The following is a 45,852-nucleotide window of genomic DNA, read 5'->3' as shown; positions in this document are numbered from 1 at the left end:
CAACCAACATCCCCCGACCACCCGCTCGCATCCAGGAGCGGGCAGCTTGCCAACAGCAGCCTCAAGGGGGTCAATTTTGGACACCGATCACCCCTCAGCAGGGGTCAATTTTCCACGCCGAATAACAGCCGTCGGGGGGGCGTCCACCCCATCGCATACTCTTATTGTCGGGATGGCCTGAGAGCAGATCGTCCGCTTGGGGAGCGGAATACGCAATTCCGCCAATTTTTTCGGTGCCGTTCGTTGCACTGATAGGGTTCAAACTTGTCCGCCACGTCTCGCGGACATTGCGCTAGGTTCCGACATCGACTCATTGCTCGATAGCAACCGAGCCGCGCAAGTCTCTGTCTTCTCCAGCGCGACTCAGGGTGCGCGTCTCTTTTCCGTCCTGAGGCGCGGCCGAAGATCGATGCCCTTCGCCATGAGCTTTGCCGCCCCCCCAAGCTCTTTCGAGAGTCGGGCAGCTTCTTCATTTAGTACGATCATCAATTCTTCGAAGTCAATTCTCTTGCCTGTTTTGGGGTGATCCCACTCACGGCTCCTTGCGATGGTCACAAGAAGACACCCCGCACGGCACTCATCCGCCGCCATGTATTTCGTAAGGAGCTGATCGCTAATCGTGTTGAAAAGATCGGTCCCGGTTCGCTCGTCTCCAAGCTTGAGTTCGATGGTTCCTTGTTGATTGGATCCGGTTGATCTGAAACGAATGTCGGTTTCCTTCTCATCCGCAGTCACGGATTCTTGATCTATTGTGTAGCTGTGATTTCCAGCATCGCGTAATGTGCGCGCCAATTCTCGCCGCATAATATGTTCATCGGTGATGCCGGCCCATAGCTCGCGCGGAGAAATGTCCTGGAGCAAGAGATCATCGATATCGTCGAGCCGATCCCGCATAAGAGCGAACATCGCTTCGCGCGTCTTTGGCGGCGTCTCCCCCGTCTTGTCCAGAATTGCAAACTCGGCTTCTGTATACGGTACGTTGTCCGCCTCCTCGGCGGCTTTTTCCTCCGCGAGCGTAATGGCCCGATCCTTAATGTGATCAAACAAGGGATCGGCCGCCATTTCGAGCTTTGCGGTCCAACCCTCGTTGCCTGTCGTCGAGAGTAGGGCGTTAAGCACGGTGTTCCGGCTTCTCTCTGCGTTATCCCGCGTGTCCGGTGAATAGGAGCCTTCGCGGTGTGCATCGTCCCCGACCAGAACATGTTGGTAAGCAAGTCGAAGAAGCCTAAGCAGGAGCGACGGAGTAAATCCAGGCGCGCGGAGATCTACCTCGATGCCGCCAAAATCCCGGCCGAACAACTCAGCGAACAACTGCACGCCGACGCCTTTTTTTGAGGCCACGCTTTCTTTGAGGCCGTTCTCAAGAACTTCAACACCGCCGACCGCATTGAGATGAAGCAGGGTCGGTAGCCACGTGCTCGCAAAGGGGACAGCAAGGCCATCGGCTAAATGTTGCTTCGCAGTCATCTCTATCGAACGGCGATCATCGTCGTTGCCACTCTTGACGAGAATTTCGATCGCTTGGCGGAGGTTCTGTCCAAACTGTGCCTCATTCGGCGATGCATCGACCTGCACAACCTCGGACAGCCAAGCGCGAATACGGGGAATAAAAAGCGCAGCAACGATCGCGGATGCGTGACTTATGTTCTGTAGGAACATCGAATACGCGCTGGCGCCCACCACCTCCCGGAGCGAAATACTTAGTTCTTCTCCGAGAACCCGATCAACCTCCGCCGGATGCTCCACGGCAAGGCTTTCGAGCCACGACGGAAAGCCGTTTAGCTCCAATGGTGCATAGCGACAGGCCAGCTCGGCCTCCTGCTCTGTCAGCCGCTTCGCCCAGTTCGCATCTTCAGCTTCCGCAGCAATGCCGGCGAGGCCAAATTGCCATTTGACCAGAAACGTATCCTTTTGGCCGTCCGGACGTTCGCTGCGGAGCGTAGGCCTATCCGTGCGCCACGCAGCCATCATAGTTTCACGAAGCCGATCGGCAACGGGCCTGCCAAACTGCTCCTCTATGAACCGCCGGTTCCATCCCGACGCCCGGCTTTCCGGACCCGAACGCTCAACCGCCTGCCACAGATTCCAGGCCGTATTCTGGGCGCGGTCCACAGCAAAAACCTTGTCCGGGTCTCGCGCGATCTCGCGCCAAAACGTCACCCAACTTGCATAGGCCTTAGCCTCGCCTCGTTCGGCCTGCCTGGTGCGCTTCGCGTTTTCGGCTTCCATCCGGCGGAGTTGGGCGCTGACTTTCTGCGGCTTCAAGCGATTTTCGATTATCGCTGAGAGGCTCGGCGCGTCCGAGACGAACTGTTTGAGGCCCTCCAGCAGTTGTCGATGATCGGTCGCGTCACCGTTGAGCAGGAGCATTTCCGCCCATAGCATCATCTCCCGATGCTCCAGCGGCTCGTTAGGATTAGAGAGCCGCTTTCGAACCCATGCGGCGTCCTTTTCATTGTTGAGCTGGATGCCGCCGTTGCGAGAAAGTTCGTAGACCCGGTGCCACGCGTCGTTGGATTGACGCAGATTCCCCAGAAGGGCGTCTTCTTCCCAGAATGCGGTTTCGCGCGCATCAGGTTGGAGTCCTGCGAGCGCTGCTCGCAACTCTGCCACCATATCCTTGGTGCTGTAGTCCTCTCGCAACAGGCGAATCACAACAAGGCTCGACCGGATCCACGGCTCAGTTCCGAGACCGCCCGCCGCCTGCCGGCGGCATGCTGCGGCGAGTGCGGGGACCAAGTCAGGGCGCTTCGTCCGAAGGTGTGGGAATTGATCGCTTTTCCACGCTAAGCCATCGCCGATCAATTCCGTCAGCGCTTGGCGCAACTGATCGAGATAGTTCGGCGAGAGTCCGGCCGTCTCAATTCCACGCGGCAGGTAGTAATTCAGGGCACCGGCGCTGCGCGGTTTCTCCTTCACGCGCCGAAGTATTCGCGACAGACGCTCGACGGGCATATAGGTCGGAAATAAGTCTAGCACCGCTTGGCGCGCCATCACGTCCGGCCAAAGGGCGCTCTCAATGTCTATCGAGACCGAAAGCGCCTCAAGGCGCGGGTCGTTCAGCTGCAACAAAGCCTCAATGGCATGGCTACGCTCGCGGACCGTCCCGGCCGCGTCCATGGCGGCGGCGTAAGCGATGTCGGCGCATCCGTCGAGCTTTCCGGCCGCCACTATCCGCAACAAGAGATCGCGGATTTCTGAATTCTCGATCCCTTGATCCCACAGCCGCTTCACGCTGTCCGTAAGTTCCTGCGATGCAAAGCGGTGCACCTGAATGCGCGGTATGCTTAGACCGCGCCATCCGCCAAGGCGGTAACGCTCAGTATACGCTTCCAGCGCCCTGATCCTTTGCGTCGGACGCAACGATTGCGGGTCGCCGTGGTCCAGGACGACGGCCGGATCAAGTGCGACGATCTCGTCAAAAATTGTATCGCGCCAAAGGGCCAACCAAGCTGCAACCGGGCGCATCGATGGCCTAACCGTTCGCACACCTTGTGCTGTTTCCGTGAACAAGAGTCGCTTGATCGACTTGATTGGGACGCCGTGGGCCAATAGCGCATCGAGCCGTCGCGCGGCGAGAAACTCCACCACAGACCGATGGTGGAAGCGGACGCGGCCGTAACTTGCAAAGCCGAAAAGCGGGCGCTCCAGCAGCGTGGCCCGCGTCTCGGCACCCCAATTCTGCAAAACCTTGGACACATCGAGCGCCGCCTCGCTCGCACGAACGCTGTCGGTGTCAGCGCTATGTCGCAGCGTGAGCTTCCGAGTCAGCATCGCGGCCAGCGCCAGCCGGCTAGCACCCTCGATTGCCGTCTCTTGCGACAGCTCCGCTCTCTCTTTGCGCTCGATTCTTGGCTTTAGTTTCGTCGCGACGTTAGTCTCGACCTGCTCGAAATGGGAACGGATGCGATGATGGTCGCTCCAATCGGAGCACAGCTCGACTAAATCCTGCGGTCGCTCCGCGAACTCTTCTGCGCCGCGCTGGCCGATATCGACCAGAAGCGCATCTGGGTCCAAAACGCCTTGGAGCACTGCAAACTGGCGCATCTGCTCGCGTGACAGTGGCATAAGGCCGACATTGCGCCATGCCTTGGGGCCTCCCTCCGGCGCAGGCTTATGCTTGCTGCGATCCATGACCATGTCGGCGAAGGCTTCTGCCGTAGGCTCAGCCTCTGCGGGCACCGGAACTGGCAGATGCTTGACGATCAGCTCTCGATCAATGGGAACGGGTCGGGTCGTAATAACGACCCGCGCCCTCCCGAGCTGGCCGGCGAGCGCCTTGTTAAGTCGCTTCAATGCTTGATCGAACTTGCCAAGGGTAAGCTTCAGCTCGTCGATTGAATCCAAGAAAAATGTCGCAATCTCTGACTGAGAGCGCAGCCACGCGTCAAGCCGTTCTTCTTCGCCGTCCCCGCCGAGCATCTCGCGGACCGAGCTTCCAGCCAACGTCGCGAGGTCCAGAAAAAACGCAGGCTCTCCCGCCTCCCAGAGCTTGGCCTGTTGCGCTTGGCACTCGTACGTTTTGCCTGCGCCCGCTTCAGACACGATTAGGACGCGTTGGGAGCGCAGTAACTCGTCCCAGCCAAAGCTGACGCCCCGGCCGCCCCGGGTGAAGGCAGAGGCTTTCTCCATATCGCCAGCTTCCGCGTCCGACAGGTCAAAGAAAGAGCGGTTGATCGATGTCGGGTCACTAGGTGCTTCGGTCATCAAACAATCCAGTCCGCCTGCAAATCGTCTTCTTCGACCTTTGCCTTCTCACCACTATGTGTCGGAGAGGTGTCTTCACTCAATGATGAACAGTGGCGACTTTTCGGCCAAATTATTAGCATATTACGCTCTTAGACTGCCCGCGCCGTGCTCGGCAAACGGGCCAAACACTGGTCTCGTTGTCCAGGAGCGGACATTCTCGACCTCTGCTCCCAGTCAGAAGCGTCGGCTCGGTGAGGCTCCGCGTGAATTCAGTCGCAAGCCCAGCGCGCCGATAGCCGATTGTCAGACGCCCGGATTCCCGAGGCGCATGCCGCCCGGAGAACAGCGTCGATTGCCGCAATTCGGCTGAGGACGGACGTCGCCGAACGTCCGCTTCCTGGAAAGCAAGACAGATCGTTGTCGAGCGACCACCACTGGTCGATAGCCGCCGATCTTGATGAGCTTTGACCCTAGGTTGCACATTGGTAAAGAGCCCCTTCCGACCAGGCGGACAAACTGGCTGTTGGAAGCACTATTTCGGCTTCCTACCGCCCTTGAGCGGCCGGACTTCCGGTTCGTCGGGTGAGACGTCGTCGAAAAAACCGATGATGTCCCGGTCGAGCGCTTTCGCGATCCGATCCAACACCTCGACCGTCGGATTCTCCAGTCCGCGTTCCAACCGGCTCACGTAGGTGCGGTCGATGCCGGCATCGACGGCCAAGTTCTCCTGGGACAGCCCTTTGAGAACCCTCATTTTCCTGAGATTTCGCGCGACGATTGCTCGGATGTGCATACAGCAACCCGAGCAGCTTGAAGACCATTAAACCACGGAGTATGGTCCCATGATTTTCAATGCTGCGCCCGCGCATCGATCGCGTCAAAAGTATCTTTGGAGTGCCATTTATGTCCTGGTTGAACGTTCCAGAGAATCTGGAAAAGCTTAGTTCCGATTATCTGAAATACCCCCTCGAATTTTCCGTTTTCTCCGGAACAGTCGAGGCTTCAAGCGACAAAACATCCGTGAGTTCGTATTCGACCCCCACAACGACTCGGGTGAACGGGCAGTGGATCACGACGAGTGAAACGCACGTGACTTCCTCCACGGATCGCGAAATCTATGTTCGCAGCGGGGATATGGAAAAGCGATATGTTGCCAGCGGTGCCGGCTTTCCGGTTCGACCAGGTCAGACGGTCAAGCTGTGCATGGTTTCTGAGGTTGGAGCGGAGAAGGGCTACTGGTGCGGAGCGCTCAATACCAATATGGACGCGTTCACATCAGAGGCAAATTCCTACGGAAAGAAGTTCGCCCGAGTTAGCTCGTGGCACCTTCAGGTGATTATCGCCATGATGTTTATTGTCGGGTTCGGTGTTTATGGCCTTAGCTCGGCCGATCACGTGATAGCCGGGGCGGATTGGATGTCCGTGCAGGTTGGTTTTTGGGGTGGGATTATCCTGGGGACACCCCTTTCCCTGCTCGTTCAGCGTATGCGTAAAGACTTTGCTCAGGACCGATGCGCGAAAATCCTAGCAGCGCATATCCGCAGCGTTCTGAGTACTGCCGCTTAACCCTTGCTTGCAAGGCCAAGCCATCACCGAGCCGGAGGTCCAGGATAAGGAGTTCTGAGACTTCCGGCCAGGCGGCCCTCTGTGAAACGGCATCCGGTTGGCTCGCTGAGGTTCGCTCGCTCAATTGCGGCTCGAATGACTCGACTTCCGCTCTTGAGATTGGCGCAAAGCTCGTTGTGCGGGAACCGTGGGTCGAAGCCAGCCGAGCAGCGCAGGATAGATCCCGGCGTTTATGCGCTGGGATGCTGCCAATTCTTATATACGAACTCTATGCTGTGGCCGTCGGGATCGTAGACGTTCGCAGCGTAGTAGCGCGGATCGTAGTAGGCTCGGATGCCCGGCGCGCCGTTGTCCTCGGCGCCGGCATCCATCGCCGCCTTGTAGGCGGCATCGACCTCGGCCCGCGAAGAGGCGATGAAGCCGATGTGGAACGCGTCGCCCGCGACCCGTCCCTGGCGCAGCCAGAAGATAAGCCGCCCGTCCTTGCCGAAGCCCTTGAGGTCGGGATGCCCCGGCGGGCCGTCCTTGCCGTCATAGTCGATCCGCCAGGTGATGCCGACTGGGGCCAGCGCCTGCTCGTAGAAGCGGATCGACTTCACCAGATCGGCAACGGGCAGGAAAACATGGTCCAGCATGAGGGGCTCCTTCGAGGGCGCTGGCTGATCGGCGCCGTGGGCCGAGCAACGCGGCGCCGATAGTGCATCAGGTCCGGATCGATCTGAAGGCGTCCCGGACTTCTCGGACGAAAATCGTTGGCTGATCCAGCGCCGGGAAGTGCCTGCCACGCTCGGCCCGGTTCCAGTAGATCAGCTTCGAGGACGTTCGCTCGGCCTACGCCTTCCGCGACTGCGGTAGGTCCCCTGGAAAGACTGCGGACACCGCCGATCCGCGCTCATTGCAACGGGCAGCCGACGTTTCCGATCTTTCAGTTTGGCCGTACCAAGAGCCTGCCTGGATAGCCGAGTTTCCGGTGAACTCCCAGGGGCAGGCCGGGCGGCGGTGCATTCCATCCGGATGGAGATCACCAGGCTGAAGTTGCAGCTAGCCACTGAGCCGATCTCGCTCGTTGCCCTATACAATTTCCAATCGCAGTCAAAAATGGTATAATTCTGAAAAAATAAACCTTTACTTTCAGATCGGAAGATTGCGGATGGACTGCGCATGCCCCATCGTAAGGAGATAGAGTGCGCAGCCAACCTGTTACGAAACTTGGAGCGGCCATCCAGCCTCGGGGGGTAGTATGCCCAATAGCATTAAAGTTCGAATTTGGTTGCCGGCGCAGGAAGGCTTTCTTGGCGATGTTGCGAGGAAAGCAGGAGTTGGCCACGCCAGTATCACCCTAGTGTCCAACAATACAAAATATTACATCACCTGGATGGCGAACGGCACTCCACTACGGCCATGGGAACTCGAACCGTACATGAAATTTGAGAAGTTCGGGTTGCGGCAAGACAAAGGTAACATGATAGATTTCTTTGGAACGGCAAAATCTCAGTATAAATTTAACCTAGCGACGAGACAGCCTGACTCAGATGCCGACGGGCTTGACGCTCAGGCAATAGAGGCGTTCTGGCTCGAAAGATTGCAAAATCCACCCAAGTATTCTTTTATTAGCACTCGCAATAACTGCACGGGATGCGTAGCGGACGCGCTTCGTGCCGGCGGTCTGGAAAACTGGGTGAACATGCCGCAGGCGAACTTCGTGCAGGACGCAGGTGACTTGTTGGCTTGGCTCCTGGAGGCCGAGCAAAAGGGCGTGGCCCACAAAGCGAGAGGATAAAGTCTCTGAGGCTGGTGATTCAGAAATCAAATTCAATGTCCGACGACAGCGTGCCCTTTAGCGCGACCAGGCGGGCTCCGAAATCGTCCTCCAGGGCGAGCTTCACCAGGGCCAGCTCGATAAGCTCCGAATCGCCAGTGACGCCGGCACGCCGCTTGGCGGCTTCCCGAAGCTTGGACGACACGCGAGCGGAGATCCGCGTGTCCTTGGTCGTCCCGATCAGGCCGGCCGAACGGGCTTCCTCAAGCACCCGGCGATTACGCTGCCGAATGTCGAGCACGTCTCCAGCCATGCCGTGGCGCCCGAGCCGACGATTAAGCGGCGCGGCTGTCGCCTGAAGTTCCGTGTCTGTGTGGTTGATGGTCATGGACGCAATTGGACGTCAACTTGCAATGATCTCACGATTCGCAGGAGGTACTCACACCACTGACAACTCACACCTGATTCCAGTTTTTGCCAGAAGCCAAATCATATATGCGCTTCCAAGGTCGTTCGCCTTGAAGGCAGGATGATCATCGTCCCCTTTTTGGAGAGCATACCATTCATCAACAATGATGGCATCTGTCCATGTTCTAGGATTGCTCTCATCAGAACCTTTGGGGCGATCTATTACGAGAAAAACGTGGCCGCTAAATTTGTTTCCGAAGCTGAACAATTCTATCGAGTTAACGGCAAAATCTTTGCAGGATTTTATGATGTAACTCGATGCGCAGGCGAATGTTTGGCAGATGCCCGCCCATGGAATATTCTTCGCAAGCTCTCGACCCGTCTCTAAGTACATTTCGGAATTTTTGAGAATTCCGGTATGCACGGAAGTCCTTCTGTTTTTATCTACGCCAGGAAGACTCCAGGCCGCAAGCTTTTCATGCGTGTAAGGCTGATCCGCAGTCTGCCTCAATTCTTTGAAGGAATTCAAGACGCAGCAATCTTTCAATTGAGTGTCGTTGAGTGCCTTTTCTATGTTCGTCTTTCTCCCCATTGGCGTGTGCCCCTGCTTGATAACGTCAGTCGGCGAGAACGACGTTTTCTATGCGACGTAAAATAGCATCGGGAGAGCCGTACGCCGAAGCGGTTTGAATGGCGGGCGGACGTGTCCGCTCCAGCCCATCGTTCTGATTGCCGATGCTCATGTGGTTTAAGCCATTCCAAACCAAGGCGTCAGGACTGCCGTAGCGGCTGTCCCTGTATGTCGGTGATCCATGATAAGGGTCTGCCTTCGCCGCGCGAAATATTATGAGCGCTCAACCCAGGAGAACATTTGTCATGCGATCAAAAAATGGGACAACAACAACGACGGAAGTCTACGCGGGGCTTACCGACGAACAGCTCAACGCCATCGACCGTGCCGTTGGGAGCCAGGTCCGGTTGCGCCGGATACTGCTCGGGCTGTCCCAGGAGGCGGTGAGCAAGGTGCTGGGCCTCACATTCCAGCAGCTCCAAAAGTATGAGCACGGCACCAACCGCATCAGCGGCTCACGGCTCTTTCAGCTGTCGCTGATTCTGCACTGCCCGGTCTCGTTCTTCTTCGAAACCGTCGAGGTCGAGGGTGGCCTGGTGGCCGCGCAGCGCGCCCATGAAGCAGTTGCCGCAGCTGACGAGATCCCGAGCGATCTGATGAGGAAGCGCAAGACCGTCGAGCTGGTCCGCGCCTTCTATGCCATCGAGCATGTCAATGAACGCAACGCCGTCCTCGCTCTGCTCAAGACGATCGCGAAGGCGCCCGCCTGAAACGGCTGACGATTTTCGGCAGTACCATTGGCCATAATTGATAGAGGCACAAACTTGCTCAGTTCGGTTATTATGGATCCAGTACTTCCGAATTGAGTGACGGTGATGTCAGGGCGCGATTTGGCCACCCAAACGGTGAATTTCACGATCGGCAACTGTACGCCTATGCAGAGCAAGTCTGTCTTTGCTTTCGTGGACGTGGAGATTGTGATTTGTGGCGTGGGCTTTTGGATAAGGGGAGTCCAAGCGCGGCACGTTGCCGGCGGCGGCACCTCGATCCATCTGCCGACTTACCGCGCACCTGATGGCACCTGGCGGGCAGCGGTGGAACTCCCCGAAGACTTGGTCGCGCCGATGGCAGACGCCGTGCTGGCGTACCTAGTGGACGAGGGAGTGGCAGTCAGGAAGACGGCGTAGCTAGCGACGGCCGGTCTGCCGTCTGATTAGGTCTAGATTTCGGTTCTCCTTTGCGCGTTGCCGGCAATCCCGAACATGCTCATCTTCGACGACATCCCCCGGCCCGACACGAACGTACCCGAGCAGCACGAGGCCGCCTTCGCATACCTGAATCGCTCTGGGCGGCCTGAAGCCGCGCGTGTGCGTCAACTGGCAGAGGATTGGCTCACCCACTATCCCGCCGACCACCGCGACGCTCTAATTGCGCGTCTTCGCTCGACCATCGACGACCAGCATCGTGCTGCGTTCTTCGAGCTGTTTATTCACGAGTTGCTGCTCGCCCGCGAGCACCGGATCTTGGCAATCGAGCCGAAGCTGCCCCATACGCCGAAATCCCCGGACTTTCTAGTGGAAGCGAAGGAAGGCCACCGCCTCTACATCGAATGCGTCCTCGCCACCGGTCGGTCGCAGCAAGAGGTTGCCGCGCAGGCGAGGCTTAACCAGGCGCTAACCGCGATCGATCGGACATCGTCGCCGCGCCATTTCCTAGACCTGACCGTCCACGGCGTTCCGACCGCTCCGATATCGATCAACGCGATGACGAAGGCCTTGCGGGCATGGATTACCGGGTTGCCCGACGACGACGACGCGATGGACGCAGCACCGTTCCAGCATCAAGAGCATGGGGCGACGATCTCTCTGCGTGCGTTCCCCCGCCGGCATCCGGAGCGCGCTCGCCGCGCGATTGGGGCGCGGTTCTTCCCGGCGGGGCTTGTGACGGTCCCCGATGATGTGAGGGGCGCGTTGGAAAAGAAAGCCAGCCGCTACGGCGCGCTCGACCAGCCTTACGTGGTCGCGGTCAACGCGCTCGGGATGTTCGCTCGCGAGGATGCCGCCATCGATGCGCTGCTCGGCTCGCCCTGCATGGTGCTGGAACAGACAGCTGACGGGCTTGCCTCTCGCGAGGGCCGAAATCCGGATGGCGTCTGGAGCGGGCCTAGCGGCGCTCGCCGCAAGGGCTTGAGCGCCGTTCTTTCTACTGAACGGATCGATCCTTGGAATTTCGCTGTACGGCGTGGGCGACTGATCCGTAACCCTTGGACGACGGCACCGGTACCACCCTTTGATCTGGGTGTGGACGATTTTCAGCCCGAAAAGGGGCGCTACCGCATCGCTGCCGGGCAATCGATGGGCGAGATATTGGGTCTGCCAGACGGATGGCCGGAAGCTTAGTGGAATGGCGGCTCTTGAGATTTGACGACAGCCCGTTGAGCGTAGGTCTCGGTAGCGCAGTCGTGCCTCCACCCTATGCCGCGAGGCCGGTCTCGTCTCATGTCAACCGCCCATCGGAGTTATCGACAGCATTCGGCTTGAGACCATCCGAATCTTCAACGGCGTTCGGTTTCATAGCGTCCAAATAATCAAAAACATTCGGCTTTAATTCGTTCGAATCGTCGATAACATTCGGCCTCAAGGCGCTTGAATCGGCGATAGCTTTTAACTTAATTCGAGATTTGGGTTTGCGCTTTGCCCGCCTCATGATATCGGCAATTTCTTGTCTCGCCCTATCTCTAGATTCATCAAGTATTTCTCTTGCAATGCGCTCGATAACTTCCGTATCCATTAAACTATCAAATTTCCGCTGAACTTCTGCCTGCCGCTGCACCAAGTTGCGCAAGACTAGATCGATTTTCTCAAAATTACGCTGGCTGCCTTCTAAGAAGATATCGGCACGAGCCCGAAGCTCCGCGTAAGCATCAGCTGCTTCGTTTAACTTTGCCGTCTCCTTTTCATCAAGATACGTGTGGGAAATCAGAGCGATCAGGCCGGAGCTAAAGGCCACCAACGCCGCAAAAAGCTTTGTTCCAACGAGATCCATCGCCGGAAGGAACAATGCAGAGGTGGCGCCGCCAGAAATCAAAGACAGAATACCAGTGGCAAGCTGCACTTGCTTTTTCTTTTTGGATCGCGCCCGATATTTTTTTAAGCAGAGAAGTCTCTTTTCTTGGGCTACACCGCTGATCTGTCTAATCCGTATCAGTGGCACATAGTAAGAGAATTCTGGCCCAACATCTTTAATGTCTGCGACCAGATCGTCATTTGATAGTTCGTCAATGAATCTGGATGAAGCTTGATCGTCTCTGTCGGACACTTCTGCCCCCGTCTATTACTGTTAATTTACGCTCAATTCGTGCGTAACGGCCCTTAAAACAAATCTAGCCTCAGACGAAAAACGATAGGCCGGCTCGGGCGGAAGCCGGTCAGGCCGCTGACGGTTTGTGTCGCGCTTAACCCGAACGCTCGGCTCATTGGCTACTTTACAACATCAGATCAAGTTTAACGATCCCAGAAAGGTCACTTCACCAGCTCCAAAGTGATTTCCCGTAAGCCGCTGAAGTTCCAAGCACGGAACGAATCAGTGTAGTATTTAATGTTTCCTGCGCTCTCGGTGATGATCTTGAATTCGTGGAGTCGGCCAAGCAGCATCTCAGCCTCGCTGGAAGAGTGAGAAACGCTTCCAAGATATGCGACCGCCGTTCCCCTGGGGAGACGGATGGTAAGCATGCCCGCCTCCGGCAGCGATGTGCCAGGCGGCGCTACCAAGTGTGTCTGGAGATTGTTCCAGAACAATGACGTAGAGAGATAGGTCTGTGGCCGCCAAGTCGCACCCGACGAAAGCGGCGTCATGCCAGAGATGTCACCCATCGCACGATAGACGGTAAGTGGGTGACTTAATTGGCCAGCTGCCGCAATTGCCTGGTCAAGCTCGGCGATAATCGTCGCGGCGACGCCGGCCGGTGGCGCACCCGAATTCCGGAGTAAAAGATTGATGTCATAGGCAAGAGCTGTGCCGCCGTGCCATGGGCCAGACGCTCTGTAATCGGACAGCACAGCTTTCTGGGACTGGGAAAGTGCGTTGAATGAGGTAATCAGATCATTTGGATTTTGCACCAATTTCCCTCCCAGGCATCCGGAAAGCTTGCACGGCAATATCGCAAACACGATCGGTTCGCCATCAATCATGTCCGACCCGGCCTCGGGCAGATTTGCGGCGCAGACCCGAAAGACCTGGCATCAGACGGGTCTGCTTCAGAGATCATCGTAACGAAGCGCTAGCGTCTTACATGGGTCGATTATCGCCGGAAGGGTATAACGGTTGCCTGATCGAGGAAGGTCGCTATTCCCTCGTCCGAGACGGCCTGAAGAAATGCGGCGTAAGCGTCGTCGTCTGTGTTGAACGGATCATCCCACACGGTGGACGTGCCTTTGGCGTTGACGACCTCCAGCGTCCAGCCAGGTTGATCCTCAAGACGAAAGATGTTGACGGCCACGGTGATGCCGTCGCGCGTCACAGAGCCGGATAACCCGGATGTCACGATGTTCGGATCGCGTTCGCCCATTGTCTTCTCCTCCTGGCGGACCTTAGCTGGCGCGTCCAGGATGAACAATCGAACCCGCTGGGCAGCGCCCGGTATCCAAGCTGCCGAACAGAAGGCCGTACGCTCCAGCTTCGCGCCTTAGCTCAGTGCTTTGCACGGCCTCGGCGGATCCGGCCAGACGGCTCCGGTGGGAGAGCGGTATCGCGCGCCGCTCTCCCACCGGGCGGTGATCAATCAACCCGCCGACCGTGAGCCGGAGGGCCTTGGCCGGTGGTCTCAGAACATGGCATTCAGGATTTCCGGCTCGGCGGCTTGAACGGATGGCAGAAGACCTAGCACTACTTTGGCAGATTATATGGTGGGCGAGCGCCAGTCCTTCGCTGCCTTCTTGCCACTTGGGGAAGAAAGATGCTACGGTTTTCACGCAATGATACTAGCGTGAGATTGCGGATCATGCCGTTTCCTTATCAGATTCTGGCGGCGCTTCGCGACACCCTTCGTGGATTTGGCAAGAAGCCCGCCGGCTCTCTTATGCATGAATACGATACGGATGGTGAAATACCTTGTTTTTATTTTGCCGGTGATTTGCTTCAAAAGGTGGCCGGTGAGAACTATACTTCTGCAGAAAACTCGACGGCACTCGGCCCAAACAGCGGAACTCCCGAAGGGGCTTTTTTCCATTTCGCCGTGCAGGGGGAGCCGTCCGAATGCAATCATGGTTTTTGTGTCTATTTCTGGAATAATAATGCCATACTGATTCAAGTTTACGTCAATAAACCAGTTAAATTAATATTGCGGATGTCTCGACTTGATTTCTTGAATGCTATGGCAAATTTGAGGGCGGGGAATTGTGTCTCGGCATATGCCAATCTTTTTGGTGTTGCTATTGAGAAATTTACGCCACATTCAATTCAGACTTCTGTCGCAAACTAGGGCGGGAGATCATCATCAACAGTCGTTTCTACGACAACGGAAGATCGGCAGACAGTCGCGGATTATCCGTTAGGTTCTGTTGACAAAGCTCGGTAGCCAGATTTTGGCTGCGGCGAGATTGAGGAAGGCAAGGAAAGATTTCGTGGCCCCACGAGGGCCAGTTCATAAGCGCCGAACCGCCAGTGACGCCGGCACGCCGCTTGGCGGGTTCCCGTAGCTTGGACGACACCCGAGCGGCGATCGTATTCATGCGGCGGAGGCCGCTTCCCAAACTTTGTTCAGTATTCCTGCTGCAAGGGCTGCCTTATCCTGCGGTAAGAACCGGCCATAATGTTTGGCAACCATATCCGGCGTGTCTTGAATTGCGTAACTCGCCTGCTCGAAGGATCCGGTTTGCTTGAGAATATGTGTCGCCAACACGTCCCGAATGTTATGCGGCCCGTGTGGCAGCAACCCCTTGATGGCGCCCCGGTCGGTGTAGGGATTGTAGATCCCGTACCGCTGGATGATGAGCCGCCAGGCCTCGTAGAAGGTCGCCTGGTTGTAGGCAGCGCTCGATGAGGTCTCTTTCGCGGTTTTCACAAAGAAGGTTCCCGGATCGTTGGCGCCATGGAGCAGAACCGGGCGATGTCGAGCGAGATAGCTGTCGATGAAAGTGTATAGATTAGCCAAGTCGGGCAGCAGCAGTCGGAACGGTTTCCCGCCGAAGTAGGAGGAGTCCGAGTTCTTGAACGCGATGGAGGGGATCAGCACCTCCCAGCCGTGATCTCGCTCGCTCCAACGCAATTCGCCACGTTTCCGGTCCGAAAGATAACGCTCGGTCGAGGCTGGCTCTCCCCGTCGGCGGAACAGCAGCTGACGCATATTCTTTTGCCGGACCCCGAGGTGCATTCCGATCCTGAGCATCAGGAATGATCGCACCGCTTCGGCGGCTGCTCTCGGGTATCTCCTCTCATCGGGCATCCGCCTAAGGATTTCCTCGGCAATCTTGCGATATTCACCAACAGGGCTAGGTGCCTCAAGGATCGGCAGGATCGGTTCGAACGGATCCCGATGGACGCGGGCGACTCGTTGGATTTCCTTAATCCGTGAGAGATTGTGCTTGTGAACCGAGTCGCACGCAGCGCCCCAGTTCGCCCGCGCCGCATCGATGTCGGAAGCGCTGATCAAACCTGCGATCGGCTGGAGTGTGTCGGCCAAATCTGGGCATTGCCGGAGCCAACCTGTCTCAGCTCGGGCTAGGGCCAGGCCCAGGCTGAGCATGTTGACTTCCCAATTTGTATAGAAGCCTCGTCGGCGCTCGCGCCATTGCACATACCAGTCCCAGGTTGCCGGGAAGATCAGCATGGCCAGGGACAAACTGCGGATAGGCACTCCCAACCCCTGGACCGGCCCATGGGGCTCGGCAGCAAGCGCTCCGAACATCAGCGCGAGATGTTCAAGCTTCTGGGCAGCCGTCTCTTCTCCCCAGACACCGGAACGTTGAAAGCCGGCAGTGGCAAGCGTTGAGGTCTTGAATTGCAGCAGCCGCGACATCTGCTCGGTCAGCATTTTCGACGCGACGCGCGTTCCCCATGCCAGCTCGGGGTCGGCCGACGCCTCCGCGCCTTCTTCAGTTTGCTCTGAACGAGCCGAATGCTGCCCGAAGACCCCCGGAAAGCGGAGCGCGTATCGCTGCTTCATGCTCGCGGATTGGAAGCGCCGATATTCGGTCGTCCCAGAGACAATGTTGGTCCTGACCCAAGCTAGGATCTCTTCCTGTTCGATTGGCGAGCGGGACGCGAAATCATTCGGAAGATGCCAGGCAAGACGCCTCATTTCAGAGCCGGCAATTCCCTCGATCTCATGTCCGACGAGGGCGCGATTGCGGTGGGGCAACCGGCTGGCGAAATATCCGTCAGGGAGCTGATATCGCCGCTCGATCCGGCTCAAGATCAACATGCTGTTGAGAGCGCGCGGCGCGCGGCGACCTTGATACCACGTGTCGATCGTCCACTTCCCGAGTTTGACACCGGTCGCTGCTACGGCGCGATACAACGAATTCGGCGAGTCTCCATGTCGCCGCATGTGCGTCCGCAGTGCGTCGAAAAAGTCGGCGGGCTCCTCACAAATGGACCACCGGGGCTCCGGAAATTCGACAACTGGTTTGCGTGACCTGCCGCGCCTCCTTCGAAGCTCGGGCATAGGGAGCCCCTCGACATCCCTGACGGCATCCGTGGTCGGAGGGGCTGTGGCGACACTTGTCGCATTGCGCAAACGCTTTGGCGCTCTCTCCACGGCGATAGGTGGAGTTCGCGGGACAATTGGAGCAGGTATCGCTCGGGCCGGTTTGCTGCGCTTTGGCTTCGGAAGGGGCGGCAGTTTCGGAAGACCGCGAACGATCGCATCAAGGACGGGCCGCAGCTGCTCGTTGATCGCCTCCAACGTGGTGGCATCCAGCTTGCTGTCGATGGCGATCTGCTCCCACCCATAGGCCTTGCTGATGCGCGGTGGCTGAGTTCGCGTTTGGACCAGACCGACTAGGTATTGCCTGAATGCCTCGGTTTCCCTAGGCGGAAGGAGGGGGGAAACTCGAACTCTACAAAAGTCCGAGACCATGCGGGCGAGCGTGGACGCGTTCAAGACGGCACTCGGCCCGATCGAGCTACTTTGCTGATCACGGCGTATCACTCATCCCAAGTACTTTTGTTTTTGCGCACGAGATCCTCGTTGGTGACGTCATGTCTCCGAGCAACCTAGAAATCGAACTCAATGTCCGACGACAATGGGCCCTTTAGAGCGACGCGATCGGCGCCGAAACTGTCGTTCAGTCTGGCCGGCCCATGTTTGCGCCGCAGGCTTGGGTAGGCATCGAGAATGGCCTGCCGATTCAGCGCGCGACGCTGCCTATTGCGCGGGTGCCGGCCATCCCATTCTTCGACGAGAGCCAGCAGCTTGCCGTTTCGGTCCAACGCTGCATCGGCATGCTTAATCGCGAGCAAGTTCGGTACCGCCATCGGCCTGAGGCGCAACAGCTCGCCGAGCGCCTCCGGCTCGAACCCTGACCCCAATCGATCGGCGATGATCGCGAGCGCGATCGCAGGGCTCCGGCCGATACCTGCATGGCAATGCACCAGAAGCGACGCCGCCGGCCGCTCGCGCGCGAAGCTGATCGCGGCCTCGACGTGCTCGATGGTCGCCGTGATGATGGGCGGGTGCGGTTCATCAAGATCTTCGAAAATAAGCACCAGGTGGTCCGGGTGCGGCACTCGGTGAAACCGCACCCGCCGGCTCGGCGGCAGGCCAGGATCTTCGATCGTGATGACGGCATCGAAGCGTCGCTTCACTCGGCGCGCGCGGCTCGCCCCGGCGATCTCGATTGTGGGACCGGAATAGCTCAATGGCGTGGCTCCACCGAGTCGGCTGCGACCTGCAGCGCGAGCGCCCGGCGGACAAGGTTGCTGAGCTGCCGGGCCTGGAGATTGCCCCGGCTGAAACCGTCCCTGAGGCGCTCGACGACGTCGCTACCCAGTTCGGGCAGCATGTCGCTTTTGACGCCATAGTGCTCGGCGATGTCGCGCAGGATGCCCGCGAGCAGCACCTCGAAGTCGATGGCGCGCGGCCGTGGGAACCGCAGGATCCGGCACCGTGCGCGGAGAGCCGGCGGTACGCGATCCAAGCGATTGGCGGTCAGAATCCAGGTGACCTGCGAAAGGTCTACCTCGACCTGGAGACATTCGTCGAGCCAGCGCCGCGAGAGCAGCGGGTCGGTCATGCCTAGCAGCGTGTCTGCAATCCGTCCCGCTCGGCTGTTGCTGGCGGATTTATCAATCTCCTCGACGAGGACGATGGGGTTTGCGATGCGAGTGCGCCGAATCGTTTCTAAGGGGAAACACGGTGTGGCGCTGCTCCAGCCCCTCGCGGTTCCCGCCAGCGTCCGATTGTCCGAGGCGCCTCCCGCCATGAGCGTCGTTGTCGGCACGCCGGCCAGCAGACCGAGCCAGCGGGCGAACGTCGATTTCCCGACACCGGGATCGCCGACGAACAATGTCGGCGGCAGCTGGAACGTGTTTCGGCCGAGTCGCTGCGCCAATGCAAGCTCGGACGCTATGTCGTCTATGGCGGCGCCGAGCCAGGGGAATTGCTCGCGCAATTCCGTGGCGAGCCAGAGAGCATCCGGTGCCTGCAGCAACTCGACCGGCTTCTCCAGCGGCGCAAACGACTCGACGATCACCTTCATGTCGCGGTCGGAAGGCTTCTGCGGCTTCTGCAGGAGGACCCGCATGCTGGGGCGAGCGGCGGCCTCGCTCTCCTCATCGCGCTCCGAAGCGGGCTCAATCTTCTCTCGATCGTTCGGCTTGTTGCCAAGTTCCGTGGCAACCATCATCCGGAGCTGCCCGACGGGAGATGCGGCATCAAGCGTCTCTGCCAGCTCCTGAAGCGCTTCCAAGCGCAGTTGGATGTCCGTCCCCTGCAGCTCGGTTCGGGCGAGACGCACCGCGAGCACCACGGCGGCCAACTCGGATTTGAGCGCGGCAGCCACCAGGAGGCAGCTGCAATACCGGTCTCTCGCGTTCGCAATCGCGTCGTCCGAAGACCAGAGCCGGGCAAGCGTCGTAGCATAGACTTCGGCGAGCGCCAGCCAGGCGCTGGCATCGCGCCCTTGGGCGCGGAGCAAAAGGTCCCCGCGCTCAGTGTTGGGCTCGCATCTGCGCGCATGGCCAATAAGCGCACCGCTCAGCCGCTGAAGCAAAGCCGGGTCGATGTGCGAAAGTGGCATGGTGCGCCAGAGGCTCAGCAGATCGAATCCGTCTAGTGGCGTGCCGTAGGATGGGTCCTCAGTTTGGGCATTCATTCGATCGGCAATCCGGCAAGGGCGGCCGGCGTCACATACTCCAGGGCGCCGACCTCGATACTGTTGAGGGCGCACCAACGGCCGAGCACGTACTGAGCGTGTTTGCTCCAGCCGGGGGCGCCAACAAGTTCATAGATTCGGCCGGACTTTGTCCGCGCCCGCATGCGAGCTTGGTCGAACGCGGTGACGATGTTGGAGACTCGGCCTTCGAGCCCGGCTGGATTGTAGCCGACGAAGTGGCAGTCGCCGTTCGGGAGCCGAATGATTTGCCAGCGATCGAGTGTGATCACCGGCTGGATTTCGACTGGCGGGATCGGCCAAACGGGCATTTTTCTGTTTCCTCAATGAGGGCATACCGTCTCGCACCGAACATCGTCGGGCGCGCTTGAGGCAGTGCTCAAATCTGCCTTTTGGACGGTTGGAGGCGTGGGCGGGACGAACGACGGCTAGACGCCCGAATCGTTCGCGAGCGTGTGCTTCATGACTTCGGCGGCGGTCTCCTCGGTGCTTAGGCCGGTCGTATCGACCGCCACGCTCCGCACGGAGTACCGCTGGTAGATCTCGTCGGATAGCAAGGGCCGGTGCACCTCGGTTTCCGAGTCGCGGCGCTCCGAAGACTGCCGATTGGCGGCGACGAGTGTGACCGCAAGCAGGCGGGCGTCATAGAGCAACGACAGCTCAGCAAGCTCGGCGATGGCCTTCTCGTCCTCATCGATGTCTGCGAGCAGTCTGTCGTTGATGACGATCGGGTCGCTGGACGAGTGAGCGAGCGCGTGGAGAATTGTGACCGCACGGCTTCTTGCCAGTGCCGCACTCCGCGAAGCGTCGGTGGAGCCCATGATTGCGGACGACATCTGCAGAACTTTTCGATGGTCGAGCAGACGGCCGTCGAAGGCACCGGCAAGTGTTTGGCCAACCTCTGCGGCGCCGGCCCCCGGCAAGCCATTCAGATGGATAAACCGGAGAGGTGGCTTTCGACTGGGGGCGAGCAGGATCCCGAAATCAACGTTCGGGTTCTCGACGAGGTGAGACTCGTTGCGTATCAGGTCGCCGCAAAGGCTGCGTGAACGGCAAAACTGTCCAAGCACATAAGCGGTGTCGCGAGACAATCCCGCTGGCCCGACCAAGCGGTAGGCCTGGCCTGATTGCGCCATGGCAAGCCTGCTGGATTGTTCGAAGGAAGTGATCGGGCTCGTGACCCGGGCGTCACCGTTGTCTCCGGCGAGCCCGACCAGATGTCGGCCGCCACGGACGGGATCGAAGATTAGCTGCCAACAGGCCAGATCAACGGGCTCGCCGCTGATGTCGATGATTTTCCAGACTGGCATATTCCCTCGTGCATGGGGGTACGCGCGCCGCCGCTGAATGGTCGGAGCGAGACGGAACGATGGTGGAGACGTTTCAGCCGGAGCGGCTGGACCCTTGCGGTTTTAGAGAACTCCAGCGGCGAGTTTTCTCATGTCCGGCGCGCGGGAAATTGGAAACAGAAGGCTTTGCGAGGTTGCGTGGATGATGGGGGATCGGTCGCTCGCCTTCGGAAATCAGGCTTATCTGCTGCCCACATATAGAGTCAAGAAATATACGGCATATTACGTCATTGGAGCCGACGGACCATTCGCGCCACTATGCCCCAATGACGAGCGAAATCGGCCTCAGGGTGGGGAGCCGTATCCGCGAACTGCGCGAAGCACGTGGCCTTAGCCAAGTCCGCTTGGCGTCACTCGTTGGAAAATCGGCGGAAACAATTTCGAGAGTGGAAAATGGGGCGACCGTCCCGAGCGTCACTATGCTCGGCCTGTTCGCAAAGCATTTTGGCGTCGATGTCGTTGAGCTTTTCCACTCCGATACGGCGGGATCGACCGAGCCGGCGAAGGCGGTGTCAGTCGAGGATATTTCAGAGCTGGCGAAGCTTCTGAGCGCCACCGAGCGTCAGATCATGGCGGGCGTGATCCAATTGCTGCTCTCGAACCGGGGGCGGTAGTCAAGTGAGGGCCTGACGAGTCGTCCATGATCAATCGGTAGACGATTGATCATGGACGACTCAGGAAAAAGGTGATGACTGAAGCGCGTTTCAGGCGGCGCGGGAACCAGTTTTAGATCTGCGTATCGCTTGAACGTCAGATTCTCCGTGCGCGTTCCAAACGGCGCCGTTGTGCCTCCGTTGCGCGGTTGCCGGCCTGAATAAGCTGCTCATAGTACATTGCGGCGGTTTCTCCGGGGCCGTACTCGATCCACTGCGGAATTCCGTAGGCTCGCGCTATCGGAAGAAATAATAAAACGGCTTGGAGTAAAACCTTTGTCGGTTCCAGTTCGTGCTGAGCGAACGGATCGATCTCTGCAAATGATTCTGGCGTCGATCCACTTGGGGAGGTGACGGTGTTGGCAAGGCCCATAGGAATCCCGTGCTGTTCAAACAGGTCCAGCACGGGGGCGACATCCAGAAACGGAATGGTACGCCATACGTTGAGCAGTCGCGCTTTTGCAAAATAGCTTTGCGTCCAACCTGCCCTGGTCAGCAGCCGCCGTTGGATCTCGACTATGCAGAGAAGCACGAGGAAGAGGTGGTTGAGATCAACAACCCGAGGGCTTGCGTGTCCACTTCGCTGTAGCAGCCCCGCGAAACGATCGATGTGCTCATAGCCATCCATTGCGTCGGGTAAAGCACTCACCTGGTCGGGTGTATAGAAATGAAGTGGGATGACGATATCACTGATCGACGTTGCGCCCCTTAAGCTCCAAGTTAGCCCGAAATCGAATGGGTTATTGTTTCGGACCTGTCGGCCGACGAAGCCGACATTTGTTGTGTAGACGGTGTCGAACGAGATTCCGCCAAATATCCCCTGCGTCTGCTGCATAATCTCACGAACTTCGTTGACCTCGACATAGCTCCAAGCTCCGCGATCACGCCAGAGGTCAGCGGTCAGCATAAGCCGGATGTAAGGCCGTTCTTTCTCTCCGGTCGATAACTCCGGGTCGTCATTTACCCAATCTCGATACTGCTCGCGCAGGTCGTCAGCGCGCCGAAACAGCTGATCCAAAACGAAACGGTCGTTCTCGGGTTTAGGCTCAGATCCGGCAGCGACGCGGCGATAGATTTGACCACTCTTGTGGACGTGAGGAGCGTTTGGACCCCAGGGCACCTGGATGCAGATCACGGCCCGGTCGGCCAGCAGTCCGATGTCATCACATGGCCCCCAAAGCGCCTTCACATCGAAATGCGGCGAGGGGTTCAAGTGTCCCGCAATCGCTTGGCGGATGCGCTGAAGGCTCGCGTCAACGTCGGAACGCGGCACGCCCGGAAACGCACCTGCTACCTCATCCTCTCCGGACTTCTCCTCGACGCCGTAGAAAACCCATCCGCCATAGGTGTTGGCGAATGCCGAAATCGATTTCGCGATGGAGGCAGCATTCGGCACCTCGCGTTTGTATTCGATGTACCAGCCTTCGGCCGTCTGTCGGAGGGCTTCGAGGTGTCTCGCTTCCAGGTCTTTCAGATCTCGGTCGAACGGTGAATATGCGGTCATGGAGCGGATCTCGTTCAGCGTGACGCGGAATTGGGCTGCTGTAGACCGCATGTCGGAAGGCGATCTGCTGGAATCATCGGTGTTCTAGATACGGTACCAGCCCGAAAGGCAGCGACAAGAAATCCGCGATGCGAGGTCTCGATCTGCTGTCCGGGCGAGACCGCAAGCTGGTGTAGGGGCCGATCGATCAGATGGTTAGTTCGTCCGAAGGGCGGTGGCGGCGGGGCGGCCTGACGTTTCGCTCCCGCGAGATTTTCCGGGTGAAAACCGGGAAAATTCGCGCCCCCTATTCCGCGCCGTCGCCCAAGCTTTTGCAGGAACCATAGAGTTGCTCGCTCATCCGACAACTGAGACACCGGCGTGCCGGGATAAGCGGTTGCGCCACGCTGCGGCGTACAGCCTGTGGATATGTGGACGATCCTGCGCCGCAGGAACGCTTGCGCTTTCCCCGTTTCCCGCGCAGGCGCGGAAGACAGGGAAATGCTCGCTTCGCCCACATATCCACAGGCACAGCCGCCAGGAAGGGCTTTTTTGTTTGTGTGATTCAAAGGAGGAGCGCTGCATCTCTCGCCGCTGGCGAGCCGGTAACAGTCAACGCCCTTTAGCGGCTGTGGCCGGAGCGGCAGAGGCACTGGACACCCATGTACGAGTAAGCAGGAGCGGGTCCTTCAGCACGCCCCGGCAGCCCTTTGCGACGAGCTGGCCATGCTTGTAGTCGGCGCCCGTCAGGTCGGCGCCGGCCGGACCGGTATAGGACACGACCACGCCGGCATAGCCCACCGGCACGATCGTCTTGTCGATGAGCTCGACCGTCGAGAACAGGCGGTTCAGGTAGTAGGTGCCCTCGGTCAGCACCTGCAGCTGGCGGCCGCGGAAGCCGCCGGCCTTCAGGAACTTCTCCGGATCCTGGAAGCCGTTGTGGAATGTCTCCGGCCGGGTCGAGTCGGTGCCGATCTCCGGCGCGATGATCTCGCCCGACGGCAGCGACGGGCCGTCATGGATGGTGACGACGCCGATCTGGTCCTCGCCGTCGCGGATGACCAGCGGCACGAAGCCGTCGCGGCGCTCGATGTCGGCGCGCATCTCATCCAGCATCTTCTGCTGGTTGCCGCCGATCGTGAGCGCATAGGTCCGCTCGGCCGTCAGCACGATGAACTGGGCGAGGTTGATGGCGTGCAGGCCCTCGCGCAGGATCTTGCGCTGCAGGCCCTTCTGGCCGCCGTTGGTCAGGAACGCGCGCACGTCGTGGAAATCAGCGGCGACCGCGTTCGACGCCAGCGTCTGCGTCGCGCCCAGCGTCTCGCCGTCGCAGGCATAGACATAGGCGATCGTGTTCTGCGGCACGGATACCAGGTCCGAGAGATGGATGCGGTAGCTGAAGGGCGCGAACAGATGGAAGCCGCCGCGGCGGATGTCCGGCTGATAGCCCGCCTCGCCCTTGAGCGCGATGATGCCGCTCTTCAGCGACCCCGTAGCGCTCCACAGTTTCTCGACGATGCCGATGCGGCTGTTCGGGATGTAGCGGAGCATCCCGGAAATCCGGATGAAGGCGAGAATCGCCACGAGCAGCGCCACGGGACCGACGAAGCCGATCAGGCTGCCGAAATCGAAATTGACTGGCATGGGGGAGCGCGCCTCCTTGCGCGCGGGGGACGTGTCGGACCGCGCGAGAATAGCGCGCTTGACACGCATAGGTACATGGGTGTGCAGCCGGGCCGCCGCCACTCGGGCGCCACATGGCTTGGGGTGTGAGCCATGCGGGGGCGACCCCGCGCGCCGACGCCGCACCGGGCAGCCGGTTGACAGGCCGGATCGTCTGTCTCAACCTTGGCGCCCATAACGTCGTTTTCCTGCGTCCGAGTAGTGAAACGTTTACATATTCGGCGAATGCCGATGGGGGAGGGTGGGGATTGGCGCATGTTCAGCATCTGAGCGGGTGGCCGGCGTGACCGAGCGGGCGGGCGATACGGCCGGCAAGGCCGCGACGATCCGCGATGTCGCGGCGTGCGCGGGCACCTCGATCGCGACCGTTTCCTACGTGCTGAACAACAAGAGCCGCTATCTCCGGCCGGAACTGCGCGAGCGCGTGCTCGCGGCGGCGCAGGAGCTGGGCTACGTCAAGAACGCGGCGGCGCGCAGCCTCAAAGGCCTGCAGCGCGGCATCCTGGCCGTGCTGGTGCCGCAGTTCGGCAACAACTTCTTCACGCGCATGTGCGTCGAGATCGAGGCGGTGGCGCAACGCGCCGGCTTCGTCGTCACCATCTGCAACAGCGACGAGAACCCAGTCCAGGAGCGGGCGATCATCGAGCGGCTGCTGTCGCAGCGCATCGACGGCTGCATCCTGAGCCCGGCGCTGTCGCGGACCGAGAGTGCGGCGCTGCTCGAGCGCGCCCGCGTGCCCTACGTGATCCTGGAGCGCACCATGGGCACCGCCGTGCCGGACCATGATTTCGTCGGCCACGACAATTTCCAGTCCGGCTATATCGCGGCGCAGGCGCTGCTCGATGCCGGCCATCGGCGGATCGCGTTTCTCGGCTGGGACTCGCCCATCGCCAACATCAACGACCGCGAGCAGGGCTATCGCGCGGCCTTGGCCGAGGCGGGCGTCGCAATCGAGCCCGGCTGGGTGCTGACCGGCTCCCTGTCCGAGGACGAGGGGCGCCGGCTCGCCGACCGGCTGCCGGTCGGCCAGGTCACGGCGGCCGTGCTGGCGACCCATCACACGATGGCCAAGGGCGTACTGATGAGCCTGCAGGACCGGGGCCTCCGCTGGCCCCAAGACCTGTCGCTCGTGCTGATCGGCACGCCCGAATGGGTCGACCTGGTGCGCCCGGGCCTCGCCTGCGTCGAGCGGCCGGAGCGCGAGATGGGCCATGCCGCCGCAGCACTGCTGCTCGAGAAGCTGAAGCGCCCGGACTACCGGCAGGCGAAGCTGGTACTGCCGACGCGCTTCATCCCGGGCGGCTCGATCCGGCCGATCAAGATTCCTGAGACAAGCGGAGCGAACGCATGAAGACGGTACGGGTGGGCCTGATCGGCAGCGGCTTCGTGGCCGAGCTGCACATGTACGCCTATAAGCGCGTTTATGGCGTCGACGCGCAGGTGGTTGCGGTTGCCGCACGCGGCGATCAGGTCGAGGCCTTCGCGCGCAAGCACGGCATCGCCGGGACCCATCGCGACTACCGCGCGCTCCTCACCGACCCGGCGATCGACGTGGTCGATATCTGCACGCCGCCCGCGCTTCATACCGAGATGATCCTGGCGGCGCTCGAGGCCGGCAAGCACGTCATCTGCGAGAAGCCGTTCACCGGCTATTTCGGCCGGCCGGGCGATCCGGCGCCGATCGGCCGGACGGTGTCGAAGGCCGCCATGTACGAGCATGTCGTGGCCGAGATGGAGCGGACGCGGGCCGCGATCCGGGCGAGCGGCAGGCTCTTCATGTATGCCGAGGACTGGATCTATGCGCCGGCCGTGGCGAAGACGGTCGAGATCCTGAACGCGACCCGGGACAAGATCCTGTTCATGAAGGCGGAGGAGAGCCACAGCGGCTCCCACGCGCCGCACGCGGCCGAATGGGCCTTGACCGGCGGCGGCTCCTTGATCCGCATGGGCTGCCATCCTTTGTCGGCCGTGCTCTATCTGAAGCAGGTCGAAGCCAAGGCGCGCGGCGAGACGATCACGGTGACGGACGTGGTGGCCGATACCGGCAATGTCGCGGCGTCGGTACCGCCATCCCAGAAGCCGTTCATCAAGGCCAACCCGGTCGACGTCGAGGACTGGGGCATGCTGACCATGACCTTCTCCGACGGCACCAAGGCCACGATCTTCTCCGGCGACATGATCATGGGTGGTGTCCGGAACCTGGTCGAGACCTACACGACCGGCGGCTCGCTGTTCGCCAACATCACGCCGAACAACCACCTCGTCTCCTACCAGACCGACGAGCAGAAGCTCGCCCCCGTCTACATCACGGAGAAGGTCGACCGGAAGACCGGCTGGCAGTTCGTCTGCCTCGAGGAGGAATGGACGCGCGGCTACCTGCAGGAGATCCAGGATTTCATGGAATGCGTCGCGATCGGCCGGGAGCCCATCGCCGGCGTCGATCTCGCCTACGAGACCATGAAGGTGCAATACGCCGGCTACTGGTCGGCCGAGGACGGCAAACGCGTCCGGCTCTGAGCGAGATGAAATCGAATCGGATCTGGGCACCCCGACCCTCTCCGCCCCAATGGGGCAGAGAGGGAGATTTTCTAAAACCCAATGAAACCAAAAATGGGGGAGGAAACGAAAGATGGCGGAATCGACGAGAAGAAGAGGGGCGTTGAAGGCGCTGCTGCCGGCGCTGGCCCTGGCGCTGCTGCCGACGGCGGCCCGCGCCGACTGGAAGCCGACGCATCCGATCAACCTGATCGTGCCCTGGGCCGCCGGCGGTTCGACCGACCAGGTGACCCGCGTCGTCGCGGCCGAGCTCGAAAAGTCGCTGGGCCAGACCATCGTCATCGTCAACCAGCCGGGCGGCTCTGGCGCCATCGGCACCCAAAGCGCGCTCGACGCACCCAAGGACGGCTATACCTGGACCGCCGGCGCCGCGCAGGACCTGGGCGCTTACGAGACGATGGGCCAGGTCAAGACGCGGATCACCGACTGGAACCTGTTCCTGAGCGTCGCCAATGTCGGTGTGCTCTCGGTCAATCCGGACTCGCCCTACAAGACCGCCAAGGATCTCATCGATGCCATGAAGGCGAAGCCGGGCAAGATCTCGGTCGCGACTGCCGGCGTCACCTCGTCCGGCCATACCGCCATGGAGCTCATCGCCAAGGCGGCCGGCGTCGAGTACCGCCATGTGAGCTACGACGGCGGCAATCCGGCCGTGGTCGCGACGGTCGCGGGCGAGACCGAGGCCACGACCCAGTTGGGCGTCGAGGAGGTCGATATGATCCGCGGCAAGCGCTTGCGGGCGCTCGCGACCATCAGCGACAAGCCGCTCGCGGTCGATGGCTACGGCACCATCCCGGCGCTGTCGGACACACTGCCGGGCTTCAAGGCGCCGGCCAACTATTTCGGCATCTTCATCCCGAAGGGCGTGCCCGACGAAGTGATCGAGACGCTCGACAAGCTCTGGACGGAGAAGATCTCCGACAGCGAGGCGCTCAAGAAATACGCCGAGAGCCGTGCCGCGCTGTTCGCGCCGGTCGCGGGCGGGGCCGCGCAGAAGGCGGCGTTCCCGGCGGTGCAAGCCAATGCCTGGCTGCTGTTCAACGGCGGCAAGGCCAAGGTCTCGCCCGAGACCGTCGGCATTCCGGCACCTTGATCTCGGGTGGCTTCCGGCTTCGGCCGGGGCCGCTCGATCCCCTTTTCTGATTCAGGCAATGAGCGTCATGTCATCGTCCTCATCCGCCCACGGCACGGACCATCCGGCGAGCGCCCGGTCCGATTTCCTCGCGTCCTTCGGCTGGATCGCCCTCGGCGCCGCGTTCCTCGTCGGCGGTGTCACGATGGACCGGCTCCAGAACCAGGACGTCAATCCCTACACGGTCCCGGGCCTGCTGCCAGGCCTGCTCGGCCTCGCCATGATGCTCTTGGGCGGCGGGCTCCTGCTGCGCAGCTGGCGCCAGGGCGGGGCGCGGCGGTCTGGGCCGACGTTCGCACAAGAGCCGGGTGCCGTCCGGCAATTGTGGCTGGCGCTCGGCCTCTGCACCGTGTTCGACGTGGTGCTGGTCGGTCACGGTCTGCCGTTCTGGCTCGCTGCCGCCCTCTTCGTCAGCGTCGCGATCCTGACGCTGCAGCAGGCCCAGCGCCAAGCCGCCGGCCGCCGTCTGACGTTCCGCGCGGTCGCGGTGGCGGTGCTGATCGGGCTCGGCGCCGGCGGCGGCATCACGCTCGTGTTCCAAGAGATCTTCCTGGTCCGGCTGCCGTAAGGGAATGCGCTCATGTTGAATGGCCTTGCCGACCTGCTGCACGCCTATTGGGGCTTCTTCAATGGCTGGTCGTTCGCCCTCGGCCTCGGCGGCGCGCTCATCGGCATCATCGTCGGCTGCCTGCCCGGCCTGTCGGCGACGCTGTGCATCGCGCTCCTGACCACGCTCACGATCAAGCTGCCGACGAACGAGGCGATCCTGATTCTGATCTGCGCCTATGTCGGCACCCTCTACGGCGGCTCGCGCACGGCGATCCTGCTCAATATCCCGGGCACCGCGGCCAATGCCGCCTCCTGCGCCGACGGCCATGCGCTGGCGCTCCGCGGCGAGGCCGGGCGCGCCATCGGCATCGCGACCTCGGGCGCTTTCACCAGCACGCTCTTCGGCGTCATGTGCCTAGCCGCCTTCACGCCGCTCTTGGCCGAGGTGGCGCTCAAGTTCGGCGCCTACGAGTTCTTCTGGCTGGCACTCTTCGGCGTCACCATGTCGGGCAGCATCGTCGGCAACGACCCGTTGAAGGGCTGGCTCATGGGCTGCCTCGGCCTGATGGTGGCGCAGATCGGCCAGGACCCGCTCTATGCCCATGACCGCTTCACCTTCGGCTGGGGCCAGCTCGCGGGCGGCATCGCGCTCATCCCGGCGCTGGTCGGCGCCTTCGGCTTTGCCGAGGTGCTGACGACCCTCGCCGACCCGATGGAGCGCAAGCTGGTCGAGATGCGCGATTCCTCGCGGCCGCGTTTCCGCGAGGTGCTGCAGTATTGGCCGACCGTGCTGCGCTCGGGCGTCATCGGCGTCTTGACCGGCCTCATGCCGGGCGTCGGCGAGGATGCCGGCGCCTGGATGTCCTACGCCGCGGCCAAGGCGGTGAGCCGCGAGAAAGACCAGTTCGGCAAGGGCTCGATCGACGGGCTCATGGCAGCCGAGACCGGCGACATGGCGTCGATCCCAGGCCACATCATCCCGTGCCTGGCGCTCGGCATTCCAGGCTCGGCGCCTTCGGCCGTGCTGATGGCGGCGATGATCATCCACGGCATCCAGCCGGGGCCGATGATGATGGTGAACCACCCGCAGTTCGTCTACGACGTGGTCGCCATGACCACGCTCGCGATGGTCAGCATCCTGATCTTCGGCCTGTTCCTGGTCCGCCCGCTGCTCCTGGTCATGCGTGTCCGGCGCACGATCCTGATGCCGATCATCTTCCTCCTGTGCACGGTCGGTGCCTTCGCCGGCGCCTCGCGCCTGTTCGACATCTACTGCATGCTGGCGATTGGCATCGGCGCCTTCTTCCTGCGCCGCAAGGGCTATCAGATGGCGCCGTTCGTGCTGGGCCTGGTGCTGGGCGGGCTCCTGGACAAGAGCCTGCGCCGCGGCCTGGTGCTGTCCGACGGCGACCTGACGCCGTTCTTCACCCGGCCGATCTCGCTGGGCTTCGCCATCGTCACGATCTTCACCATGCTGCTCTACATCCCAGCCTTTAAGGCGGGGGTGCAGCGCGTCGTGGGCGGGATCGGGCGCGGCCTCCGGGCGCTCGTCTCGCGCCAGCCGCCGACGGCGGCGACCCGGCTTTAGCTATGCGACGTAGCCGATTCGCACCACGCCCCATTTGCGGCCGCCGATGCGGATCGGCACCGAGATGTCTTTCATGAGCTGGAACCGGTCGCCCATGTTGCGGCGGTAGGTCTGCAGCAGGAACGGCTTGTCGTTCGCGATCGACGCCTTGGCCGTGCGGTCGGTATAGATGCGGCGGCTCCGGCAATTGGCGGCGTTCCAGACCGGATCGCCCGGACGCTGCGGCTTCGAGCAATAGTCGTTGTGCCGCGGCAGATAACCGTTCACGTCGGTCGAGGCGCAGTAGGCCGCCTTGACCGCGCCCGTGAGCAGCGACTCCTGGATCGACGGCAGCAGACGATCGAGCGCCGCGGTCGCCCGTGTGCGGTATTCCTGCGGGTCCGTGTCGGGCAGTTTCTGGTAGTCGGTATCGAACAGGTCGCGCTCGGACAGGCTGCCCTGCCGGATGGCCGCCTCGAGCGCCTCGGTGATGCGTCGGCCGGCATCGAGCGCCGCCGCGATATAGGGCGTGTCGACCGTCTCGAGCCCGCTCGAGCTGGTGAGCGCCACGACGTTCTCGGCGAGCGTCAGCAGCCGGCCGATCTTCTCCGTTGCCGCGTCGAGACTGCTGCTCGACTGGCTGACGCCGCTCGCAATCGTCTCGGCATTGCCGAGGAAATCCCGGCAGCGCCCGTCCGACTGGCTTGCGGCCGCAGCGATCTCGCGTGTGCCAGCTTCGACCTCGGTCAGGGTCCGGGCGATATGGTCGAGCGTGCCGGCGATCGAGGTGGTGCCGTCGCGCACCTGCGTGGCGCTTGCAGCACCGGCGGTCGAGCGCTTGACCAGCTCGTCGATCTTGCGTGTCAGCGCGCCCAAGGTCGCGTTGATCTCCTGGGTCGCGTCCGCCGTCTGCTTGGCGAGCGCCTTCACCTCGGTCGCGACCACGGCGAAGCCTTTGCCGGCGTCGCCGGCCCGCGCCGCTTCGATCGTCGCGTTCAGGGCCAAAAGGTTGGTCTGGCGCGCGATGGTCTCGATGACGCTCGCGACGCGGCCGACCTGCTGCAGCGCGCCGGCGAGCTCGGCCGCCTCGGCGCCGATGCCGGTGATCGCGGTCGCAAGCCCGCGGATCGCCTCCAGCGAGCCTTCGACCGTCTGACGCGAACTCTGCATCTCGCGCGCACCGGCCTCGGCAACGGCGAGCGTGCGGCTGGCCGTGTCGAGCACCTGCCGGTTGCTGCCGGCGACGTCGCCCGCGGCGGATTTCAGCGCCGAAAGCGCTTCGGACTGCTCACGGACATGGCCGGTGACGTCCTCGATGCGGCCGGCGACGTCGGCCACTTCCAGGCCGAGGCCGCCCAGCTCGCGGGCAAGTTCGCGCAGGCTGGCGTCTGATTGGGCGTCAGGGGACATGCGGCGTTTCTCCCGGAGAACATGCGTCTTTCTTGCCGCCGTCCCGAAGGATGGCGGGATCAGAGTGTCATGGCCGGGAGAGGGCGGGGTCAAGCCCGTCGCGTGGCCGAACGCCGGGCTCAGCCCTGGATGCGGCTTTAGCGGTGGATCGCGGTCACGATCTCGCCGCCCGCGCGGAGATATCCCCGATACATGCCGCCGGTGTTGAACGGCATGACGATGGCGCCGGTCCGGTCGATGGCGATGAGCCCGCCCTGGCCGCCGACGCGCGGCAGGCGCGTCATGACGACCTCCTCGGCCGCCGCGGCGAGCGAGCGGCCGGCATAGGCCATTTGCGCCGCGACATCATAGGCCGCGACGGCGCGGATGAAGGCCTCGCCGGTGCCGGTCGAGGAGACCGCGGCGGTCGCGTCGTCGGCATAGCAGCCGGCGCCGATCACCGGCGTGTCGCCGACCCGGCCCGGGCGCTTGTTCGTCATGCCGCCGGTCGAGGTCGCGGCGGCAAGCCGGCCCTGGCTGTCGAGCGCCACGGCGCCGACCGTGCCCGTCTTGTCGGCGACGGCCCGGTCGGTAACGGATGGGTTCGTGACCGATTGCGCGTCGTGGTCCAGCAACATGCCGCGCCCTTCGGCCTGGACCCGGCGCAGCTGCTCGAGCCGTTCGGGCGTCGTGAAATAGTCGGGTGCGACCAGCTCCATGCCTTCTGCGGTCAGGAACCGTTCGGCCGCCGCCCCCGCCATCAGCACATGGCCTGACCGTTCCATGACGAGGCGCGCGCCCAGGATCGGGTTGCGGACGCGGGTGACGGCGGCGATGGCGCCGGCGCCAAGGCTCGTCCCCTCCATGATCGCGGCGTCGAGCTCGTGGCCCGCATCGGCATTGAGCACGGCGCCCTTGCCGGCGTTGAACAGCGGGCAATCCTCGAGTGCTACGACCGCGGCCGTGACGGCGTCGAGCGCGCTGCCGCCGTCGGCGAGCACGGCCGCACCGCGCGCAATCGCTTCGGCCAGGCCGGCGTGATAGGCGGCGGCGAGCTCCGGGGTGAGCAGGCTCTGATCGATCGTGCCGGCGCCGCCATGGATGGCGATGGCATAGTTCGTCATCGTGATCTTCTCTTACTCTTGCCTTGGGGTCCGTTCTTTCGAAGCGGGGCGGGGTTCGGGCGGGGTCAGGTAGGGGCTCACATGCTCGGTCAGGCGGGCATAGTCGGCGAGTGCCGGCTCCCGGCGCTGGGCCGCCGCCGCCGCCAGCGCATCGACGAGCGCGATCGCGGCGCTGTGCGAGGTGACGAGCACCCGCCGCGTCGCAGCCGCGATCAGGCATAGCGTCGAGACCGGGACGAGCGGCGAGGAGGGCGCGTCGGTGATGCTCAGCACCGCGGCACCGCGCTCGCGCCCGACGAGCGCCAGCTCGACCGCGTCGCGCGAATAGCGCGGAAATGAGAAGACCAGGATCAGGTCGCCGGCGCCGGCGCGGAACAGCCGACGCGCGGCCTCCTCGGTCCCGCCTTCGCCGCTCACCCCATGCACGTCCTCGCAGAACGGCTGCAGGCGATGCGCGGCGAAGCCCGCCAGATAGGCGCTGCTGCCGAAGCCCAGCGTGTAGATGCGCCCGGCACGGCAGATGAGGTCGACGGCGCGCTCGCTCGCCGCGTCTGTCAGGCCGCCCAGCGTCGCTTCCAGGTTGGCCATATCCTCCTCGAGCGTGCGGCGCACGATGGTCGGAGTGCCGAGCCCCTCGGCCTTGGCGCTGCGCAGGCGCTCGACCGGGGCCGCAGCCGAGGTGAGGGCGGCTACGAGCGCCGCGCGGAACTCGGCATAGCCGGCGAAGCCCAGGGCCTTCACGAACCGGTTGGCCGTCGCGGTCGAAATCTGGGCGGCCTCGGCCAGCTGCACGATCGACATGGTCGCGGCCTCGAGCGGCTGGCGCAGCACGAGGGCGGCTGCCCGCCGATAGGTCTCGGACAGTTCGGGATATATCTCGGCGATCCGCCGCAAGGCGGGCGAGTCCGACGGCAGGGGCGGAACGGCGGCGGACATCGGCGGGTCGAGGCTCCTCCTATCGATTGGCCGGCACCCGGAACCTAGGGCGTTTTCATCGTCGTGCAAACGGCGTCGTCGTCGAGAAAGATATTTAAATTTTCATATTGATGAAAGTAAGAAAATTTATTTACATAATGGGGCGGTCGCGCTGGAGCGATCATGCCGCGTCCCCCGTGGAATCGCTCGAGGGCGCGGCTCTTCTGGAGGGTCGGAAGATGAAGGGCATTCTGGCGTTGGCGATGGTTGCGGCGGTCGCCTCCGGCACGTCGGCCAAGGCGGGTACCACGCTCGACGCGGTGAAGCAGCGCGGCGAACTGATCTGCGGCGTGTCGACCGGCAGCGCCGGCTTCGCGGTGGCGGACAAGACCGGCGCCTACAAGGGGCTCGACGTCGACCTGTGCCATGCCATCGCGGCCGCCGTCTTGAATGCGCCGGACAAGGTCAAGTATGTGCCGCTGACCGGCCAGCAGCGACTGACCGCGCTTCAGTCGGGCGAGATCGACATCCTGTCGCGCAACACGACCTGGACGCTGACGCGCGAGGCGCTGAGCGGGCTCCTGTTCGGCCCGACGATCTTCTATGACGGCCAGGGCTTCATCGTGCCGAAGAAGCTCGGCGTCAAAAGCGCCAAGGAGCTCAACGGCGCCACCGTCTGCGTCTCGCCCGGCACCACGACCGAGCTCAATCTCGCCGACTATGCCCGGCTCAATCACATCACGTTCAAGCCGGTCTCGATCGAGAGCCTGGATGAGGTTGAGAGCACGTTCATCGCTGGCCGTTGCGACGTCTATACCAATGACGCCACCAGCCTCGCCGGCATGCGGCTGACCAAAGCGCCGAACCCGGACGATTACGTGATCCTGCCCGAGCGGATCTCCAAGGAGCCGCTGTCGCCGGCCGTGCGCCAGGGCGACGACCAATGGTTCGACATTCTGCGCTGGACCGTGTTCGCGCTCGTCGAGGCCGAGGAAAAGGGCATCACCGCCGCCAATGTCGACCAGATGCAAAAGAGCGACGATCCGGAGGTGAAGCGGCTCCTGGGTGTGACGCCGGGCAACGGCAAGGCGCTCGGGCTCGACGAGGCCTGGGCGGCGCGCGCCATCCGCGCCGCCGGCAATTACGGCGAGATGTTCGACCGCAACCTCGGCAAGGGCAGCCCCTTGAAGCTCGAGCGCGGGCTCAACGACCTCTGGTCCAAGGGCGGGCTCATCTACGCGCCGCCTCTTCGCTGAGACCCGCCGCGCTGACACGCCACGGCCGGTTTTTTTCGTGCGTCGGAAGAACCGGCCGTCTATAACCCGGGAGGATACACGGATCGCGAGAAATAGATAAAGTTTTACGTGTTTCCGGGGATTTGGCGACGGTCGTTCGTCCCATCCTCCGAACCTTCGCTTAAGCAGGCGCCGCCCGGGCGCCCGTTGGGAGTAGGACGGATGGTGCGGCGACTGGCTTTACGGACCTTGGCAGCGTGTCTTCTGCCGGCATGCGCTCTGTCGGCATTTCCGCCTGGGCGCGCTTCAGCCCAGGGGGTCGTCGACGGCGGCTTCGTCGGCTCCTACTACGCGAACCCCAGCTTCTCCACGACGCCGGCGTTTCAGCGCCGGGACAACCGGATCGATTTCACCTGGACCGGCAGCGGCGTCGGCGGCTCGAGCTCGCCGGAATTCGCCGGCGTCGGGCGCCAGGCCTTCTCCGCCGGCTGGACCGGCCGGATCCTGCCGGCGACGAGCGAGACCTACAGTTTCGCGCTGACGACGGCGGGCGCCGTCGCGCTCTATATCCGGCCGGCCGGCAATCATCCCTGGACGACGCTGATCGCGGATTTCGGCAGCAGCCCTCGGGCGCGCCAGGGCACCGTCGCGCTCGAGGCCGGCCGCTCCTACGAGCTGCTGCTCTATTACTGGCAATATGGCCCGCAGGGGCAATTGAGCCTCGACTGGGGCAGCCCGACCATCCCGATGGCGACGCTCGACGCGGCAACGCCGCTTGGCGTCAATATCGCCTATACCAGCCCGAACGACCCGAGCCTGATCTTCGCCGATGCGGTGATGCAGGCGGCGGCGTTCCAGGTGAATTCGAACTACGCGAGCTTCAACGCGCCGGCGCCCGTCGATGCCCAGGGCTGGCCCACGACCGATGCGACCCTGCCGCTCTGGAGCGTGCCGCGCGAGCCCGAGGGGACCTATCTCCTGTCGTTCACCGGCCAGGCCCAGGTGGTCGACTGGCTCGGCATCGGCAGCTTCTCCGTCGGCGGCGTCGCCTATGGCGCGACCCTGCCGGCGGGGGCCGGCTATGATCCTGCGAGCAACACGACGACGGCTGAGTGGGTGGTGCCGGCGACGGCCAGTCCGACGAGCGGCGCCTTCCTGGGCTTCGTCGCAAGCCAGCGGACGCCGGATGCGGCGGTCGGGTCAGGCGTCACCAACGTCCATCTGATGCGGCCGCTCGCCCGCGGCTCCGCATCGAGCCACCCGCTGGGTGAGCTGTTTACGGCCGACTTCAAGAAGCTGGTCTCGAACTTCACCGTGATCCGCTACATGGACTATCTCGCGACCTATGCCAACAACCAACGGCATTGGTCGGACCGGGTGAAGCCGACCGACCGGACGCAGTACCAGGCCCAGGCGGGCTACGGCTGGCAGGGCAAGGGCGCGGCCTGGGAATATGCGGTCGAGCTCGCGAACGAGACCGGCAAGGACATGTGGATCAACCTGCCGCTTCAGGTCGACGACGATTATGTGACCAAGGTGGCTGAGCTCCTGGCCTTCGGCAGCGACGGCACCAACCCCTATACGGCGCCCCAGGCCAACCCGGTCTATCCGCCGCTCGATCCCAATCTCAAGGTCTACGTCGAATATTCGAACGAGCTCTGGAACACGGCTTTCCCGATGTACCACCAGAACTGCGTGCTGGCGCAGCAGGAGGTGGCCGCCGGCGGCTCACCGCTCAATTTCGACGGCTCGACCAGCACCGCAGTCTGGGCCCATCGCCGGGTGGCGGAGCGGACGCGCGAGATCAGCGATCTGTTCCGGGCGGTCTGGGGCGATGCCGGCATGATGAGCCGGGTCCGGCCGGTGCTCGAATGGCAATATGGCGACGCGCACGGTACCGGCAGCGACGGGCTCAAGTTCCTCGAAACCTATTACGGCAACGCCGACGGCCAGGCCCATGTGGCGAACCCGCAGCCAGTCTCGCATTACCTCTGGGGCGGCGGCGGCGCCTGGTACGCCTTGCCGGTCAATCCCGAGGCGTCGACCATCGCCGCCATCTACGCTTCCGGCCTGGATCCGAGCCTGCCCGGCACCACCGCGGCCGACGCTGCCTGGACGCTCGCCTACGGGCTGCAGGAACTGGGATACGAGGGCGGCTTCTATGTCGGTGCCAACAATGTTTCGGTGACGAACAGCGCGGCCCAGACCGATCTGCAGAACGCCGCCAACCTCGACCCGGCGGCGAGCGCGTTCGAGGCGGAGACGATCGATCTGTTCTTCGAGAAGGGCGGCAACCTGCCGCTCGTCTTCACGACCAGCGGGGAGCAATACGGCATCGTCTATCCGACGATTCACGACCAGGACACGCCGAAGATGCGCGCGATCCTGGCCGCGATCGATGGCGGACGGCCGGCGGCCACCATCGGCACGCCGGCGCCCGGCACCCTGCCGGTCTCGTCGGCCGCCGTTGCGACCGGCGCCACCCAGATGCAGGGCGCACTGACGAAGCCCGGCGATTTCGTCGGCTGGTCGGTCAATCTGCCGTCGGCGGGTACCTATAGCGTCACGACCGATGCCGGCACGGCGACGCCGCAGATCCTGATCGACGGCGTGCCCGTCGGCACGGGCAGCTGGACCGGGCCGCTCGGCCAGGGCCTGCACGGCATCCGCATCCGGGCGACCGGGCCGGTCGCCATCAACAACCTGATCGTGACGCAGTAGGGCGTGGTGGGGCGCTTAGCCGAGCGTGCGGCCGCCGCGGTTGCGCCGGACCGGCGTCGGCGCGAAGCCGCGGAACAGGCCGGCGGCGGGCGTGATCTCGTCGAGATAACGGCGGCTGCGCTCACTCGCGGTCATCATCGTCCCGCCCAGGCGCTCGGCCAAGTACGAGCCGATCCACGAGACGATCACGAAGCCGGCGATTAATGACAAAATAATGACGGGCGCGACCGAGAAGTCCGGCAATACCGCATGCGACAAGGCGGCGGAGCCGATGGTGATGAGCAGAACGGTGAAAATCTCGGCGAGGCGCTGGAGCGGCGTCTTGTAGACGGCTATTCGATCCGACATGCGGCTCTTGCCCCCTCCTTCAGGGGCGGATCATCCGGAAAAGCTCCGGATCACCGAAGAAAGTAGCGAATTACTGGCCTCTCCGCAACCCGCGGGCACGCAGGGCTGCCGTCCGGGCCAATGCAGCCGGTGGATTGCCTTGGCAAAATCCGAGTTCTCCCGCCACATCTAGCGGCTGGTCCTTGCAACGGCCGCCATATCTCGGCCAATCTTGTCCGATCGAAAGGCGGGGCAGTCGGGGGCGCATGCCGGATCTCAGTTGGGAAATGCGCCTGGGCGGCATCGTTGCCGGCGTCGACGAGGTCGGGCGTGGCCCGCTGGCCGGGCCGGTCGTGGCGGCGGCGGTGATCCTCGACCCGGCCAACCTGCCGCCCGAGCTCGACGGGCTCGATGATTCCAAGGCCCTCTCGGCTGACGCGCGGGCGCGCTATCTGGCCGTGCTGCGCCGGATCGCCGTGATCGGCGTGGGGGCGGCCAGCGTTGCCGAAATCGACCGGATCAACATCCTGCAGGCCTCGATGCTGGCGATGACGCGCGCGGTCGCCCACCTTGGGCGCCGGCCCGACGTGGCGCTCATCGACGGCAACCGGGCGCCGAAGCTCGCCTGCCGCGCGGTGACACTCGTCAAGGGCGACGCGATCTCGCTGTCGATCGCGGCCGCGTCCGTCGTCGCCAAGGAGACGCGAGACCGCGCTATGGCGCTGCTCGATTGCCGCTATCCCGGCTATGGCTGGGCGCAGAACGCCGGCTATCCGACCGCGGCCCATCGCCGGGCGTTGGGCGCGATCGGTCTCACCCGGCATCACCGCCGCAGCTTCGGGCCGGTGCGCGCGCTGCTAGGGCCATCCCCGGATATTGCCGCCCGCGACGCGGCCGAGTAGGAGCGCCATGCAGGCGGTTCTGGGCGCTGCGTTCCCGGTCTTCGCGCTCATCCTGGCCGGCACGATCGCCGGGCGGTTCGGCGTGCTCGACGCCGCGGTCACGGGCGCGCTCAATCGCTTCGTCGTGAGCCTGGCGCTGCCGGCGCTCTTGTTCGACGTCACGGCCCATGCGCCCTTGGCCCAGGTGCTCGACTGGGGCTTCGTTGCGGCCTTCGGCGGCGGCATCCTCGGCACGCTCCTCATCATGGCGCCGCTGTTCCGCCGGCAAGGTCTGACGGTCGCCGCGCTCAGGGGCTTGAACGCGACCTATGCCAACGTCGGCTTCATGGGCATTCCGCTCTGCGCCATGGCGTTCGGTCCGGAGAGCCTCGGCGCGGTCGTCATCGCCGTCGTCATCACGGCTTCGATGCAGTTCGCCGGTGTGATCGCGCTCATCGAGATCGACCGGCATGACAGCACCGGCCGTGGCAGCGTCGCCCGCCTGGTCGGCGGCCGCCTCGTGCGCAACCCGCTGCTGGTGGCGCCGATCCTGGGCCTGGTGATCGATGCGCTGGGATTGCCGGTCTGGAGCCCGGTCGGCGCCTTCATCAAGCTCCTGGGCCAGGCGGCCAGCCCCTGCGCGCTGGTCGCGACCGGCCTGTTCATCGCGGCCCATCGCAGCGACTTCCGCCTGGGCTCGGTCGCGGCACTTGTCACGCTGAAGCTTGCTGTGCAGCCGGCGTTCGCCTGGCTCGTCGCCGGCCCGCTGCTGCATTTGGCACCGCTGCCAGCGGCGATCGCCATCCTGCTGAGCGCGCTGCCGACCGGTACCGGCCCGTTCATCCTGGCCGAGGCCTACGACACCGACCGTGGCCCGGCCGCCGCGACCATCCTGCTCACGACCGTGCTCTCGGTGCTGACCGTGCCGGTGCTGCTGGCGGTTCTGGGGCCAGGGTAGGAAGAAAAGCCGATTGGGGGAGGGTGGTTCGCGAGCGGTTGCGGGCGTCGTCTCTACATGAGAAAGTCGCATAGGTAACGGGAGCTCGCAATGAAGTTGTGGGTAATTTTCGCGGCTTTGATTGCGGCTGAAGCTTCCGCCATCTTTTCGCCGGTAACGGCTCTGAGCTCACCGGTAGGGGAGCAGTCGGCTCCGTCGGATACTCTCGGAGCAATAAATGTTACGAGCGATTCGGCGCCGGGTTGGCTGCCTTCTGCTAGTCAAAGGCAGGAGGTTCTCGAGGTAACATCCGAGTACTTTTCTGCGCTCGATGGCGGGCAGTATCAGCGCGCTTACGCAATGATGACAGATGGTCAGAGGAGCTTGCTTTCGCTTGTGCAATTTTCTCAAAACAATCGCGAATACAATGAGCGATTTGGCGCATTGAAACGGCGACTTATATTGAAAGTTACATGGACCAAAGATCCCGCTTCAGCCCCATACCCAGGTGTGTATGCTGCTATAGACATCGCCGCCTATTTCACGAATGTAGACCGACATTGCGGCTATGTGGTCCTGTATCAGAGGCCGTCCGGCGGTCGTTTCGAGATTATGCGCCAGGAAAGTAATTTCATCGACAATACGACTGCGCAAAATATCGAACGGCAACAATCACGCGCGGCACTTGATAGGTTGTGGTCGTCTCTATCTGCCAACTGCCCCAATTATGCGTTGGCACGATCTTCTGCATCGAGTCCTTGATTGACTGCTTGTCACCCAGCGCGGGCATAGCTGGCTAAGTTCTCAACTTAGCCCTCGGGATCGGCGAGGCGGTCCATCAACTGCACGACCAGCAGCATCAGTTCCCGCTCGACCGGCGAGAGGCGCCGGCGCATGGCGTCGGCGAGCCAGGTCTCCTGGCGGGCGACCGCCGTGCGCAACCGCTCAATGCCGGCGGGCGTGATCTCAAGGCGCACGCGCCGCCGGTCGTCCTCGTCGGGTCGGCGGCTGATCAGATGCTGCTCCTCGAGCGCCGCCAGCACGCGGGTCAGCGATTGCGGCTGCAACCGCTCCTCCGCCGCCAGCTCGACGGCACTCATCGGCCCGTTGCGATAGAGGCAGGCGAGCGCGCTGTAGCGCGACGGCCCGAGCCCGATCTCGCCGCGCTCCGCGCGAAGCCGCCGCTGCAGCCGCGCCAGGCTCGCACGCAGGCGCCGGGCATCTGTTGCGTCGCTGTTCCGATCATCCGTCATATTAATACGCTATGCGTAACGATATCAGTTGTGAATCGAAAAACTTAATTTGACTCTACGAGAGAATCGCTTCCAATTTGATACGCATAGCTTCATAAATTGGATGACGGGCATGGCGGAGCGCTTCGTGGAGATCTGCCGCGCGTCGTGGCGGCGCGAGCCAGCGGTGTGGCTGATCACGGCGCTGGTGGCACTGGTCCATTTCGCGCTGGCCGGGCGCTACGACATCTTCCGCAACGAGCTCTATTTCATCGTCTGCGGCCGGCGGCCGGACTGGGGCTACGTCGATCAGCCACCGCTCATCCCGCTCCTCGCGGCGGCGACGCAACTGTTCGGCACGAATGTCTGGTTGTTGCGTGTGCCGGCGGCGCTCTCGGCGGTCCTGCTCGTGCCGCTGACCGCGGCGATTACGCGCGCGCTCGGCGGCAGCACGACCGGGGCCTGGGTCGCGGGCCTCGCCGCCAGCCTCTCGCCCATGCTGGTGGCCCTCAGCACGGTGCTGACGACCGAGACCCTGGAGCCGCTCTGCTGGACCGGCCTCACATATCTGGTGCTGCGCGCGGTGCGGAGCGGCGAGGGACGCTACCTTTACGCCGCCGCGATCGTGGCCGGGCTCGGCATGCAGGCGAAATACGGCATGGCGATCTGGCTTCTGGCGCTGGCTGCGGGCTTGCTCGCGACTCCGGCGCGGGCGCTGTACCGCCATCGCGATTGCTGGCGCGCGGCGCTCTTGGCCCTGGTGATCGGCGCGCCCAGCCTCGTCTGGCAGCAGCTCCACGGTTGGCCGTTCTTCGAGGTCATCCGGCCGGCCGTTGGCGGCACCAACTTCACCGGCACGCCGATCCGCTTCCTCATCCGCCAGGCGTTCGAGCAGAACATCGTGTTGGCGCCGCTCTGGATCGCCGGCCTCGTGGCGCCCTTCCGGGGGCCGCGTCTCAAGCATGCACGGTTCATCGCGATGGCCTATGCCGTCGCCGCCGCGATCGTCATCGGCGCCCATGGCAAGAACTACTATCTTGCTGCGGCCTATCCGAGCCTGTTTGCGGTCGGTGCCGTGGGACTGCAGTCGCTCGGCCGCGGGCTGCGCACGGCTTGGCTGGCGCTTGCCGGCCTCGCGGCGGCCGTGGCGGCGCCGGTCGTGCTACCGATCCTCGATCCGCCGGTGCTGGCGCGCTATCTCGCCGCCACCCATCTGGCGCCGCCGCCCGAGGAGGCGGCCGCGATCGGTGCGCCGCTCACCCAGCTGTTCTCCGACCAGCTCGGCTGGCGCACGCTTGAGGCCCAGGTGGCGGCGGTCTATCGAGCGCTGCCGGATGACGAGCGCGCCCACACGGCGCTCGTGGCCGTCGATTACGGCGAGGCGGCGGCGCTCGACGTCTATGGCGCCGCCGACGGGCTGCCGCCGGCCCTGAGCGGCCAGAACCAGTATTTTCTCTGGGGCGTGCGCGGCTTCGACGGCGACGCGATGATCCTGGTCAACGGCGACCCGGACCGGCTCGCCCGGCTCTGCCGCTCGACCGAGATCGCGGGGCAGATCGGTGCGCCCTACGTCATGCCCTACGAGAACGACCGGCCGATCATCCTATGCCGCGGCCTGCGCCGGCCCTTGGCCGAGGTCTGGCCGGCGTTCCGGCGCTATCGCTAGGTACGTCCCTCGCCCGCGTGAGCGGGCTAGGGTTTAATCCACCTGCTCCGCGAAGCTTTTCCGCAACTCGCGCTTCAGCAGCTTGCCGGCCGTGTTGCGCGGCAGGGCTTCCACGAAGAACACGCGCTTCGGCAGCTTGAACGGTGCCAGCGTCTGGCGGGCGTGCTCGATGAGATCCGCCTCGGTCGCCGCCTGGTCGCGGCGCAGCACGACGACGGCCGTCACCGCCTCGACCCATTTCGGGTCGGGCAATGCTATGACCGCGACCTCAGACACGGCCGGGTGGGTGAACAACGCCTCCTCGACCTCGCGCGAGGCGACCTGGATGCCGCCGGTCTTGATCACGTCCTTGATGCGGTCGACGATGGTGAGATAGCCGGCCTCGTCCATGACGCCGACATCGCCGGAATGGAACCAGCCGCCCTCGAAGACCTCCGCCGTCTCCTTGGGCTTGTCCCAGTAGCCGGTCAAAAGCTGCGGCGAGCGATGGACGATCTCGCCCTGGACGCCGGGCGGGCAGTCGTTCATCTCGGCATCGACGACGCGGGTCTCGACATTCAGCACCGGCCGGCCGGCCGAGGCCGGGCGCTCCAGATGCTCCTCGGGCCGGAGCACGGTCGCGAGGGGCGCGATCTCGCTCTGGCCATAGCAATTGTATGGGCCGGCGTTCGGTAGCCGGCGGCGTAGCTCGTCGAGCACCGGCACGGGCATGATCGAGGCGCCGTAATAGACATGGCGCAGCGTCGAGAGATCGCGCCGGTCGAAATCCTCGTGCCGGAGCAGGCTGATCCACACGGTCGGCGGCGAGAAGAACGACGTGATGCCGTGCTCCTCGATCAGGCGCAGCACGGTCGCGGGCTCGGGCGCCTGCAGCAGCACGGTCGTCGCGCCGGCCATGAGCTGGGGCATGCTGAAGCAATGCATCTGGGCCGAATGGTAGAGCGGCAATGCGGCGAGCGCCTTGTCGTTCGGGCCGAAATCGAGCTCGTGGATGCAGCTCTCGTATTCGGCCAGGATCGCGCGGTGGGTCAGCATGGCGCCCTTGGGTGCTGCCGTCGTGCCGGAGGTATAGAGGATCTGCGCCAGGTCCGTGTCGGCGATGTCCTGGTCGGCTGCGCGGCGTGCCGTCTCGTCGAGCGCCGTTGCCAGCACGTCCAGGCCCAGCCTGTCCTCGAAATGGCCGTCCTCGAAATGGCCGTCCTCGAAATGGCCGAACATCAGGTCGCCCGCCGCCTGGAGCTCGGCCAGGTTGGCGTCAAGTGCGGCGTCGCTGATCACGGCCTTGGCGCCGGACTGGCGCACGATATAGCCGAGCTCCGATGGGGTTAGCGCATAGTTGACCGGCACATGGACGAGGCCGGCGCGCACTGTGCCAAGCCAGAGCAAGAGATAGGCGTCGGAATTGCGCCCGTATGCCGCGACCCGGTCGCCCTTGGCGAGCCCCTTGTGGAGCAAGGCGTGCGCGACCCGGTCGGCCGCCTCATCGAGCGCCCGGAAGCTCCAGGCCCGCTCGCCGTAGCGGAGCGCCGCGCGCTCGCGATAGCGCGAGGCGGCACGGCGCAGCCCGTCGCCGATCGTGTTGCGGCGGGCGCGGGCGCCTGGCGTCTCGTCCAGCATGGTGTCCTCCCCTCGGCAATCCGGGCCGCTCTTCGCCGGGCCGCGCTTCGAAGGACGGCCTCTGGCGGTTTTCGGACCACTATGCCGAAGCGGGTGGGTGCTGACTATGGCCGCGCGGACTCACCCGCAGAAATTTCGAATCGTCGGGGAATCACAGCCCATTGACGCGCGACTCGGCGGGATTCATGGTGCAGCGCATGTCCAGGATTCACACGCTCGAAGTCGATTCGGTGCTGGTCGGCGACTCGACCGCGCTGATGCGCGCCATGCCGGCGAATTCGGTCGACCTCGTGTTCGCCGACCCGCCCTACAACCTGCAGCTCAACAACGATCTGCGGCGCCCGAACAACTCGGTCGTCGACGGCGTCGACGACGAGTGGGACAAGTTCGACGATTTCGCGACTTATGATCGCTTCACGCGCGACTGGATTGCGGCGGCGAAGCGCATCCTGAAGCCGACCGGCAGCTTCTGGGTCATCGGCTCGTACCACAATATCTATCGGGTCGGCGCGATCGTGCAGGACCTGGGCCTGTGGATCCTGAACGACATCGTGTGGCGCAAGACCAACCCGATGCCGAACTTCCGCGGCAAGCGCTTCACCAACGCGCACGAGACCATGCTGTGGTGCGCCAAGGACAAGGACGCGCGCTACACCTTCAACTACGAAACCATGAAGGGCCTGAACGAGGACCTTCAGATGCGCAGCGATTGGCTGATCCCGCTGTGCGGCGGCCCGGAGCGCTTGAAGCTCGACGGGCGCAAGGCGCATCCGACCCAGAAGCCCGAGGCGCTCCTGCATCGCGTGCTGCTGGCATCCACCAAGCCCGGCGACCTGGTCGTCGACCCGTTCTTCGGCACCGGCACGACCGGCGCTGTCGCGAAACGCCTAGGCCGCCGCTTCATCGGGCTCGAGCGGGACGAGACTTATGCGCGGCTCGCGCGCGAGCGCATCGCCGCCGTGCTGCCCGTGCCGGCCGAGGACCTGACGATCCAGTCGAAGCGCAGCGAGCCGCGCGTGCCCTTCGGCACGCTCGTCGAGCGCGGCATGATCCCGCCCGGCACCGTGCTGGTCGATCAGAGCCGGCGCTGGGCCGCACGCGTGCGCCCCGACGGCACGCTCATCTGGGCGAACGGCAAGGGTTCGATCCATCAGGTCGGCGCCGAGGTCCAGGGCGCGCCGTCCTGCAACGGCTGGACCTTCTGGTACTATGAGCAGGCCGGCCAGCTGATGCCGATCGACCTGCTGCGCCAGCAGATCCGCGCCGAATACGCGAACTGAGCGAGGTGCGCTCTCAGGCTGCCTTCGTCCAGAGCGGCGCTAGCACGCCCGCGACCGAGGCCTGCGCCTCGCCGAGCTTGTCGAGCCAGAGCCGCAAGCTTGGACGTTCCGCCGTGATGACGGCCTCGCCCTCGGCGAAATCGACCGTGCCGGCGAGGCGCCGGACGATGCGCGGGATCGAGGCGTTGGTGTGCAGGAAATGCAGCGTGCACCGGCTGGCGCCGCGCCAGCC

General features: G+C 63.1%; 42 protein-coding genes (1 of these 42 running past the window's edge). 19 read left to right on the top strand and 23 right to left on the bottom strand.

Annotated features, from left to right (window positions below):
- Positions 1–363: 363 nt before the first annotated feature.
- Both IEY58_RS30690 and IEY58_RS30685 read right to left on the bottom strand, forming a co-directional pair.
- Positions 364–4,707, bottom strand: coding sequence for an NACHT domain-containing protein (locus tag IEY58_RS30690; protein WP_229744082.1), 4,344 nt, complete (start codon positions 4,705–4,707; stop codon positions 364–366).
- A gap of 514 nt (positions 4,708–5,221) precedes the next feature.
- Positions 5,222–5,482, bottom strand: coding sequence for a helix-turn-helix domain-containing protein (locus IEY58_RS30685; protein ID WP_189051989.1), 261 nt, complete (start codon positions 5,480–5,482; stop codon positions 5,222–5,224).
- A gap of 59 nt (positions 5,483–5,541) precedes the next feature.
- Between IEY58_RS30685 and IEY58_RS30680 the strand changes: the two genes are divergently transcribed.
- Entirely contained in the window at positions 5,542–6,255 is a 714-nt protein-coding gene (locus tag IEY58_RS30680) for a hypothetical protein (protein ID WP_189051988.1), read from the top strand.
- A 230-nt stretch (positions 6,256–6,485) separates the two neighbouring features.
- Here IEY58_RS30680 and IEY58_RS30675 read toward each other — a convergent pair whose 3' ends face one another.
- The gene (locus tag IEY58_RS30675) at positions 6,486–6,890 is read right to left on the bottom strand and encodes a VOC family protein (RefSeq protein ID WP_189051987.1); all 405 of its coding nucleotides are present in this window, start codon (positions 6,888–6,890) and stop codon (positions 6,486–6,488) included.
- Between the two features lie 605 nt (positions 6,891–7,495).
- Between IEY58_RS30675 and IEY58_RS30670 the strand changes: the two genes are divergently transcribed.
- The gene (locus tag IEY58_RS30670) at positions 7,496–8,035 is read left to right on the top strand and encodes a hypothetical protein (RefSeq protein ID WP_189051986.1); all 540 of its coding nucleotides are present in this window, start codon (positions 7,496–7,498) and stop codon (positions 8,033–8,035) included.
- Positions 8,036–8,054: 19 nt separating this feature from the next.
- On the opposite strand, the gene IEY58_RS30665 is transcribed toward IEY58_RS30670, so the two are convergent.
- From IEY58_RS30665 to IEY58_RS34695, 3 genes are read right to left on the bottom strand one after another with little or no spacing between them, the layout of a single operon-like run.
- Positions 8,055–8,402, bottom strand: coding sequence for a hypothetical protein (locus IEY58_RS30665; RefSeq protein WP_229744080.1), 348 nt, complete (start codon positions 8,400–8,402; stop codon positions 8,055–8,057).
- Positions 8,403–8,453: 51 nt separating this feature from the next.
- A complete protein-coding gene (locus IEY58_RS30660) occupies positions 8,454–9,014 on the bottom strand; it encodes a hypothetical protein (protein WP_189051985.1) in 561 nt (186 codons plus the stop codon).
- Positions 9,015–9,039: 25 nt separating this feature from the next.
- Positions 9,040–9,165 (bottom strand): hypothetical protein, encoded by a 126-nt coding sequence (locus tag IEY58_RS34695; protein WP_268237602.1) that lies wholly within the window; start codon positions 9,163–9,165, stop codon positions 9,040–9,042.
- Between the two features lie 133 nt (positions 9,166–9,298).
- On the opposite strand from IEY58_RS34695, the gene IEY58_RS30655 reads away from it, so the two are divergent.
- From IEY58_RS30655 to IEY58_RS30645, 3 genes are all read left to right on the top strand, one after another.
- Complete coding sequence (locus tag IEY58_RS30655) at positions 9,299–9,763, top strand: helix-turn-helix domain-containing protein (RefSeq protein WP_189051984.1); 465 nt, start codon at positions 9,299–9,301, stop codon at positions 9,761–9,763.
- A 105-nt stretch (positions 9,764–9,868) separates the two neighbouring features.
- A complete protein-coding gene (locus IEY58_RS30650; protein ID WP_229744079.1) occupies positions 9,869–10,180 on the top strand; it encodes a hypothetical protein in 312 nt (103 codons plus the stop codon).
- Between the two features lie 75 nt (positions 10,181–10,255).
- Positions 10,256–11,392: a hypothetical protein gene (locus IEY58_RS30645; protein ID WP_189051983.1), complete on the top strand. Its 1,137-nt coding sequence runs from the start codon at positions 10,256–10,258 to the stop codon at positions 11,390–11,392.
- A gap of 97 nt (positions 11,393–11,489) precedes the next feature.
- Here IEY58_RS30645 and IEY58_RS30640 read toward each other — a convergent pair whose 3' ends face one another.
- The 3 genes from IEY58_RS30640 to IEY58_RS30630 all read right to left on the bottom strand — a co-directional run bounded on the left by IEY58_RS30640 (position 11,490) and on the right by IEY58_RS30630 (position 13,560).
- Positions 11,490–12,311, bottom strand: a complete 822-nt coding sequence (locus IEY58_RS30640) for a hypothetical protein (RefSeq protein ID WP_189051982.1) — start codon at positions 12,309–12,311, stop codon at positions 11,490–11,492.
- A gap of 203 nt (positions 12,312–12,514) precedes the next feature.
- Positions 12,515–13,183, bottom strand: a complete 669-nt coding sequence (locus IEY58_RS30635) for an ADP-ribosyltransferase (protein WP_189051981.1) — start codon at positions 13,181–13,183, stop codon at positions 12,515–12,517.
- Positions 13,184–13,293: 110 nt separating this feature from the next.
- Positions 13,294–13,560, bottom strand: coding sequence for a hypothetical protein (locus IEY58_RS30630; protein ID WP_189051980.1), 267 nt, complete (start codon positions 13,558–13,560; stop codon positions 13,294–13,296).
- Between the two features lie 432 nt (positions 13,561–13,992).
- On the opposite strand from IEY58_RS30630, the gene IEY58_RS30625 reads away from it, so the two are divergent.
- A complete protein-coding gene (locus IEY58_RS30625) occupies positions 13,993–14,472 on the top strand; it encodes a hypothetical protein (RefSeq protein WP_189051979.1) in 480 nt (159 codons plus the stop codon).
- A gap of 246 nt (positions 14,473–14,718) precedes the next feature.
- Here IEY58_RS30625 and IEY58_RS30620 read toward each other — a convergent pair whose 3' ends face one another.
- The 5 genes from IEY58_RS30620 to IEY58_RS30600 form a co-directional block, all read right to left on the bottom strand.
- Positions 14,719–16,509 carry a hypothetical protein gene (locus IEY58_RS30620; protein WP_229744078.1) on the bottom strand — a complete coding sequence of 597 codons (1,791 nt, stop codon included), beginning with the start codon at positions 16,507–16,509 and terminating at the stop codon, positions 14,719–14,721.
- 698 nt (positions 16,510–17,207) lie between these two features.
- Entirely contained in the window at positions 17,208–17,852 is a 645-nt protein-coding gene (locus IEY58_RS30615) for a tyrosine phosphatase family protein (protein ID WP_189051978.1), read from the bottom strand.
- The gene (locus tag IEY58_RS30610; protein WP_189051977.1) at positions 17,849–19,306 is read right to left on the bottom strand and encodes an AAA family ATPase; all 1,458 of its coding nucleotides are present in this window, start codon (positions 19,304–19,306) and stop codon (positions 17,849–17,851) included. Before IEY58_RS30610 ends, IEY58_RS30615 begins: the two co-directional genes overlap by 4 nt.
- On the bottom strand, positions 19,303–19,635 hold the full coding sequence (locus tag IEY58_RS30605) for a hypothetical protein (protein ID WP_189051976.1): 333 nt from the start codon (positions 19,633–19,635) through the stop codon (positions 19,303–19,305). The genes IEY58_RS30610 and IEY58_RS30605 overlap by 4 nt, the downstream gene beginning before the upstream one ends.
- 117 nt (positions 19,636–19,752) lie before the next feature.
- The gene (locus IEY58_RS30600) at positions 19,753–20,634 is read right to left on the bottom strand and encodes a hypothetical protein (RefSeq protein ID WP_189051975.1); all 882 of its coding nucleotides are present in this window, start codon (positions 20,632–20,634) and stop codon (positions 19,753–19,755) included.
- A gap of 305 nt (positions 20,635–20,939) precedes the next feature.
- Here IEY58_RS30600 and IEY58_RS34690 point away from each other — a divergent pair, with 305 nt between their 5' ends.
- Entirely contained in the window at positions 20,940–21,287 is a 348-nt protein-coding gene (locus IEY58_RS34690) for a helix-turn-helix domain-containing protein (RefSeq protein ID WP_189051974.1), read from the top strand.
- 136 nt (positions 21,288–21,423) lie between these two features.
- Here IEY58_RS34690 and IEY58_RS30590 read toward each other — a convergent pair whose 3' ends face one another.
- Together IEY58_RS30590 and IEY58_RS30585 are read right to left on the bottom strand one after the other, a co-directional pair.
- Positions 21,424–22,830 (bottom strand): AlbA family DNA-binding domain-containing protein, encoded by a 1,407-nt coding sequence (locus IEY58_RS30590; protein WP_189051973.1) that lies wholly within the window; start codon positions 22,828–22,830, stop codon positions 21,424–21,426.
- A 591-nt stretch (positions 22,831–23,421) separates the two neighbouring features.
- The gene (locus IEY58_RS30585) at positions 23,422–24,453 is read right to left on the bottom strand and encodes a hypothetical protein (RefSeq protein ID WP_189051972.1); all 1,032 of its coding nucleotides are present in this window, start codon (positions 24,451–24,453) and stop codon (positions 23,422–23,424) included.
- A gap of 322 nt (positions 24,454–24,775) precedes the next feature.
- Between IEY58_RS30585 and IEY58_RS30580 the strand changes: the two genes are divergently transcribed.
- The 5 genes from IEY58_RS30580 (at position 24,776) to IEY58_RS30560 (ending at position 30,317) form a co-directional block, all read left to right on the top strand.
- Positions 24,776–25,843, top strand: a complete 1,068-nt coding sequence (locus tag IEY58_RS30580) for a LacI family DNA-binding transcriptional regulator (RefSeq protein ID WP_189051971.1) — start codon at positions 24,776–24,778, stop codon at positions 25,841–25,843.
- Positions 25,840–27,009, top strand: a complete 1,170-nt coding sequence (locus IEY58_RS30575) for a Gfo/Idh/MocA family protein (RefSeq protein ID WP_189051970.1) — start codon at positions 25,840–25,842, stop codon at positions 27,007–27,009. The genes IEY58_RS30580 and IEY58_RS30575 overlap by 4 nt, the downstream gene beginning before the upstream one ends.
- A gap of 112 nt (positions 27,010–27,121) precedes the next feature.
- Positions 27,122–28,141 (top strand): Bug family tripartite tricarboxylate transporter substrate binding protein, encoded by a 1,020-nt coding sequence (locus IEY58_RS30570; RefSeq protein WP_189051969.1) that lies wholly within the window; start codon positions 27,122–27,124, stop codon positions 28,139–28,141.
- A gap of 67 nt (positions 28,142–28,208) precedes the next feature.
- Positions 28,209–28,748: a tripartite tricarboxylate transporter TctB family protein gene (locus tag IEY58_RS30565; protein WP_189051968.1), complete on the top strand. Its 540-nt coding sequence runs from the start codon at positions 28,209–28,211 to the stop codon at positions 28,746–28,748.
- Positions 28,749–28,760: 12 nt separating this feature from the next.
- Entirely contained in the window at positions 28,761–30,317 is a 1,557-nt protein-coding gene (locus IEY58_RS30560; RefSeq protein ID WP_189051967.1) for a tripartite tricarboxylate transporter permease, read from the top strand.
- Here the strand turns inward: IEY58_RS30560 and IEY58_RS30555 are convergent, their stop codons facing one another.
- The 3 genes from IEY58_RS30555 to IEY58_RS30545 all read right to left on the bottom strand — a co-directional run bounded on the left by IEY58_RS30555 (position 30,318) and on the right by IEY58_RS30545 (position 33,745).
- On the bottom strand, positions 30,318–31,706 hold the full coding sequence (locus IEY58_RS30555; protein WP_189051966.1) for a methyl-accepting chemotaxis protein: 1,389 nt from the start codon (positions 31,704–31,706) through the stop codon (positions 30,318–30,320).
- Positions 31,707–31,843: 137 nt separating this feature from the next.
- A complete protein-coding gene (locus IEY58_RS30550; RefSeq protein ID WP_189051965.1) occupies positions 31,844–32,809 on the bottom strand; it encodes an isoaspartyl peptidase/L-asparaginase family protein in 966 nt (321 codons plus the stop codon).
- A 12-nt stretch (positions 32,810–32,821) separates the two neighbouring features.
- Complete coding sequence (locus IEY58_RS30545; protein WP_189051964.1) at positions 32,822–33,745, bottom strand: MurR/RpiR family transcriptional regulator; 924 nt, start codon at positions 33,743–33,745, stop codon at positions 32,822–32,824.
- Positions 33,746–33,963: 218 nt separating this feature from the next.
- On the opposite strand from IEY58_RS30545, the gene IEY58_RS30540 reads away from it, so the two are divergent.
- Complete coding sequence (locus tag IEY58_RS30540) at positions 33,964–34,980, top strand: amino acid ABC transporter substrate-binding protein (RefSeq protein WP_189051963.1); 1,017 nt, start codon at positions 33,964–33,966, stop codon at positions 34,978–34,980.
- A gap of 201 nt (positions 34,981–35,181) precedes the next feature.
- Complete coding sequence (locus tag IEY58_RS30535) at positions 35,182–37,680, top strand: PA14 domain-containing protein (RefSeq protein WP_189051962.1); 2,499 nt, start codon at positions 35,182–35,184, stop codon at positions 37,678–37,680.
- A 15-nt stretch (positions 37,681–37,695) separates the two neighbouring features.
- Here IEY58_RS30535 and IEY58_RS30530 read toward each other — a convergent pair whose 3' ends face one another.
- Positions 37,696–38,028: a hypothetical protein gene (locus IEY58_RS30530; RefSeq protein WP_189051961.1), complete on the bottom strand. Its 333-nt coding sequence runs from the start codon at positions 38,026–38,028 to the stop codon at positions 37,696–37,698.
- Positions 38,029–38,273: 245 nt separating this feature from the next.
- Here IEY58_RS30530 and IEY58_RS30525 point away from each other — a divergent pair, with 245 nt between their 5' ends.
- The 3 genes from IEY58_RS30525 to IEY58_RS30515 all read left to right on the top strand — a co-directional run bounded on the left by IEY58_RS30525 (position 38,274) and on the right by IEY58_RS30515 (position 40,587).
- Positions 38,274–38,909 (top strand): ribonuclease HII, encoded by a 636-nt coding sequence (locus tag IEY58_RS30525; protein ID WP_189051960.1) that lies wholly within the window; start codon positions 38,274–38,276, stop codon positions 38,907–38,909.
- 7 nt (positions 38,910–38,916) lie between these two features.
- Complete coding sequence (locus IEY58_RS30520; RefSeq protein ID WP_189051959.1) at positions 38,917–39,846, top strand: AEC family transporter; 930 nt, start codon at positions 38,917–38,919, stop codon at positions 39,844–39,846.
- Positions 39,847–39,936: 90 nt separating this feature from the next.
- On the top strand, positions 39,937–40,587 hold the full coding sequence (locus IEY58_RS30515) for a DUF4019 domain-containing protein (RefSeq protein WP_189051958.1): 651 nt from the start codon (positions 39,937–39,939) through the stop codon (positions 40,585–40,587).
- A 47-nt stretch (positions 40,588–40,634) separates the two neighbouring features.
- Here the strand turns inward: IEY58_RS30515 and IEY58_RS30510 are convergent, their stop codons facing one another.
- On the bottom strand, positions 40,635–41,078 hold the full coding sequence (locus IEY58_RS30510) for a MarR family winged helix-turn-helix transcriptional regulator (RefSeq protein ID WP_189051957.1): 444 nt from the start codon (positions 41,076–41,078) through the stop codon (positions 40,635–40,637).
- 112 nt (positions 41,079–41,190) lie between these two features.
- Between IEY58_RS30510 and IEY58_RS30505 the strand changes: the two genes are divergently transcribed.
- A complete protein-coding gene (locus IEY58_RS30505; RefSeq protein ID WP_189051956.1) occupies positions 41,191–42,723 on the top strand; it encodes a glycosyltransferase family 39 protein in 1,533 nt (510 codons plus the stop codon).
- 33 nt (positions 42,724–42,756) lie between these two features.
- On the opposite strand, the gene IEY58_RS30500 is transcribed toward IEY58_RS30505, so the two are convergent.
- Positions 42,757–44,340: an acyl-CoA synthetase gene (locus IEY58_RS30500; protein ID WP_189051955.1), complete on the bottom strand. Its 1,584-nt coding sequence runs from the start codon at positions 44,338–44,340 to the stop codon at positions 42,757–42,759.
- Between the two features lie 197 nt (positions 44,341–44,537).
- Between IEY58_RS30500 and IEY58_RS30495 the strand changes: the two genes are divergently transcribed.
- Positions 44,538–45,620 (top strand): site-specific DNA-methyltransferase, encoded by a 1,083-nt coding sequence (locus IEY58_RS30495; RefSeq protein ID WP_229744076.1) that lies wholly within the window; start codon positions 44,538–44,540, stop codon positions 45,618–45,620.
- A 13-nt stretch (positions 45,621–45,633) separates the two neighbouring features.
- Here the strand turns inward: IEY58_RS30495 and IEY58_RS30490 are convergent, their stop codons facing one another.
- Positions 45,634–45,852: the 3' end of a GNAT family N-acetyltransferase gene (locus IEY58_RS30490; RefSeq protein WP_189051954.1), read on the bottom strand. 321 nt of this gene lie beyond the right edge of the window; only the last 219 of its 540 coding nucleotides appear in the window; its start codon lies beyond the right edge, outside the window — the gene reads right to left on this strand; it ends in the stop codon at positions 45,634–45,636.

This window comes from Aliidongia dinghuensis (genome assembly GCF_014643535.1).
In the GTDB taxonomy this organism is placed as follows: Bacteria; Pseudomonadota; Alphaproteobacteria; order ATCC43930; family CGMCC-115725; genus Aliidongia; species Aliidongia dinghuensis.
Note: the sequence above shows the minus strand (reverse complement) of the source record. Positions and strands in the feature narration are given on the sequence as shown.

What these genes read in the sequence shown, in the direction of transcription:
- IEY58_RS30690 (WP_229744082.1), bottom strand. Translation starts at nt 4,707, where the DNA reads ATGACCGAAGCACCTAGTGACCCGACATCGATCAACCGCTCTTTCTTT.
- IEY58_RS30685 (WP_189051989.1), bottom strand. Translation starts at nt 5,482, where the DNA reads ATGCACATCCGAGCAATCGTCGCGCGAAATCTCAGGAAAATGAGGGTT.
- IEY58_RS30680 (WP_189051988.1), top strand. Translation starts at nt 5,542, where the DNA reads ATGCTGCGCCCGCGCATCGATCGCGTCAAAAGTATCTTTGGAGTGCCA.
- IEY58_RS30675 (WP_189051987.1), bottom strand. Translation starts at nt 6,890, where the DNA reads ATGCTGGACCATGTTTTCCTGCCCGTTGCCGATCTGGTGAAGTCGATC.
- IEY58_RS30670 (WP_189051986.1), top strand. Translation starts at nt 7,496, where the DNA reads ATGCCCAATAGCATTAAAGTTCGAATTTGGTTGCCGGCGCAGGAAGGC.
- IEY58_RS30665 (WP_229744080.1), bottom strand. Translation starts at nt 8,402, where the DNA reads ATGACCATCAACCACACAGACACGGAACTTCAGGCGACAGCCGCGCCG.
- IEY58_RS30660 (WP_189051985.1), bottom strand. Translation starts at nt 9,014, where the DNA reads ATGGGGAGAAAGACGAACATAGAAAAGGCACTCAACGACACTCAATTG.
- IEY58_RS34695 (WP_268237602.1), bottom strand. Translation starts at nt 9,165, where the DNA reads ATGAGCATCGGCAATCAGAACGATGGGCTGGAGCGGACACGTCCGCCC.
- IEY58_RS30655 (WP_189051984.1), top strand. Translation starts at nt 9,299, where the DNA reads ATGCGATCAAAAAATGGGACAACAACAACGACGGAAGTCTACGCGGGG.
- IEY58_RS30650 (WP_229744079.1), top strand. Translation starts at nt 9,869, where the DNA reads ATGTCAGGGCGCGATTTGGCCACCCAAACGGTGAATTTCACGATCGGC.
- IEY58_RS30645 (WP_189051983.1), top strand. Translation starts at nt 10,256, where the DNA reads ATGCTCATCTTCGACGACATCCCCCGGCCCGACACGAACGTACCCGAG.
- IEY58_RS30635 (WP_189051981.1), bottom strand. Translation starts at nt 13,183, where the DNA reads ATGATTGATGGCGAACCGATCGTGTTTGCGATATTGCCGTGCAAGCTT.
- IEY58_RS30630 (WP_189051980.1), bottom strand. Translation starts at nt 13,560, where the DNA reads ATGGGCGAACGCGATCCGAACATCGTGACATCCGGGTTATCCGGCTCT.
- IEY58_RS30625 (WP_189051979.1), top strand. Translation starts at nt 13,993, where the DNA reads ATGCCGTTTCCTTATCAGATTCTGGCGGCGCTTCGCGACACCCTTCGT.
- IEY58_RS30610 (WP_189051977.1), bottom strand. Translation starts at nt 19,306, where the DNA reads ATGAATGCCCAAACTGAGGACCCATCCTACGGCACGCCACTAGACGGA.
- IEY58_RS30605 (WP_189051976.1), bottom strand. Translation starts at nt 19,635, where the DNA reads ATGCCCGTTTGGCCGATCCCGCCAGTCGAAATCCAGCCGGTGATCACA.
- IEY58_RS30600 (WP_189051975.1), bottom strand. Translation starts at nt 20,634, where the DNA reads ATGCCAGTCTGGAAAATCATCGACATCAGCGGCGAGCCCGTTGATCTG.
- IEY58_RS34690 (WP_189051974.1), top strand. Translation starts at nt 20,940, where the DNA reads ATGACGAGCGAAATCGGCCTCAGGGTGGGGAGCCGTATCCGCGAACTG.
- IEY58_RS30590 (WP_189051973.1), bottom strand. Translation starts at nt 22,830, where the DNA reads ATGACCGCATATTCACCGTTCGACCGAGATCTGAAAGACCTGGAAGCG.
- IEY58_RS30585 (WP_189051972.1), bottom strand. Translation starts at nt 24,453, where the DNA reads ATGCCAGTCAATTTCGATTTCGGCAGCCTGATCGGCTTCGTCGGTCCC.
- IEY58_RS30575 (WP_189051970.1), top strand. Translation starts at nt 25,840, where the DNA reads ATGAAGACGGTACGGGTGGGCCTGATCGGCAGCGGCTTCGTGGCCGAG.
- IEY58_RS30570 (WP_189051969.1), top strand. Translation starts at nt 27,122, where the DNA reads ATGGCGGAATCGACGAGAAGAAGAGGGGCGTTGAAGGCGCTGCTGCCG.
- IEY58_RS30565 (WP_189051968.1), top strand. Translation starts at nt 28,209, where the DNA reads ATGTCATCGTCCTCATCCGCCCACGGCACGGACCATCCGGCGAGCGCC.
- IEY58_RS30560 (WP_189051967.1), top strand. Translation starts at nt 28,761, where the DNA reads ATGTTGAATGGCCTTGCCGACCTGCTGCACGCCTATTGGGGCTTCTTC.
- IEY58_RS30555 (WP_189051966.1), bottom strand. Translation starts at nt 31,706, where the DNA reads ATGTCCCCTGACGCCCAATCAGACGCCAGCCTGCGCGAACTTGCCCGC.
- IEY58_RS30550 (WP_189051965.1), bottom strand. Translation starts at nt 32,809, where the DNA reads ATGACGAACTATGCCATCGCCATCCATGGCGGCGCCGGCACGATCGAT.
- IEY58_RS30545 (WP_189051964.1), bottom strand. Translation starts at nt 33,745, where the DNA reads ATGTCCGCCGCCGTTCCGCCCCTGCCGTCGGACTCGCCCGCCTTGCGG.
- IEY58_RS30540 (WP_189051963.1), top strand. Translation starts at nt 33,964, where the DNA reads ATGAAGGGCATTCTGGCGTTGGCGATGGTTGCGGCGGTCGCCTCCGGC.
- IEY58_RS30535 (WP_189051962.1), top strand. Translation starts at nt 35,182, where the DNA reads ATGGTGCGGCGACTGGCTTTACGGACCTTGGCAGCGTGTCTTCTGCCG.
- IEY58_RS30530 (WP_189051961.1), bottom strand. Translation starts at nt 38,028, where the DNA reads ATGTCGGATCGAATAGCCGTCTACAAGACGCCGCTCCAGCGCCTCGCC.
- IEY58_RS30525 (WP_189051960.1), top strand. Translation starts at nt 38,274, where the DNA reads ATGCCGGATCTCAGTTGGGAAATGCGCCTGGGCGGCATCGTTGCCGGC.
- IEY58_RS30520 (WP_189051959.1), top strand. Translation starts at nt 38,917, where the DNA reads ATGCAGGCGGTTCTGGGCGCTGCGTTCCCGGTCTTCGCGCTCATCCTG.
- IEY58_RS30515 (WP_189051958.1), top strand. Translation starts at nt 39,937, where the DNA reads ATGAAGTTGTGGGTAATTTTCGCGGCTTTGATTGCGGCTGAAGCTTCC.
- IEY58_RS30510 (WP_189051957.1), bottom strand. Translation starts at nt 41,078, where the DNA reads ATGACGGATGATCGGAACAGCGACGCAACAGATGCCCGGCGCCTGCGT.
- IEY58_RS30505 (WP_189051956.1), top strand. Translation starts at nt 41,191, where the DNA reads ATGGCGGAGCGCTTCGTGGAGATCTGCCGCGCGTCGTGGCGGCGCGAG.
- IEY58_RS30500 (WP_189051955.1), bottom strand. Translation starts at nt 44,340, where the DNA reads ATGCTGGACGAGACGCCAGGCGCCCGCGCCCGCCGCAACACGATCGGC.
- IEY58_RS30495 (WP_229744076.1), top strand. Translation starts at nt 44,538, where the DNA reads ATGTCCAGGATTCACACGCTCGAAGTCGATTCGGTGCTGGTCGGCGAC.